The sequence below is a fragment of the Acinetobacter sp. GW821-FHT01E09 genome (assembly GCF_059422385.1).
On the sequence record NZ_JBWKWU010000001.1, the window covers coordinates 2,537,548 to 2,595,218 of the forward strand.

The window sequence follows — 57,671 nt, forward strand, 5'->3', positions numbered from 1 at the left end:
TATAGGTCCAGGTGCGAGTAGCGAAAGCTATTTAAACATTCCTGCCATTATTACCGCAGCAGAAATTACAGGCGCAGATGCCATCCATCCCGGTTATGGTTTCTTATCTGAAAATGCTGAATTTGCAGAAATTGTAGAAAACTCAGGCTTTATTTTCATTGGACCGCGTCCTGAACATATTCGTCTAATGGGAAATAAAGTTTCTGCAATTACGGCGATGCGTAAAGCAGGTGTACCAACTGTTCCTGGTTCAGCACATGCAGTGACACCCAACAATGCGTTGGCTGAAGCCAAAGAAATTGGTTTCCCGCTGATTGTAAAAGCTGCTTCAGGCGGTGGTGGTCGCGGAATGCGTATTGTTGAACGTGTCGATACATTACTTGAATCGGTTCAAGCTGCACAACGTGATGCTGAAATGTGGTTCGGTGATGATACGGTTTATATGGAACGTTTCCTGCAAAAACCACGTCATGTTGAAGTACAAGTTTTAGCAGATGGTAATGGTCAAGCGATTCATTTATATGACCGTGACTGCTCTTTACAACGTCGCCATCAAAAAGTACTTGAAGAAGCACCTGCACCGGGTTTACCAGAAGAAGCGCGTGCGCATATTCTTGAAGCTTGTGTCAATGCATGTAAGTTGATGCAATACCGTGGTGCTGGTACTTTTGAGTTCTTATTTGAAGATGGTGAATTCTTCTTTATCGAGATGAATACCCGTGTTCAAGTTGAGCATCCAGTCACTGAACAAGTGACTGGTGTAGATATTATTGAACAGCAATTACGTATCGCTGCGGGTCTAGGTTTAAATCTTCAACAAGAAGATATTAAAATCGAAGGTCATGCGATTGAGTGCCGTATCAATGCAGAAGATCCGTCGACCTTCTTACCATCACCAGGTAAAATTGAATCATTCTATGCGCCAGGCGGTGCAGGTATCCGTTTAGATTCTCATATCTATCAAGGATATAGCATTCCTCCGTATTATGACTCAATGATCGCAAAGTTGATTTCTTATGGTAAAGATCGTGAAACTGCGATTGCCCGTATGAAACAAGCCTTAGATGAGATGATCTTAACTGGAATTAAAACCAATATTCCTTTACATAAAGATCTGATCCTTGAAGACAAAAACTTCTGTTCACAAGCAATGGATATTCACTACCTTGAAAAACACTTGTTAAAACAAGTTCAAGGACATGAAAAAGATGCTTAATCTGCATCCTCTAATCCAGTAAAAAAACCAATAAAAAACCTCTGTAAAATCAGAGGTTTTTTATTTTAAAGCAAATTCTTGATTATTTAGACAAGCATCGATGCTTTAAATCAACTTAAGGCAAGACTCTGCGTAAAGTAGCAAAGCACTGATCGCCTTTGTCAGAAATACAAAAATTCAAGGTGTTCTTATTAATCCACTTTACAAAATATTGGGTAACTTCACCAGACTGATCTTCTTTACGCCCCGAACAATCTGTTTCATTATTTTCATAGCGAATTTGCATGATTAATGCGGGTGGCTTTTCCAGTGTATTATCGGGTGAAGGCTGATAATCAAACAGACCGATTGACCACTCTTTGGCACTATTCACCACCACTTCATTAGAGCCACGGAAATTATAATATTCTGTACATTTCTTATTTTCTGGAATTTCCATGCCCCATAAGCCTAAAATTTCAGGGCGAGTATTTATACGAATTGTACTTGTGGTATTGGTTGCAGCCACAGTCGCAGGATTGGTTGCTTGAGGTTGAACTGTTTCAGCGCTAACGTAAGGTGAAAGGCTAAGCAATAAAGAAATTATAAGTGCTGTTTTTTTCATACCAAGTCTGTATGTAATATTTCATCAGACATAAATTAGCATAGATTTAGAATAAAACATGTAAAATTAACCATATATGAACAATCTTTATTGTTTATTCTAAGCAAAAATATTTTTGTGACAGGCTCGAATTAAGGTAACTAAAACTATTGATTTATCGATATAAATAGATATGATTACTTATTAATACCTGAGCAGAGCCAGATAAAATATTGGCTTAGAGATTAATCCCTCTTTAGAATAGGTTCGCAAATTGCCTCGAGCTATCGCATATTTAAGTCAAGCACTTAAAGACAACATCTCTGCATTTTTTATTATTGCAATGATTATTTTTGTCTGCGCATTGGCTGGAATATTTGGTAGACCCTTATCCTTTCTTGCCATTTTTTGGCCCGCAAATGCTGTTTTACTTGGACTTTTTTTAAGGTTTCATCGCTTAAAAAATATAGGTGGGTGGATTGGCGCATTTACTGCCTTTATGCTTGCAGATCTGATTACGGGAAACTCTTTTTTAATCACCTTCTTTCTGACTTTAGCCAATCTATCTCATGCCTTGGTCACATTAGGACTGATTCGATTTTTTAAACTGGATTATAAACAATATAATAAAGGCTTAACATTTTTATACTTATTTGCAATCAGTGCCTTTGGCGGTTGTTTAGCTTCACCAATCGTCGCAAGTTTAACGGTCCCTTATTTACCAAACACCTTTATGGTTATGGATAGAATCTGGATTGATTTTGGTATGTGGTGGACGGGAGAAATCCTCAATGTCATTGCCTTTTTACCGATTATATTGGCAATCCCAGATAAAAAAACCATTCAAAGCCATATCCAACAATTTAAACAACAGCCTTTTCAATACGAAAAATTTCTTCCACTATTGGGCGTGATTTTATCCGTCATTCTGACTCATTTTTTTCTGGGTCCAGGTGCAATCATGTTCCCCATTGCAGCATTGGTCTGGGCTGCACTAAGCTATAACCTATTCTTTGTCTCTATCATTAACTGTATAGTATGTATGCTGCTCTATAATGCATTGACTGCATATTATATTGCTCAGTCTCCAGATGCCTATTTGGGCACCACACTGTCTGTACGCATCGGTTTAATGATGTTGGCTTTAGGGCCTTTAACCCTTGCTATTATCAGTTTAAATCGCCAAAAGCTTTATCACCAAATCTTATATTTAGCCAATCATGATGGTCTCACCACCACACTCAATCGTCGTTATTTCTATGAAGAAAGTGAACGTACCATTGCTGAGGATGTTGAAAAGCAACAAGCACACAGTGTCACGATTTTGGTTTTAGATTTAGATCATTTTAAAAAAATTAATGATCAATATGGCCATGTGATTGGCGATTATGTTTTGCAAGAGTTTACCCATCAAGTCAAAGCACAAATTCGCACGAATGATCTATTTGGTCGCTTAGGTGGCGAAGAGTTTGCTATATTATTAAAAGATCTATCTTTAGAACAAAGTGTTGCCATTGCACAAAGAATTTGTAATAGCGTTTTCAATACCCCGATTCATTTAGATGATCAGCGGAGCTTAAATATCAGCGTCAGTATTGGCTTAAGTTATCAGACTTTACCCTATTGTATACCTTTTCAGCAGCTGATCAAACGGGCTGATGATGCTTTGTATTTAGCCAAGGAAAAAGGTAGAAATCAACTTTGTTTAGAAACCACGATCGAACAAAACCAAAAGATATTTGCCCAATAACTCAAAACAGCAAGGGAAAGCTATGAAATTTTCAGAATATATTCAATATGATGGTATCGGTTTAGCACAGCTTGTTCAAAACAAAGAAGTACAAGCACATGAATTATTAGAAATCGCAATTCAACGTGCTGAACAGGTAAATCCTAAAATTAATGCGATCGTTATTCCGATTTATGAACAGGCATTAAAAAATACCCAAAACTATGCGAATGGCCCCTTTTCAGGTGTACCATTTTTGCTCAAAGACCTACATCAAGAATATGCGGGGGTCGCAACCTCATCTGGTTCCAAAGCGTTTAAAAATGCCAAATATATTGCCAAAGAGAATTCAGAAATCGTCAATCGCTGGGTAAAATCGGGCGTGGTTACTTTTGGTTTAACCAATTCGCCAGAGTTTGGCATTAAAGGTATCACTGAACCTGAAGCTTGGGGCAGTTGCAAAAATCCGTGGAATTTAAAACACAATAGTGGCGGCTCTTCTGGAGGTTCTGCTTCTGGTGTTGCAGCGGGTATCGTACCAATTGCAGGTGCAAGTGATGGAGGCGGTTCTATTCGAATTCCAGCCTCATATTGTGGCCTATTTGGTTTAAAGCCAAGTCGTGGACGTACACCTTGGGGACCTGAAATCAGTGAAGCAATGCATGGGGCTGCGATGCAACATGTATTGTGCAAATCAGTCCGTGACAGTGCCGCTATGTTAGATGCCACTCAAGGCTCAGATCGTACTGCACTTTTCAATATCCAAAGCCCGACTGAACGCTACTTGGACATTATTGAAAAAGCCCCAAAACGTTTGCGAATTGGTTTTTCCACTGTTTCCCCGATTGGAACCAAAGTTTCAAAAGATGCAGTACAAGCCATTCAAAAAACCGCCAAACTTTTAGAATCTTTAGGACATATTGTTGAAGAGGCAACCCCTCAAATTGACGGTATGGCGCTTGCCAAAGACTTTATTACCACATGGTTTAGTCAATGCGCTTATACAGTCAATCAAGTCAAACAGCGATTTGGTGCAACAGATCAGGATTTTGAATTAGATACTTTAGCAATTGCCGCATTTGGCGCCAAAGCTTCTGCTGTGGACTATATTAACAACCTCAATAACTGGGGTGTTTATGTTGCAAAAATGAACCATTTCTTTGAGCGTTATGACTTATTTCTGATTCCGTCTACAGCCTCAGTTGCACCTAAAAATGGTGAGGTAAAAACACCATCTTGGCAGGTTCCGATTTTAAAAGCCTTGCTCAAAGTCGATCAAGCCCACTTACTGGCAAAAGGTAAGCTGGTTGAGCAAATGATTAAAAATAATTTGCAATGGGTTCCATTTACCCAATTGGCCAATATCACGGGCTTACCTGCCATGTCAGTACCTTTATATTGGAATAAAGATAATCTGCCCTTAGGTTCACAATTTATTGCACCTTTTGGACGTGAGGATGTGTTATTACAACTGGCAGCACAATTAGAACAAGCACAACCTTGGGCAGCTAAATATAAAGGCATTGCGATATAAATTTTATCTGCATGAATATTCACATTAGACATCTAATACTGGTGTGAATATTTTTTGAGAATAGCGTGGCATTGCAAGCTTTTCAATCATACATATTCATTTCTATAGAAGAGTATAAGTTCCATAAGTTATAAAGTTTGCTTTCGTAAGGCTATTCTTAATTCGCTACTTTAATCATCTATATAGAAATGAGAAACATCACGCAATCAATATACATCACGTAAGTAACGTTTTTGTTCAATCAACTGCTCAAACTGATTTTCACCTAAAATATCGATCAATACCGTTTCCACCCCTTGTGCCATGCCTTTTAAACTACCACAAATGTAAATTGATGCACCTTGCTCAATCCATTGTTTAAGTTGTGCTGATTTCTCCAATACACAATCTTGTACATATTTCTGATTATCTGTATCACGTGAAAACGCATAATCAATTTGCGGCAGTACAGACTGTTGTTGCCATAGATTCAATTGATCTGCAAAGCCAAGGTCAACTTGGTACTGACGTTCGCCATAAATTAACCAGTTTTGCTGAAAAGACCATTCTGCGCGTTGCCGAATATGTGACATCAAGCCTGCTATCCCAGAACCATTTCCAATCAGAATAATAGGTTGATCATTTTGAACCAGATAAAATGCAGGATTTGAACGAACTCGACAAGAAATTTGCTCACCTAAAGCCAGCGCATGGGTAAGATAGCCCGAACCTAGCCCTAAACCTGTTTGATGAACTTCTCGTCTGACCACCAACTCAATCTGATTTTGCGATGCAATACTGGCAATCGAATATTCACGAATCGGTAAGTCCTCTGCCTGTGCCAGCCATTGCTCAAATGCCATTGAATGTTGCATGGCATCAAATGAGCGTAAATTCTTAAAACGCAATAATTCTATTGGATGATCAGCCTGAAACACATTTGAGTTTTGAAGATTAAAATGAGCTAAAAATGCCTTGATTTGTGAATCTGTGTTGGCACATTGAATTTCAAGAATATCACCAGATTTCCAGCATAATGCTTCAACTTGGGTAAACACAAGATGATACATTGGATGCCCTAAACTGCCTTGATTTAATAAATGGCGTTCAGATAAAACTACGGAATGAAATGGATGTTGTGTCAATTGAACAGGTTGAGCTGAATATTGCGGCAAAACTAGGTCAAGTTGAGTTTGCCATTCCGTCAGACCTGTAGGGTTAAGTTGATCAACACAAATCATGGGGAATAAAGCTTGTGCATGGTTTTCAGTTAACCATAAATCCAATTGTTTACCAAAATTACAGAAATTTGCATAATGCGAATCACCAAAAGCCAACACTGCATACTCAAAGTCATTTAAATCAAATGACTTTGTCATTACATTTCTAACAAAATGACGTGCTGAATCTGGTGCATCCCCCTCGCCATAAGTACTGACGATCCATAAAATCTTTAAGCCACGTTTAAATAAAGCAGCACTCACCTGTTCAATACTCAAGCACTGAACCACATAACCTGAAGCAGATAATTGCTGAGCTGTTTGCAAAGCAAAACTTTCTGTCTGCCCTGACTGACTTGCATATACAATCAAATATTCATCTGCATTTTGAGCTAAATTGCGTTTTGATTGAGGTTTCAATAAAAGCAACAGAAAAATGCCATGAAATATAAACAAGATTGCTAAAAATATAAGTACAGTCAGTACAGCATGTGTCATTGTTCTAACCTTTTATACCACTGTCCAAACCAGAAGCATCAATAGCGCTAAGCTGAATACCGTCAAGAAAAGATGGGTTTTTAAGCGAGTCTTAATACTTAAAAATAGGATATAGCCTGCCAATGATAAGATCGTAATAATGATTGCACTGATATCAATCAGCCAAGTCCATGCTTTACCCGCATTTTTTCCACGGTGCAAATCACTGATCAATGAAACGGTAGAGGCTGGTTTAAGTGTAATTTCAGCTTGACCATTGTCTAAAGTAACCCAAATATCTGTTGAACCTGCTGGGCTTGCCAAATGAATCATGACTTCATTGTCCATGACTTCACCACTCTTATAACGACCAATGACTGCATGATGTTGTCGTAGATAATCTACGATTTGAGTGCTTGGATTCTCTTGGTCTTTAATTTGAGTCAGGACATTTTCAGGTAAAGTAATCGTTTCAGTATTTTCATCTGTTGCAGGGGTAAACCATTCAGGGTGGTTTAAAATTAATCCCGTAACAGCAAAAAAGATTAAGACAATAAAAGCAAAAGCTGATAACCAACCATGCACATAACGTGCATGGCGGTAAAAATCTCGACGTTGATACACAATTAAATTCTCATCAAAACTTTTATCAAAACGCTTATCCGAACAGGCATAGTCAGCAAATTAATTCACTTTCTGGAAATTCAGTTTGACGACACCGATTTCCTTTTGTGCAGGTAAATTTTGAGAGGAAGCTTTTGCTTTTACGTCCAAGTTAAAGGTTTGATAAGAATGATCACCATGCTCACGTGACGCTTCAACATGTATTTGATACTGCCCTGCATCTACAGTTTTACCATTGTCATCTTTACCATCCCAAGCCAGCTTATAATTACCTGGTTGGCGTGACGGTTTAGCAACTGCATCCAAGTTCGTTATTTGACGACCATAACGGCGCCACCATACATAGTTTGAATTAATCCATTTTGGGTCTTTGCCCCAAGCTGCAAGTGTTCGCACTAGTTTTTTATCACTGTCGGTCACCCAGATCGAGATATAAGGTGCGCGATAATTTTCCACAACCAATTTGGGAATAACCAAATCGATCACCGCTTGATAACCTGCGGGCCATTTTGCTGAAGCATTTGCTGCAACATTATGAAAATCTGCTTGCTGTGGCAGTTGAACCAACGCATTCCAACCTGTGCTTTGATGCGTTTCACCCGTTGATAGTGTCAGTTGAGCTTCATAACCGAGCAAAGATTCGATCAGTTGCATGCCTTCTGCTGGCTTCATCACAGTTAAGGCTGTTGCTAAAGCATCTGCATCCGCAGCACATTTTCCAACAACTACACATTGCTCAACATGTTGGATTGGCAAACCGGTATGTGGATCTAAAAGATGAGATTGCCCCGCCAGACTACGATAACCCTGACCACTGAATGCGACCGCTTGGTCTTTTAAGTTTAAAACTTGGCTTGGTGCTAGATTGTCATAGTGATTAAAGGCATCTTGTACACCAACATTCCAACCCGCTTGATTGGGTGAGGTTCCCCAAACGCGCATGTCACCACCGATATCCAGTAAAATACCTTTTAAATTAGGGACCGCTTGACGTGCTGCAATTAAAGCTCGATCAATAATATAGCCTTTTGCATAGCCATCTGGTGCAAAAGTAACTGAGCTATCCATTTGCACACTTTTTGTTTTTTCATCCAAGCGAACACTGTTGTCTTGCAACTGCGAAAGCAATTGATCACGTGTACTTTGATCAATTTCAAGCACGCCATTGGCCTGTTGCCACATTGCAATCAAATTGCCTAAACGCGCATCAAATGCGCCACAGGTTTTACCACGCCAAGCTTCACATGCAGCGATGACTTGATACAAATCCGAAGATGCTGTGAGATGCTTTTGTTGGTTGAGTTGCGAAATTTCACTGTCATTTTGCCAAGTAGATAACACTCGATTCAAATCAGAAATTTCTTTTTCGATTGCAGCTGTTGCACGCGCAGCTTCTTGTTGCGAAGTTCCAGTAATCACCACATCTAAAGATGTACCCAAAACATGATCACGATGGAAATGATGGCTTTCCAATTCAACATGGTTATTGCTTATAGCAGAAACCTGCACTGTTTCTGCATAACTATGCAGTGGAGATATCAGTGCTAATGCCATGACCAGAGGCGAAAGACGAAATACGGCACGAGTTGAGGGTGAACGTCTGCTTGATGAGGACATACGGATAGTCTCTGAATTTTGTTAAAATAATATTGATAATGATACTTGTTATCAAGTACATTATGTAAAATATTTTAACTTAAGTTTACAGGACGCTTAAAATGAATCAATGGCTCAAAATTGCCTTGCTATCTGCATTACCCGTAGTTGGTTCCGCACATACCATCAGCCCTTTTATTCTCCCTGAAGTTTTTGATACCAGCGCATCCCAAAATGTAAGCTTCCAGAGTTCACTGACCCTTGAAAAATTTTTTGTTCCCAGCATTAACTTTAAAACCAGCTATCTCCTTACAGATCCTAAAGGTCAGCAAATAAAAATAAACCCTGCTGCCGAATTAAAACGCTTTAATGTTGCTGAGTTTGATCTTCCAAACGAAGGGACTTACCGTATCCGTACAGATAATGCTTTAGGGAATAGTAGTAAATACGCCCTTATAGATGGTCGTTGGTTACGTATCCGCCCTGTACGTCCGCAAAATGCAAATATGCAAGCGCCTAAACCAGAACAACAAAAAGCCGATGCTGAAAAAAAACCAGTAACACCACCACAACCGCCACGTTCAGTTTCAGCAGACCAAGTGCCTGCAAACGCGCAAATTTTAGAAGTTAAAAACAATATTATTGCTGAAAGCTTTGTTACTAAAGGCAAACCAAGTCCAATCCCAGCAGTCAGCAACAAAGGATTTGAAGTTAAGTTTTTAACCCATCCAAATGAATTGTTTGCTGGTGAATCATTAAAAGCGCAGATTTTATTCAATGGCAAAGCTGTACCAAACCTTGAGGTTGATGTGTTTAAAGGCGCCAGTAGTTATGAAACCAGTGCGCAACGTGAACAACCACATGTAAAAACCAATGCAAAAGGTGAAGTGGAAGTTAAATTTGAAAAACCTGGAATTTATTTGATTACGACTTCTTATCCAGAAGCTAATCCTGACAATAGCAAAAAGCCAGAAAGTGAAATTTTTACTTATGGTCTAACCGTTGAGGTTGCTGAATAAATTCTATGAGCATATTAATTTTTATTTAATAGATCTCTTGTGAAAGTAAACCTTACAACTTATAGAACTTATACTCTTCCATAGAAAAGGATATGCATGTTTGAAAAGCTCGCAATGCCACACCTTATGTTCAAAGTTTAAATAGCTTTGCGTAGGCGATGCCTCACTTTTCAGAGATGAAAAGTGACAAAAATCTTTCGTTGAGCGAGGGGTACGTCCTGTACCCCCGCCCAACGGCGACATCCATGTCGCCTCACGATAGAAAGACCAGCTACGTTTCATCAATATTTAAAAGTATGCAAGTATTGGATGCTCATTTTTGACTAACGCAAGAAGTCTAATACCAATATTAGTAATTCAACACGATCACTTTTTGATTCATCAAAAAGGCCTAATCAAAATTTATAATAATAATCAATTAGATAGATATACAAACCTAGACTACGCTAAAGTTAAAAGACTTTAGCATTTTTTTGCATAAGCAAATCAACAATCAAGACAACCACTTATACAAAAAAGTCATAAGATATGCCTGTTTTTTGATATCTGGCAATATAAGTCATGTTTGGTCCTGTTGAGTTTATTCTAGCTGGCGTTTTAGTCGGCTTCTGTGTAGGTATTACTGGTGTAGGCGGTGGTTCTCTTATGACCCCCATCCTGATTAGTTTATTTCGAATAGAACCACACATCGCAATTGGAACAGACCTACTCTATGCGGCTATTTCTAAGTTTTGTGGCTCAATGGTTCACGCTAAAAAACTCAATATTGTTTGGCCAATTGTTCTCTGGTTAGCCTTGGGCAGTGTCCCTGCTTCATTTATCACTCATTGGGTTTTAGACAATTACCTCAGCAGTTCAACGCACTACAAAGCCATTTTAACCATGGTGTTAGGCTTTATGCTGACCATAACAGGCTTGTCTATCGTGTTCCGTTCTAGAATTGAAAAATTCTTTGCTAAATTTCGTGCAGAAAAGCAAGATTTTCATGAGGCCAATAATTTCAACATTGAAGGCAAACGCACTTATGTTGTGATTATGGGGATTGTACTGGGTGTATTCGTGACCCTTTCTTCTGTAGGTGCTGGCGCATTTGGTATCATGGCGCTGATCCTCATGTTTCCCAATTTACCGATGATTCGTATCATTGGTTCAGATGTTGTACATGCTGTTTTGTTAACCTCTGTTGCTGGTTTTGCGCATATGACATCTGGCAATGTAGATTTTCATCTGCTTGGATGGTTGCTGGTGGGCTCAATTCCTGCAATTGTGGTGGGAACTTTAATCAGTTCTAAAATGCCAGAAAAAATGATTCGCAAGGTTTTGGGGATCACCCTATTTGCCTTGGGTATTAACTTTATCTTAAACCCAGTGAAATCCAAACCTGTAGAAAAACCACAGGCTGCAATGGTAGCACCATCCGTCCAACAACCACAGGTTTAAAATTAAGCTTTTATTGATAACTAATAATTATGAATTGACCGTAAAGTTTTAATGATTTATTTATGACAAAACTTCGGCCAATTCGTGTTATATTCTGACCACTAAAAATACTTTCTGTATGTTTCTAATACCCAGTGACGGCAATGAATACATTAAATTCAAATCCAATTACTCAATCAGATATTGATGACGTGAATGTCCAAAGCATTCAAACGCTGGTAACCCCAGCGGAACTTAAAGCTGAATTACCATTAAATGAAAATGCCTACCAAACTGTACTTCATGGTCGGGAAACTGTTCGTAATATTTTAGATGGTAAAGATAAACGTCTATTTGTTGTGATTGGCCCTTGTTCTATTCATGACCCTGTTGCAGCACATGATTATGCAAATCGTTTAAAAGTATTAAGTGAAAAAGTAAAAGATACTTTATATATCATCATGCGTGTTTATTTTGAAAAACCTCGTACAACCGTTGGTTGGAAAGGTTTGATCAATGATCCAGATATGAATGATTCTTTTAATATTGAAAAAGGTCTACGTTTAGGTCGCAAACTGTTGCTTGAGTTAAACGATAAAGGCTTACCTTGTGCAACTGAAGCGCTTGACCCAAACTCACCACAATATTACCAAGATCTTATTTCATGGTCTGCGATTGGTGCACGTACAACAGAAAGCCAAACGCATCGTGAAATGTCTTCTGGTCTTTCTTCACCTGTAGGCTTTAAAAATGGTACAGATGGTGGTTTAACCGTTGCAACCAATGCCATGCAGTCGGTTAAACATGGTCATAGTTTCTTAGGTTTAAATAACGAAGGCCAAGTTTCAGTGATTCGTACCAGTGGTAACCCTTATGCACACGTTGTATTACGTGGTGGTAATGGTAAGCCGAACTATGATGCGGGTTCTGTTGCTGAAGCGGAAAATGCCTTAGCAAAAGCCAAAGTCAGCAATAAAATCATGATTGATACCAGTCATGCCAACTCAAATAAAGATCCGTATTTACAACCACTTGTGTTGAAAAATATCACTGAACAGATCTTAGATGGCAATAAATCTATTGTCGGCATTATGGTTGAAAGCCATATCAAAGGTGGACGCCAAGATATTCCTGAAAATCTGGCTGATTTAGAATATGGTAAATCGGTGACTGATGGTTGTATTGATTGGGAAACCACTGAAAAAGCGCTTCTGGAAATGGATGCAGCTTTAAAAGAAATTTTACCAAATCGTTAATTAATATAAAAACGCCATCTACATAGATGGCGTTTTTGTTTATGATGTTATTAAACATTTTCTGTAAGAATGCTATGAACGAACTTGAACAAGAACTCTGTCAAATCGCAAACTTCCAGTTTGTCCACGAACATTTACTGACTTCAGGTCAGCCGAGTGCTGAACAACTGAAACAGATTAAAGAATATGGCGTAGATACAATCATCAATCTGGCATTTACAGATGCCAGCTTACACCTTGAACATGAAGATAAAATCTGTGCTGAGTTTGGGCTCAACTACATTCAAATTCCAATCCATTGGGATACACCAGCAGATGATCAATGCTTATTTGTGTTAGATTTGATCGCGCATTTGGTACAGGAAAAAATTGTTTGGGTACATTGTGCAAAAAATATGCGGGTGAGTTGTTTGATGTATTTATATCGCCAATATTATATGGATATCGATATGCCAACCGCACAAGAGTTGATGCATCAAATTTGGGAACCCAATGAGACTTGGACCGGTTTAATACATGCTGTTGCCTTACAACTGCAAGGGCGTAAATCCACTGAAGATTTACAACACTCCTTGATGAATGCGGATCAGTTTTCTTAAACCAGTATAACAACAGTTCAATCATTGATGTATTTAAGTAAAATCATCAACATGAACAAAAATAAGCGCCTTATGGCGCTTATTTTATGGTGATAAATTAATTTTTGATTTGCTTATTTGATCAATGGTTACTTGATTAGAAGCTGCTTGATCAAAGCTAAATTTTCAGCACGGCTTGCAGCCAAAATCAAACTGTTATTGGCAGTAAGATTTGTCCATTTTTGATTCCCACCAGTACCGCAATTATAACTAATCAAACGGGCTCGGTTATTGCTTAAATAGCCATATTCCAAATCAAAACATTTTGAACCTTGCTCAATACGTTGCAGTGTGGCATTCATCGCCCACACTTGGCTTGCTGCATCATGGTTACATGAGCTTAGATTAATCACACCACCCTGATTGGCTAAACACTGATCCATATATTTTTTGCTGTGGATTTTACCCATTGCATCATAGATCCACTGTTCAGTGTCATCACCCGTACAGCCGCTCTTACCACTGATATAGGCATTCAATTTGCCATTAGATAGTGTTTCAACTTTTAGACAATTTGTCCCGTTTTTAATGCTCGAAACATTATTTAAATTGAAATCATTGCTTAGTTCCAACTTTGCCATAAACTGATTAAATGCCTCAATTGCTTCAACATTGCCACTTTCAAGATCGGTTCGATATGCATTGATCCAACGATTTAAACGATAGAGTTTAATTTGTTGTTGAGTATAACGGACCATTTCTGTTTGCGCGTCTGCTGACAATTCAGTTTTAAATTGACGATAAGAGTCAAATAATAAGCGTGAATCCGCATCAAGGCTGACCACCTCTTTACCTTTATTATTCAGCAAAGCTTGTTCGAGTTGTGGCATTTCAAGTGTTCTTAAGGCCGAATACTCTGCTTCTTTGCCAATAGAAACAAAAGGTGCCATTGCTTGTGTCGTGACTGGAATATTGATATTCGACAATTTCACTGCCTGCTGGCCTGCTTTTTGGCAGTAAAGATCAACATTTTGAGGCGTATCACTTTGCGCAAGGTTGATATGGAACTTATTGGCATTGCTACCTGAATTTACCCGTTGTGGAGCAAGTGCAATATTTTCTACTTTGTTGGCATACTGCACATTTAACCAACAACTTGCAGCTGTGCCAGCCGTGTTGGCCTGAGGTAGATTAAAGACATTGCCCCAATTGCCTCGTGCTGCAGGATAAATAATCCCCACCTGATTAACTGGATCATAGCCACCTAAAATCGTATAAACAGGCACACTAAACAAACGTGGTTTTAAAAAGTTACCATCGGCACTGTTATACCAAACATTGCCTGAGTTTGGCGTTTTGGGTTGTGCATCTACCATTTCGCGTGTTGCGGTATTCCATTTTTTATAACCTGTCGTAGAGTTTGGATCCCACACGTATTTATCAAAAGCAGGTTGAATTTTTAACCACATACTATAACCGGTATAGTGGGTATATTTGGAAATCGAGCTGGCGCTGGATCCGCCACTCATGGCATCCCAACCATAGGCATAGAGATTTTGGAAGTTTGGTACACCATTACTGCCATCCCCTAAATTGGTATTGCCCCAATTTAAATTGCCACGCATTTTATTTCGAAATGCAATGTATCCCCAGCCACTATCAGCATGGTGTGCAGACCAGAAATAATTTGTGGGACTTCCACTAGTTTCCACTGAACCTGGATAATGCCCTAAACCATAGTGATGCCCGATTTCATGGCTAAATTCATTCCCCACCGAATCGATCAATGTCAAAATACCATTTCCACCACTTAAGCCGTGATTGGACTCACCATTGGCATATTTACCTCTGGCATGATGAATCACCACACTTTGAGTCACTTGTGGTTGCTCTTGGCTTTGCATCGATGAACTGGTGACACCCCAGTTCGCTAAGTTAATTCCAACACTAAATGTCGATTTAGCGGTGTTTTCACGCATATCTCCATCATAGACACCACCATTGGTTGCACTGACAGAATCGTAAATGACACCACTTGCAACCATGACCCGATTAAGCTTCATGTCATCATATTTGCTGACAATCATTTTTGCAGCAGGGATGGTTTGGAAATAATCGGTTCCTGCTTTTTCAGGTTCCAACAGCATATAGTGACCATTGGATTTAGGTGCATCAGTCAATAAACCTAAACGAATACTTTGCACCACCAACTCGCCTGGTGCGGCAAAATCAATATCTGTCGCAGCTAAAGAACCACTGCGATTGTTTACAGGATCGATAATACGGATGGATAATCCTGAACGTACCTCATCCCACTTTAACGCGACTGACCACGCCTGTTTAGAATACATCACCCGCGCTCGATCATCCTGATTAGATTGATCGGAAGCAGCAAGACGTGAAGGCTCTTTTAGGTTTACAGTACGTATCAGTTGATTGCCTTGATAGATTTCCGCTTGTAATTTGTCAACATCTCCCATCGCAAGCAAAGGCGTAACCAACAGCAATGCATCTTTCTGCGTGGTTAAGCGTGGCATTTTATCCTGTTCATTATTCTTCGGATTTACCACATGGCTTTGGGCAAACTGTAGCATTGCAGCAAAGTCACCATTTAAGTCATTGCGCAATAAGCGATTTCCACCCTGTGCATTAAAATCATAAAAGCCTAATACACTGCTTGGGATTTTATTTTTAACGGGTTCTGGGTATTTTTCTACAATAGGCGGTGTTGTACCAGTACCACCATTTGAACCACCCGAACCACTTTCAGGAGGCTGAGTCGCACCTCCATTTGAACCGCCTGAACCATTCTCAGGGGGTGGAGTTGTACCACCATTTGAACCGCCTGAACCAGTCTCAGGAGGCTGAGTCGTACCACCATTTGAACCACCCGAACCATTCTCTGGAGGCAAAGTCGTACCACCATTTGAACCGCCTGAACCGTTGTCTGGGGTTTCTGGTGTACCATCGCCAGGTAACTCATTTGTACCATCGCCAGGGTTTTGCGGTATATTCGATGGCTGATCATTTGTAGAATGGCTATCATTACCGCCCCCACATGCAATAAGCATTGCTGAAAGCGTACAAATTGTTAAATATTTAAACCGTAATTGCATCACATATCTTCCCCATATTTATAACGACTTATCTCTATCCTTGGCTTTTGAGATTAAATTAAAATAATTATATATTTCAAATATTTAAATATATCATATAGATTGGAATCGTGTGATTTTTTATTTGAAAAATATAAAAAGGACTTGTTGTCCTAAATTGTTACTTTTATGGATTTATTGAGTTTTAAGTTGTTATTTATCGGCACTGGGGTTTTAAATCCTCCCCCTTGCGAAGTAATACTTCTCACCTTTGTTTAAAGGAGGAGGCTTTCCATTACTCAATTAAATTGAGTTTTAGGCCCTTAATTAGTCGCCCATCATGATGCTATCGCATGGCGACATAAATGTCGCCGTTGCTCATAAGCATCAGGCAAGCCCCCGCTGATACTTCCAATATATTGTGTTGTTGCTTCATCAATTGTTGCTTTATCAATTAATGCTCCCCAGCCAAAGTTTGAATACCTGCAATATTAACGCCACCTTGCTGGACTTCGAGATCAACTGTATTGAAACCGTTATGTGTTTCAGGTAAATAACGTGGTGGTTTGAATTGTTTGGCTTGCAAATAAGCCAGAGGCGTAAGTGCATAAATATCTGCTGTGGTCATTGCCGTATTATCCACCAATTGATAGTTACGGGCATCTGCACCGGTTAAGCGGATATCCTGTACGGAAACGGGTTTTCCGACCCCCACATTTTTATCATTAAATCTCCCTGTCGCTGAAGCAACGGCCAATTCATCGCCTGTAAGTAGCCCCTCGAATTGTGCTAAATCAGTATTAAGACTGGCATTGGTGGTGCCATCATACACACGGTTATTGGCAGTAATTCCCTTGACTTGGTTAATTTTAGCCTTGTCGATATCTAAAGCCCCATCGACAAAAATCAGTTCATAGTTTTTATCTGTTCCATTGGCTTTATTGGCATACTGACCCGCATCTTTAGCACTGACAGAGGCTTTAACATCTGATAATACTGATTCAGTTTCACCATTGACTAAACCAGAAGCAGTAAAGCCTGATACTGTTTGATCTTTACCGTTATAGACCGTATTTAAACTATTGGCGGTCACGGTTGCTTTGGCTTTCGCAATATCCAATGAGCCATCGACAAAAATCAGTTCATAGTTTTTATCTATACCCTCGGCTTTATTAACATAGTTACCTGCATCTTTGCCTGTCGCTTTTGCCGACACATCGGTGAGTACAGATTCAGTTTCACCATTGACTAATCCAGAAGCGCTAAAGCCTGATACTGTTTGATCTTTACCGTTATAGACCGTGTTTAAACTATTGGCGGTGACTGTGGCTTTGGCTTTAGCGATATCCAACGCGCCATCGACAAAAGTCAGCTCATAGTTTTTATCTGTTCCATTGGCTTTATTCACATACTTGCCTGCGTCTTTGCCTGTCGCTTTTGCCGACACATCCGTCAGTACAGATTCAGTTTCACCATTGACCAAACCAGAGGCAGTAAAGCCTGATACAGTTTGCTCTTTACCGTTATAAGTCGTATTTAAACTATTGGCGGTGACTGTGGCTTTGGCTTTAGCGATATCCAACGCGCCATCGACAAAAGTCAGCTCATAGTTTTTATCTGTTCCATTGGCTTTATTCACATAGTTGCCTGCGTCTTTGCCTGTCGCTTTTGCCGAGACATCGGTGAGTACAGATTCCGTTTCACCATTGACTAAACCAGAAGCGCTAAAACCTGAAACCGTTTGATCTTTACCGTTATAGGTGGTGTTTAAACTATTGGCGGTGACTGTAGCTTTAGCTTTCGCAATATCCAACACGCCATCAATAAACGTTAGCTCGTAGTTTTTATCTGTTCCTTTTGCAGTATTGGTATATTTGCCAGCATCTTTGCCTGTCGCTTTTGCCGACACATCGGTGAGTACAGATTCCGTTTCACCATTGACTAAACCAGAAGCAGTAAAGCCTGATACAGTTTGATCTTTACCATTATAGACCGTGTTTAAACTATTGGCGGTGACTGTGGCTTTAGCTTTCGCAATTTCCAAAGCCCCATCAATAAACGTTAGCTCGTAGTTTTTATCTGTTCCTTTGGCTGTGTTGGTATATTTGCCTGCATCTTTGCCTGTCGCTTTTGCCGACACATCGGTGAGTACAGATTCAGTTTCACCATTGACTAAACCTTTCGCAGTAAAGCCTGACGCTGTTTGATCTTTACCGTTATAAACCGTATTTAAACTATTGGCGGTGACTGTGGCTTTTGCCTTAGCAATTTCTAAAGCCCCATCGACAAAAATCAGATCATAGTTTTTATCTGTGCCTGTTGCAGTATTGGTATATTTGCCTGCATCTTTAGCACTGACAGAGGCTTTAACATCAGTCAATACAGATTCTGTTTCACCATTCACCAAACCTTTCGCAGTAAAGCCTGACGCTGTTTGATCTTTACCGTTATAGGTGGTGTTTAAACTATTGGCGGTGACTGTAGCTTTAGCTTTATTAATCACCCCTTTAGCAGTATTGGTGACAATATTGTAGTTTCCACCATTATTGCCATCATTTATGATCACCTCAGCAATATTTAAAGTGCGCTCTCCAGCATTTTTACTGTCAAACTCTTGCTTGGCTGTGACGCGATCATCTGTTTGTAGACCTGAAATATCGACCATACCAGTGGATTGATTTGTTCCGTCATAGCTACGGGTATCGGTTACAGCATTGAGATTGAGTGTGGCTTTGTTAATGGTTAAAACCGCATCACTTGCTGTATTCTTTACACCAATCAGGTCATAGCCTTGCTGGTTAGAATAGTAACGATCTTGGTGACTGCCTGCATTGCGATAGCCGCCACTTTTACCACCGAATATTTTGTTTGGGTCTAGTCCAGTAACATCGACTAAACTTTGATTTTTGCCGTTATAGGTTGTGGTGGCATCCTGCGTATTTAAATCAAGCTGAGTAAGGAACGAACGTAATAATGGTGCTGTATCGCCCTGATAGATCCGCCAAACCGTGTTTTTTCCACCTAAATAACTATCAGCATCAATAAAGGCAAAATTCCGACCATCTTTCATTTGGGTGCTGGTTAAACCACAATAATTATTTGTATTACAGTTAACACCATTACCTCCATTCCAGCTATTTTTTTGCCCTGTGGTTTCAGTGTTCCAATATGAATTTTTAATCATGTCAAAAAAGATGCTAGTGCTATTTCTTCCGACTAAACCACCAACTACTGCTCCTGAAACACGTCCTGTTGCATAAGTATTTCTAATAATGCCGCTATTATCTCCGACTAAACCACCAACATATCTCTGTCCTGAAACAGCGCCTGTGGCATAAGCATTGTTAATCTGACCGTTATTAACATTCTCTCCAACTAAACCACCAACAGAAGTCTGTCCTGAAACAGCGCCTGTGGCATAAGCATTGTTAATATCACCTCTACTATCATTCGATCCAACTAAACCACCAACAGCCTTAGCTCCTGAAACAGAACTTGTGCTATAAGCATTGCGAATACTGCCTATGCTTTGATTGGCTCCAATTAAACCACCTACATTATTGGAGCCTGAAACAACGCCTGTACTATAAGCATTGCGAATACTGCTGTTATTCGTACTACGCCCAACTAAAGCGCCAACAAAATTATTCCCCCGAATATTCGCGTCCAAAAGTCCAATATTTCGAATTTGTGCCCGCTGTGCATAACCAATTAAACCGATATCGTCCTGTGTTGATCGGTTAATAGAAAGTTTGGAAACGGTATGCCCTAAACCATCCAGTTTGCCTTTAAATGGCTTGTTACCATCACCAATTGGATTAAAGCCTTGACCATCGTTCCAGTCTTTTGTTTCTGTAGCATCTATATGATTCACCACCGCATAATTGCCTGCCAAATTGCTTTGCATATTTTGCAGTTGCTGGATATTTTGAATCGCGGTATATAGTGCTGGACGGTTTGTTGCAGTGATCGCTCCAACAGGTAAATCATTTTTATTAAAGACTTGGTTGTCGTTTAAACCCAACAGATAAGGCGTGGTTTGATTATTGGCATTACCCCAAACCTCTTTAAAATCAAAGCCTTTCATATTGTTTTTTTGAAACATTTCTACGGTGGTTAAGCCTTTTCCACCAGCACTGCTGTTCTGTCCTGTGGTTTCTATATTCCAATAGGCATTGTTAATACTGCCGCTATTCTCTCCGACTAAACCACCAACCCAATCATTTCCTGAAACATGACCTGTTGCATAGGCATTGTTAATACTACCGCTATTAATTCCGACTAAACCACCTACAGAATTCCGCCCTGAAACAGAACCTGTAGCATAAGCATTGTTAATACTCCCACCAAGGCTATTTCCGACTAAACCACCAACCCAATCCTGTCCTGAAACAGAAGCTGTACTATAAGCATTGCGAATACTACCGGTATTCTGTCCAACTAAACCACCAACAGAGATATTTCCTGAAACAGAACCTGTTGCATAAGCATTATTAATACTGCCATCATTCAATCCGACTAAACCACCTACATAAATATCTCCTGAAACAGAGGCTGTGCTATAAGCATTATTAATACTGCCGTTGATATTATATCCAACTAAACCAACTACATACAGAGTGTTGCTTGAAACAGAACCTGTGCTATAAGCATTGTCAATACTACCAGCTTCATTACGACCAACTAAACCACCAACAAAATCCCTCCCCCTAATATTCGCTTCCAAAAGTCCAATATTTCGAATTTGTGCCTGCTGTGTATAACCAATTAAACCGATATAATCCTGTGTTGGTCGGTTAATAGAAAGTCTGGAAACCGTATGCCCTAAACCATCCAGTTTGCCTTTAAATGGATTGTTACCATCACCAATCGGATTAAAGCCTTGACCATCGTTCCAGTCTTTGGTTTCTGTAGCATCTATATGATTCACCACCGCATATTTGCCTGCCAAATTGCTTTGCATATTTTGCAGTTGCTGGATATTTTGTATCGCGGTATACAGTGCTGGACGGTTTGTTGTAGTGATCGGTCCAACAGGTAAATCATTTTTATTAAAGACTTGGTTGTTGTTTAAACCCAATAAATAAGGCGTGGTTTGATTATTGGCATTGCCCCAAACCGCCTTAAAATCAAAACCTTTCATATTGTTTTTTTGAAACATTTCTACGGTGGTTAAGCCACAATAATTATTTGTATTACAGTCAACACCGTTACCACCATTCCAGCTGTCTTTTTGCCCTGTGGTTTCAGTGTTCCAATAGGCATTTTCAACTGTACCACTCGCATGATAACCGATTAAACCGCCTGTTTGAGTTGTTCCCGTGACCTGACCTGTGGCATAGACCTGACGCAGATTTCCTTGATTGTTCCCGACTAAACCACCAACAGCCCTATTTCCTGAAACAGACCCTGTGGCATAAGCATTGTTAATACTGCCTCTATTCCATCCGACTAAACCACCTACACGTTCCTGTCCTGAAACAGAAGCTGTGCTATAAGCATTGTCAATACTGCCGCCATTAATCCCAGCTAAACCGCCAACGCGTCCACCTCCTGAAACAGAGGCTGTGCTATAAGCATTGTTTATACTGCCACCATTATTTCCGACTAAACCACCTACTTCAACGTAGCCTGAAACAGCGCCTGTGCTATAAGCATTCTGAATACGACTAACAAGATTACGTCCGACTAAAGCGCCAACAAAACCACTCCCACGAATATTCGCTTCTAAAAGCCCAATATTTCGAATTTGTGCCTGCCATGCATAACCAATTAAACCGATATCGTCCTGTTCTGGTCGGTTAATATAAAGTTTGGAAACCGTATGCCCTAAACCATCCAGTTTGCCGTTAAATGGATTTTCATTGTTATTGTTATAGTCACCAATCGGCTTAAAGCCTTGACCACCGTTCCAGTCTTTAGTTTCTGTAGCATCTATATGATTCACCACCGCATAATTGCCTGCCAAATTGCTTTGCATATTTTGCAGTTGCTGGATATTTTGAATCGCGGTATATAGTGCTGGACGGTTTGTTGCAGTGATCGCTCCAACAGGTAAATCATTTTTATTAAAAACTTGGTTGTCGTTTAAACCCAATAAATAAGGCGTGGTTTGATCATTGGCATTGCCCCAAACCGCCTTAAAATCAAAACCTTTCATATTGTTTTTTTGAAACATTTCTACGGTGGTTAAGCCACAATAGTTATTTGTATTACAGTCGCCACCAGCACTGCTATTTTGCCCTGTGGTTTCAGTGTTCCAATAGGCATTGTTAATACTGCCATTCTCATCATTCAGTCCGACTAAACCACCAACAGAGTCATTTCCTGAGACAGCGCCTGTAGCATAAGCATTATTTATACTACCTAAATTCCAACCAACTAAACCACCAACAGAGTCATTTCCTGAAACAGAAGCTGTGCTATAAGCGCTGTTAATAGTGCCTTGATTCATTCCGACTAAACCACCAACAAAATCATTTCCTGAAACATTGCCAATTGCATAAGCATTGCGAATACTACCGCTATTCCATCCGACTAAACCACCAACAGAGTTATTTCCTGAAACAGAAGCTGTGCTATAAGCATTGTTTATACTGCCGTTATCATTAAACCCGACTAAACCACCAACAGAGTTATTTCCTGAAACAGAACCTGTGCTATAAGCATTGTTTATACTGCCGTTATCATTAAACCCGACTAAAGCGCCAACAAAATTATTACCCCTAATATCAACCTCTAATAGCCCAATATTTTGAATTTGTGCACCCCGTGTAGAACCAATTAAACCAATATAGTTCTGTTCTGGTCGGTTAATATAAAGTTTGGAAACGGTATGCCCTAAACCATCCAGTTTGCCTCTAAATGGATTGTTAATGCTACCAATTGGATTAAAGCCTTGACCTGCGTTCCAGCGTAGGGTTTCTGTAGCATCTATATCGGCACCCAATACATAGTTGCCATTCAAATTACCATTGATCCCTTGTAAGTCAGTCCCTGTGGTCGAACCTTGCTCACCCAAAGCAGTAATCACTTTATATTCGACTGTCGCCTCTGTGCCTTTTTTAGTACTAAAGTTATCTCCTGCACGTAGGTTAATTTTAGCGCCCTTATTCAGTTTATAATTGGCATCGCGATTGGCGGTATCTTGACCATAAATCAAATTCAGTTTGCCCTTGTTATCGGTCGCAGTGATATTGGCATTAATATTGATGTCATTATGCGCATTTAGGGTCAGACTATTTGCACTGTCCCATTTCACCTCAGCATTGACATTGATATCACCTTTTTGACTGCCACCAGTACTGCTTTGTACTGTGACATTGTTGTTTGCAAGGTTATTTGCCAAGGTTGTCGCACCCATACCACTACTGTCTTGTGCGGCATTGCCTGCGTTGATATTGAAATCAATCGGGTCGATCAGCCAGTTTCCTGTTTTACCACCCTGTGAACGTGTCGACACCACTGTACTGTTTTCAATCTTGACTTTGGCTGCTGAGGTTTCAATAAATCCACCATCTTGACCATTTCGCCCTTCTGCTTTTAGCACACCACTGACATTGGTTTCACCATTTTGCATATCACCTAACAGGATGATTTCACCTTTGGCATTTTGGCTTAATCGATTGGCTTCAATGATCCCGCTATGATTGACCACGGCTTTGCTCAGACGGTCTTTGGCTTTTGCAGTTAAATACACTGCACCATTGTCGGCAATAATCGCACCGCCATTGTCCACCAAGCCTTTAAGTACCCCTTGATCAACTTGGTACTGGGTCAGTGATCCATCCTGTAGCGCCAGAGTGACTTGGCTGGCAGCAGTGAGATGGGTTGTACCATTTGGGCTACTGATACGCCCTGTGTTTTTAACATTGGGGGCAATCAGCGCCACCGTTCCACCCGATAAAGTTTGGATGGAACCGTGGTTTTCGACCCGTGCCGTGCTGTTGGGATTGCCTGTTAAGGTAAATTTGCCATTTTGAATATCGTTATCATTTAAATTTAAAGTGGATGCAACCAACCCACCAACATTGACCTGCGCTGTTTTAGAAAAAATCACCCCATTGGGATTGAGTAAAAACACCTGTCCATTGGCATTTAAACGTCCCATTATTTGTGATGCATTGCTGTCCAGAACCCGGTTAATTGCTATAGAGGACTGGTTTTGTTGGTTAAAATTCACCGTTGCATCTTGACCAATATTAAACGTATCCCAGTTGGTACTCAGTCGTTGAGTATTTTGATGAATATTTAATGTATTGCCATTTTGGGCGATATTGGCTGAACCTTGGGTGATATTGGCGCCTGTGGGCAGTTCTATATTGGAAATCGCGGCATAAATCGAGAGTGGCAATAGCGCCACGCCCCATAAAGCCCATCGCATTACAGCCATTGCCGATACTGTTTTAACACCCTGTGTCAGGCTATTTTTATCCACGACAGTGCTGTGTGAAGTACTGTGATTTTTCGCCAATTCTGAAACCGCTTGCCAACATTTAAGTTGTGAATTCCAAATGACTTTATAGATTTTGTTCATGCTTTTTCCAAGTTCGCTTTTTTATTCTGTAAGATTTAGTATAGCGAATTTGAAGACTATTTTATAATTAGTGTAAATTTACTCTTTAGAAAATATAAATAAACGATAAATAAAATTCATCAAGCTTTTATTGGTAAGACCTGTGCGTCAATTTTAAGTTAAAAAAAATCTATAAAAATTTATTTTATTCAAAAAAATACCTGTGTGTGAGACAGCACCTACCTTACATTCACAAGGTCATACCAATCGGCTCAGATTGTTAAATCCTTACCCTTGCGAGATTTTACTCAGATTGTAAATCCTCTCCCTTGTGAAGTTTCGACACAGGTTGTTCAAATCCTCCCCCTTGCGAAGTTTCGACACAGGTTGTTCAAATCCTCCCCCTTGCGAAGTTAACACTTCTCACCTTTTAAAAAGGAGGGAGTTTCCCATTACTTAATAGTCAAACCACCTAATTATTCATACAAGTGATTTGCTTCAAGTCGTTGATCATAAATTAAGCTTATATTTTTGTATGAACTTTTAGAAACTATAGATTACTAATTCGTCTTTTGTACTTTTGAATCCTAGATGGTTACCCTACCGCGTGGCGACATGGATGTCGCCCATGGTGTGTGGGTGTGCGGGGGTACAGATATCCCTCACCTAACATGAGCAAAAACAAAGCACTGCTTTGTTTGCAGCGCAAGGTTTGGCAACCCTTACGAAAAGTGAGCCATCGCCTACGCAAAGGGATTTAAACTTTAAGTGTAAGATGTAGCTGTGTAAGTTCTATAGCCATATAAACCCACTTTTATACACTGCTATTTAATCTTCTTCTGGTTATTTGATTCAATTATTGCTGAAACTCTCGTATCGACAATTCACCACGTTCGCCTCGCCAAATCCATTTCAAATGACTATCTGCAAAACGCTCACCTTCAAACCAAACAAACAGACCTTCCATCATCTCTGGCCAATCACTTTGACTGATATAGGTACGTTTTGAAATCACCGCAATAATCGCAGCAAGAATCGTATCGTGGCTCACAGCCAAACTAATGCCATTGTTTACGGTAGGATGTGTTTCATAGATTAATTCAAGCACATCCACCACACCCGTAATCGGATGCTTCATACCAGGTAAGGCATTATTTACAAAACTGTTGATAAAACCTAAAGCACCTTGTGCTCTAAAATAGGGAGCCGCCTGTTTAATATCCAGCACAAAACTTCCCGGCTCAACCAATAAGCCCTTTTCGACAATTTCGATATGATGGGTATTCGGATAAGGAGAAATTCCGTCAGCGCCTTGAATCATCAAAGCCGCGGTATCGACACAACGCTGAATGGGGCTTGAAATACAGTGTTGAATCACACGATCCGTATTTTCAATCAAATAACAGCCCCAAGCTTGGGCTAAATCACGACCTTGGGAAGTCAATTGCAGATCATAACCTGCCAGCCCCTGCCCATTCACAACCTCACGAATTGAATGGCGCGTGAATAAGGTTACAGGTGTTTTCGCATCGGGCAATAAATCTATTGCTTTTAGCATACTGTTCGGCAATAAATCTAAGGCCATATCAAGTTAAAACTCATTTTTATACAAGCTTACTATAACATATGCAGCCAAGCGCTCAATCTAGGGTCTGTTAACATTTCATAAATGGCTTGCGTTGTAGGTTAAAATTGAGCAGGCAAGGCATGAAACGAAGAGAATAGCGAGACTATTTTCGAGTTTCATAACGAAGGCTGAGATAATTTTAGCCACAACCCTTCGGGACTAGCGTGTTTTTTGCCGCTACGTCGTTACGAACTACTCATTTAGAATGACTAAATTTCGTATTTCACGCCTAGTATCGCCTAAAAAACACACGTAGTCGCAAACATAGACGAATTGTCAACAGACCCTAATATAAAAGTGTTAAATTATCTATAAAATGCATATCTATATCAGATTAAAAACTCACATTGCTTAATGCTTCTAAAGCAACTTCTTTATTTTCGACATTCCGAAATGCGATAAATCCATCATTTAACACGGTATCACGTTGATTATAGGTAAATGGTACCGCAGCTAAACTCAGTAATCCGCCACCAATACTTTCCAATAATCCTTGTCCTGCACTGGTATCCCACTCAGAGGTTGGGTGGAATCTTGGATAAATATCAATTTCGCCTTCAAGCATCATACAGAACTTATAGGCACTGCCCGCCTCGCGTCTAATGACAGGCGACTCTTGTTCAATATAATCAATATATTGCTGATACTTTGGATTTTTACTGCTATGGCTTAGTCCAATTTGAATTGCATCTTCCTCTACAGCTTTAAACTTGCAATAACGTTCCCAAGTACGATGAATAAAGCAATATTTATAAGGCAAATCTGTTAAATACCCCAAATACATCACTTGCTCTGTCGGTACAGCAATGATTGAAAATATGGTTTGGTGGTTGTGAATTAGACTTAAATTAATCGTAAATTCATCACGTTCATGAATAAATTCTTTGGTTCCATCCAAAGGATCCAGCATCCAGCAGATATTCCATGTATGTCGTTGAGAATAATCACTCTCTTCTGATAGCACTGGAATTTCAGGGGTGATTTTCGCTAACTGTTCAATTAGATAGGCATTTACTTTTAAGTCAGCTTGGGTAACAGGTGATTGATCATCCTTTTTATCAATATTAAACGCATTTCCAGCACAATAATTTTGGTATTCCTCGAGCAAGATCTGACTTGCAGATGCCAAAACTGGAACTAATTTTAAAATTTGTTCATCTTGTGGTGCTTGAGAGGTAATAAACATTGATCCGACCTGTAGGATGTCTGATTTTTGTCCACAAGCCTACCATTTTTTTATGTTGAGTGCATGAAAACAATAGCTTTTAACGAATAAATATCTTGAGTTTGGAGTGATAAAAAGCACCTAAAGGTGCTTTGTGAGCTTATTTACCACACTGTGAACAAATCCATCGATTTGCAACAGCAGAAGCAGGTTTTGCGATCATATGCCACAATAAAATAATAATCCAAATAATTAACCACAAACCACCCGTAAAAACGGTTAATACCAAATGCATTAGCCAACTCATCTCTTTGGTATTTTTTTGATGTAATGTTTGTCTCCCGCAAGATTTACACATCATCATTTGTTGGGCTATTTTTGTTGCCATTTCATAATTTCCAAATATACGTATGAATGATTTATTGAGGAAGTGTGTCTTCTAAATCAAGAATATTATCCGCCTGAGAACTTGGCAACTCTTGAACCTCTTTTAACTTACGTCCAACTGCTCTTGTTCTGACTTGTGCCTGATCAATACTATTTGAAGCTTCTTCAAGTTTCTTTTTAACCTTATCTAATGCCTCACCATATTTAAACCATTCCGTTTTAACAGCAGCCAATGTGTTCCATACTTCACTTGAACGCTTTTCTATTGCTAAGGTTCGGAATCCCATTTGTAAACTATTTAATATCGACCATAATGTGGTAGGCCCTGCAAATACCACTCGATAATCACGCTGAACAATATCAACAAGATTCGAACGTTTGGTCACTTCAGCAAATAGACCTTCAGTTGGTAAATATAAAATTGCAAAATCAGTTGTAGATGGTGGTGAAATATATTTTCTACTGATGTCATTGGCACTTTGCTTTATACGTAATTCCAATTCTTTTAAAGCTGATTCAACCCCAACTGCATCTGCATTATCTTGCGCTTCAATTAAACGGCTATATGATTCCATAGGGAATTTGGCATCAATAGGTAACCATACTATCTCTTGATCACTATTCTTACTTGGAATCTTGACAGCATATTCAACACGCTCAGCATTACCTTTCGTTGACACATTCGCTTCATACTGATCAATTGTGAGTACTTGTTCCAACATGGCACCTAATTGAACTTCTCCCCAAGTACCTCGAGTCTTAACATTTGTTAAAACTTTTTTAAGGTCGCCAACACCGCTGGCTAAAACTTGCATTTCGCCAAGTCCTTTATGAACTGATTCTAAGCGTTCACTAATCAACTTAAAGGATTCGGATAATCTTTTTTCAAGCGTACCTTGGAGTTTTTCATCGACAGTTTGACGCATTTTCTCTAGTTGCTCAGAATTGTCTTTTTGTAAGTTAATTAACTTTTCTTCAATCTTATTTCTAAGTAATTCTGCTTGTTGTGTTTGAGATCGATTTAGACTGTTAATTTGCTCTACAAAGGCATTTAAATGCTTTGTTTGCTCATCAGAAATCTGTTTTAGACTTTCTCGCATTGTTTGTGCATAAGTTAATAATTCTGCTTTAACTGTACCTCCAAGCTCCTCGCGATTAAATCTTGATTGCTGGCTAGATTCTTCCCTGCTTTTCCCCAATTCATTGCTTGTGAATCGCTCAATACGCTCAAAAGATTGACTCATCGGGGTTAAAATATCATCTGTATTGAATTTCCCTGATTTTTTTAATAAGAGCAATATTTGTAAAATTGCAACGATGATTATGGCAACGAGTATAATTATTTGTATATTTTCCATTGTGTTAGTAGTCCCAGTAATGCATAAAGTTTGTTGTAATTTTCATACCTATAGAATCTAAAGCTAAATATATGGTCGTTGGGCTAAATCGTATAGCAACCCATAATAATCTATTCATTTATATCCCCTTTTTATTAAAGATAGGATATCTTTTGCCTCATTATTGTGCAATATGAAATTCAATCGCCTTTTATTTTTCAAAAATTTATCTGTAATTTATTAAAATGAACTCGTTTTACAATTTCAGATGAACTTTGTTAAACTTTAAAAAACTTTGGAGTTCCTTGAATGCAAAAACCAATCCTTCTTTTTGACATGGACGGCACACTCCTTGATTTAGCTTTTGATGATCTGATCTGGAACACAAAACTCCCTGAACGGCATGCAGAAACCCATCAATGTAGTTTAGAGCACAGTCAAAACATTCTAAATGCATTTTATCAACAACATAATCATACCCTCTGCTGGTATTCTTCAAAATATTGGTCTGAAAAAGTTGGGGTTGATGTCCTACAGTTACAATATGATTTTAAAGATAAAATCACCCCAAGAACGGGCTGTTTTGAATTATTAAAACAATTAAAAGCACAAGGTTATCGTTGTTGGTTACTGACCAATGCAGATTGTGCTGGCTTAAAACTTAAACTTGAAAATGTTGATCTCAGCCCTTATTTTGAAGTAATGATCAGTAGTGAAGAAATTGGCTATTCCAAAGAGTTTATTGAGTTTTGGCAAATCCTGCAGCAAAAGCATCCATTTGACCCACAAAATGCATGTTTTGTGGATGACACCATTCCTGTATTAAAAGGTGCTGAAAAGTTTGGTATAGCGCACTTAATCACGATTACCCAACCTTCCAGTGGTCGTGCTGCGCGTCATCACTTAGAATTGCAATACCCTGCAATTAATCATTTAACTGAGCTTTTACCATTACTGAAAAACGTAGCGTTAGCAAATTTACAGTCAACAGATTTAGAACATAAGGATGTCGATGTCAAAACAGCCTGAGAAACAACAACTTGAAACAATGCGTGTAGACAAATGGCTTTGGGCTGCACGTTTTTTTAAAACACGCTCTATTGCCAAAGATGCAATCGAGGGTGGTAAAGTTCATCATAATAATGAACGTGTTAAAGTCTCTAAAGAGATTCGTGTTGGAATGGAGCTCACCATACAACAAGGTTTTGATCGTAAAACGGTAGTGATTAAAGCACTCTCCGTTGTTCGTGGCGGCGCACCGATTGCCCAACAACTTTATGAAGAAACTGAGGTGAGTGTGGCACGTAGAGAGTTGATTTCATCCCAAAGAAAATTGCATAATCTAGCGCGCCCTGATCATCGACCAAGTAAAAAAGATCGACGACAAATTAGCAAATTTAAACAAGAAAATGATCAACAATTTGACCAATCTTGGTCCTATGATGATGACTGAATTCGTTTAGGTTGGGTACGACATCTTATGTCGTACTAATGTTTTTTAATATAGAACCATTTTTTATTTTCTGTCACTATTACTGCCGTGGACGAAAGATCAAATTTAATGACATCCACTTAAGATATTAGTGATATTACATCGTTTGAGGTTTACGAGATGGATGATAACAAAAGCAAGGCACTGAATGCGGCACTGAGCCAAATTGAGAAACAATTTGGTAAAAACACAGTGATGCGTTTAGGTGATAACACTGTTCAAGCGGTTGAAGCGGTCTCTACAGGCTCTTTAACACTTGATATTGCATTGGGTATTGGGGGCTTACCAAAAGGTCGTATCGTTGAAATTTACGGTCCTGAATCTTCTGGTAAAACGACAATGACGCTACAAGCCATTGCACAATGCCAAAAAGCAGGTGGAACATGTGCCTTTATTGATGCGGAACATGCTTTAGATCCACAATATGCACGTAAACTTGGGGTAGATATAGACAACCTTTTAGTTTCACAGCCAGATAATGGTGAGCAAGCACTTGAAATCGCAGATATGTTGGTTCGTTCAGGTGCAGTCGATATGATCGTTGTCGATTCTGTAGCAGCGTTAACCCCTAAAGCCGAAATTGAAGGCGAAATGGGTGACTCTCACATGGGTCTACAAGCACGTTTGATGAGCCAAGCTTTACGTAAAATCACAGGTAATGCCAAGCGCTCAAACTGTATGGTTATCTTCATTAACCAGATTCGTATGAAAATTGGGGTGATGTTTGGTAGCCCTGAAACCACAACTGGTGGTAATGCGTTGAAGTTCTATGCTTCTGTACGTTTAGATATTCGTCGTATTGGACAAGTTAAAGAAGGCGATGAAATTGTAGGTTCTGAAACCAAAGTCAAAGTTGTGAAAAACAAAATGGCGCCTCCTTTCCGTGAAGCACTTTTCCAAATTATGTATGGTAAAGGTGTAAACCACTTAGGTGAATTGGTTGATCTTGCTGTTGGACAAGAACTTGTACAAAAAGCAGGTGCTTGGTACTCATATCAAGGTGACAAAATCGGTCAAGGTAAAAACAATGTCATTCGACATTTAGAGGAAAACCCTCAATTGGCTCAAGAACTTGATCGTATGATTCGTGAAAAGCTTTTGACTACTGCCAATGCCGCACCAGCAGAAGAGAAAGAAGAAGAGCCTGACTTTTTAGATGTGTAATCCACATATTTAAAGCTCCACAAAAAGCACCTCATGGTGCTTTTTGTTTTTATACCGCATCATAAACTCTAATAGATCTTATTTGATCAACCAAAATATGACCATTTCGAATCAATCATATTGATATTGAAAGTCCCTTCTCCCCTCGGGAGAAGGCTAGGATGAGGGGAATTTTATGTTGATCTATGATTTAAAAAAGGACGTATCAAAGATGAGTTTGAGAAAACAATTTCGTAACATTTGAATCGAAATTAATGAAGGGGTTTTATCAATTGCTCATGTATAGACTTGTCCATCAGTTGCACCATTACGAGACATATCGAATGACTTAAAAATCCCTCTCGCTACCCTCGCCCTAAATCAATTCGAATCATTGATCAAATAGAAACGGATAGTATTAGTAAGCCAGTTTAGGCGTTATTAAGCTTCGGCATGAAGCGCTTTAAATAACAAATCTAAACCCTGATATCTACTTATCTTCCCCTCTTATACTGGTTTAGATTCTTTGATATTTAGGCGGAGGAAAATTCATCCGTATAGGATTTGCACTGTTAAAAAAATGAATTAAAGCTAAACTAGTGTTTATCTCTGAAATAAATAGATTGTTATCAATAGCTATGAGCCAAGCAAAATTTCCCAAATTGTTAGATTACCAAAAACTCAAACAGCAATTTGGTGAACAAGAAACAACAGCGTATCAGCATTCTACATCTCAACCTGCAGAACCTGAGTCTGACATTGCAAATGATGAACACGCCTTTAATGCGGAACAGGATCTTGCACCCAAACCACAGGGCTTAACCGGTACACGTTTGCGCTCTTATGCTTTTGCAGTGTTGACTCGAAAAGAGTATTCCAAAGCTGATCTGATTGAAAAGCTGATGACCTATGCGCAAAGCCGTGAGGAAGTTTTAATTTTGGTTGATGAGTTGTCAGCGAATAACTACCAAAGTGACCAACGTGTGGCAGAAATGACTGTGCGTAGCCAAGTCCGTAGAGGTAAAGGCCCGAATCGAATCAAACTGGCTTTACGTGCCAAACAACTGGATAAAGCCTTAGTACAAGAGGATATTGCAGAAATTGATTGGTATGAACAAGCCTATCAATTGAAAGTTAAAAAATATGGTACAGAGGTCAGCAAAGATCCAAAAATTAAAGCCAAACAAATTCGCTTTTTACAATATCGTGGTTTTGAAATGGATGCGATTATGAAAGCAATTTCAAAAAAACCAAATGATGATTGATGATGGTCAGTCGATACAATTCAAGATCAACTTTTCATTAAACGGTAGTTTGAGAATCTTAGGCTGAAAATCTATTGATAGAATTCCCTTCTCACTTTTGATTTCTTATAAATTCTAAGCAGATCCAATATCTTTTAGCACTGTACAAACTATCCTTTCATTTATCCATAAAACTATACGCGTATTTTCAATATAAGCTCAAATAAGGTTGATAGATCTTTAGTCACGACTAAAAAATGATGATTGAATTAAATCAGATGGTCTAAAGAATGAGAATATAAAAATTTTCAGGAATTAAATAGTAGAGATGGTTTTAAAATGTAGGATATAAATCGAATGGATATCTTGAGTTATTAGTATTGGTAGATTTAGAAATCTGGTGGCAGCCCTACTAGCAAAATCTCGGCACATCGTATTTCTGATACCGTTGCTACCTTCCGGTCCTGGCGGGGTTTTCAGAGTACAATTGCGAAACCACCAGCAGGGCTACCATTGCAAGAACAGAGTATAGAGATTTTTTATTTTCTTTCAAGCCAAACATTGTGATTTTCTCAAGTTATTCATTCGTTTGCTTATTTCATCATCAATATGGTTAATTTTTAACAGTAATTCTAACTTTTCTTTTCAATAGTCCATTAAACTTATCAAGCATCAGTCAATATTTTACTGAATTTTATCTCAGTGCTACTTCATAGATTGCAGGTGTTAAAATACAAAAAAGCTTCATATTGCATTAGAATTAGCTGAAGATTGTAAAAGCATCTTGCAATTCCGCCCCTAGCCGTTTTTAATGATAACAATTATTGATTTTCAAATAGCCCATATCAGTCTATTTGAAAAATTTTGACTTTGATGGATTTTAAATTATGCTAAAAAAGCATGCCCTGTTTTCTATTGCTTTACTCAGTTCAGCATCTTTATATGCAATCCCTATAGAATCTCGTGGATTAAGTGATACTGCATCATCTCGAAATGATGTAGCGAATTCACCAGCACCCATTGCTGGAAATATGAATTGGGATTTAATACAAAAGAATCAACAATTAGAAAATCAAATTCGTGAATTACGTGGCAAGATTGAAGAACAAGATCATGCCATTGATCAACTAAACAAAGAACTCACCAACCGCTATACCGATTTAGATCAGCGCCTTGAACTGCTCAATCAGAAACTTGAACCTGAAAGCAATCAACCAGAACAAGCACCTGCTGAAAATGCACCTGTCGATAGTTCAACCGCAACCGATCAAACAAGCACTGCAAGCAAAGCTACAACGAATAGCTCGGCACCAACAACGGCTCAAAATCCAGCAACACCGGCCAACAGTAGCAACAATACCAGTGATCCTGTTGCACTGGAAAAAGCAGCTTATACCATTGCTTTAGATGCCTATAAAAAAGGCGGTGCAAAACAAGCCATCGCCCCTATGCAAAACTTTATTAAAAACTATCCAAACAGTATTTATACTGGAAATGCTTATTTTTGGTTAGCTGAGTTTCAATTGGCAATTGATCCACCCAACTATAATGAAGCCAAGAAAAACTATGAAATCGTAGCAGCTAAATTTCCAAACTCGTCTAAAGCACCGCGTGCTTTATACCAACTTTATAGTATTGCCAAAGATGTCAACAAGAACACACAAACTGCAAATGTCTATAAAAGCAAACTGTTAAGCACCTACCCTAAATCAGAAGAAGCAGGTTTTTTCAAAAAAGGTTAATCCGCTTATTCACAATTTAGACCAAAAAAAATGCCTCAATAGAGGCATTTTTTTATTGAAAACTTTAACAATTAACGCACGATACCGCGCTTAGATTCTAATACTGAATCAATCAATAACTGGACTTCTTCAACTTCTGGAAGGATCTCTTGACGAATTTTTTCAATGGCTTGTTCAGTGGTTAAATTCTCTTTATAGATCAATTTAAACGACTCTCTTAAGCCTTGAATCACATTCTTAGACCAACCTTTACGACGCATCCCTTCAACGTTCATACCATAGGCATGCGCAGGGTTGCCTGAAACCATAACATAAGCAGGAACATCTTTAAGAATCAGTGATGCACCACCAATCATACTATAAGAATCAATCTTACAGAATTGATGGATACCTGAGTTCCCGCCTACAATGACGAAATCGCCAATGTGAACATGGCCAGCGATGCCGACATTATTTGCAAAAATATTGTTATTTCCAATCAAACAATCATGTGCAATATGCGTATTCACCATCAATAGGTTATTGCTTCCTATTTTGGTTAGGCCTCGATCTTGAACAGTGCCACGATGTAAGCTGCAATGTTCACGGATTTTGTTGTTGTCGCCAATTTCTAACCAAGTTTCTTCACCTTGGTATTTTAAATCTTGACAAATTTCACCTACACTTGCGAATTGGAAAATATCGTTATTTTCACCAATACGTGTATAGCCTCCAATCACAACATGTGAGTGAAGTTTGGTACCAGCACCAATCGTCACTTGTGGACCAATAATACAATATGGCCCTATTTGGACATCTGGTGCTATCACTGCAGAAGAGTCAATAATAGCGGTTGGGTGGATTAAGTCGTTACTGCTCATGCCTGCTCTAATTTCTGATGAGAAATGATAATTTCAGCGGTTGCTGCTACCACGCCGTCAACACTGGCAGTACATAAATACTTGTAAATGCCACGTTTTTGCATGAGTAATTCAGATTTTAGCACGAGTTGGTCACCTGGTACGACTTGTTTTTTAAATCGTATTTTTTCAGCACCAGCGAATAAGAACAAAGAACCTGGTCTTGGCTTTTCATTATTCATGATAAAACCAAGCACACCAGAAACTTGTGCCATCGCCTCAACGATCAAAACACCCGGCATAATTGGATAGCCAGGGAAATGACCCTGCATAAATTCTTCATTAATTGAAACGTTTTTGTATCCTACAATCCCATTCTCTGTAACTTCAGTTACACGATCGACAAGCAAAAATGGATAACGATGTGGCAAATACTCGCGAATCGTTTGGGTTTGCATTGGTAATTCAGGAACCGTAAAAGGTAGAGATTTAGACTCAGTCATAATTATTTACGCGACTTTAAAGTTGATTCAATGGACTCAATTTGAGCCTGCATATGATCTATTTGTTTCACCAGTTTGGTCAATGGCACATCTGCTAATTGTCTTAAGCGCACAACCGTTCTTTTCCAATGATTTGTTTCAAACTGTCCAGTACCTGAAGAATAAGAACCTGCTTCAGAAATACTTTTTGTGACTATTGACATTCCAGTAATTGTGACATTATCTGTGATTTTTATATGCCCTACGATGCCAACAGCACCTGCAAGAACACAGTTTTTGCCAATAATCGTACTACCTGCGATACCACACTTGGCTGCAATGGCAGTATTTTCGCCAATTTGCACGTTATGGGCGATTTGCACAAGGTTATCAATAATGACACCGTCATGAATGATTGTATCGTCCAAAGCACCACGATCAATACTACAATTTGAACCTATACGTACATCATTTCCGATACGTACAGAACCCAATTGAGCAATACGATTCCACTTTCCTTGATAAGGTGCAAAACCGAAGCCCTCTCCACCAATTGCAGTATTGGAATGAATCCGAACACGATCTGCAATTTTTGTTTGGCCAGTAATGGTCACATGAGAATCGACAAAACCGTCTTTGCCAATTTCAACACCATCATCAATTTTGCTGTGCGATTGGATAACTGTATTTGCACCCACCACACAATCATCACCAATCACAACATAATGACCAATATAAGCATCATCTGCAATAATTGCTGAAGGAGAGATTTGCGCAGTACTTTCGATACCCCGTTTAGTTACTTTAACTTCAAATTGATGGGTTAAAATCGCAAAAGCAAGATAGGGATTGGCAACAACAATAAAATTCTGGCAATTTGTAAGCTGTTCTTTTAACTCTGCCGTGACGATCAAAGCGCCAGCTTTAGAGTTTTGAGCTTCATTCAAATATTTGTCGTTATTTACAAAAGAAATATGATTGGATTGCGCGTGTTCTAAACTTGCAAGCCCATCTAAAACAAAATTGGCTTGACCAATTAGCTCACCTTGTACAAGCTGAGCTAATTCATCGAGATGAAAACGATTTGATTTCATTGATTATTTAATTGCATTAACCTTTTGGATTATTTTAGCAGTTAAATCACTCTTTGCGTCATAAGCAAGTGCTGAATTTTTATTCAAAACAAAGTCTAATCCAGCTTCTTGGCGCAATTGTTCAGCAGCTTGCTTTACACGAGCCTCAAAAGTTGCATTGGTGTTTTGAATTGTGCTTTGTACTTTCGCCTGAACACCTTGCTGAATTGTCTGGAATTCATTCACTTTTGCTTGGTATTGCGCATTAATTTGCTGAACATTTGCACCTTGAGCCTGTGCTTTTTGTTTCAACGCTTCAATATCTTTGGTGATTTGTTCAAGCTTTGTGGTTTGCGGTTTAACTGATTGTTCTAAACTTGCATTCTGTTGCTTTAAGTAGGTGCTACTTTCTACAACTTTTTCTAGATCAACTACACCGAAACCTGCCGCTTGAACCAATCCAGCAAAACCCAAGCCTAAGCCCATAATGGCCATTTTCATTGTTTTCATCATTGTTCCTTATATTAAGTTAAATCTCGTAAAAGATCGCACTTAGAAAGTACGACCAATCTCGAATTGAATATTTTTAGTTTCATCGCCCGGTTTGTCATTCAATGGGAATGCATAGCTCAACGAAAGTGGGCCAATCATGGTAATCCAAGTAAAGCCTATACCAACACTATAACGCATGTTACCAAAGTCAAAATCATTATTGTCTTTACAGTACTGTTTTGCATTAATTGGTGTTTTTGAACCATCTAGATAAAGATCACCAGTCGCTGTGCTACAGTCTGTATCAAAGACTTGTGCGCCCTCAGCAAAGATCACCGGACGGATCTGACGCGCCCAATCACCCTTAAATGGAACAGGTAAAGCCAATTCTGTACCGAATTGTACTAAAGCATTACCACCCACTTCTTCAGGGTCATAGTCTTTGGTTTTTCTTTCGTTATAGGTCACACCAGGGTATTTTGGACCCAATGTACTGTTGTCATAACCACGGACTGAACCAAAACCACCCGCATAGAAGTTTTTATAGAATGGTAAATCATTACCATAACCTAACTTACCATAGCCACGTAATACGAAATCACGGCCTAATGGGAAATAAGTCTGTGCATCGTAAGTAACTTTTTGATATTCAACATCACTACCTGGCAATGCAATTTCAGCATTGACACGATGTGAGGTACCGTTAGTAGGGAAAATTGGACGGTTTAGTGTGTTATATGACCAACCCAAATTTAAATTATAAGTTAAGAACTTACCTTCAAACTCAGAATCAAATGGTGTTAAATCTTTAACCTTTCCTGCTGAATCAACACATGAAAGATCATCTGGTTTTGTAGAATCTAGTGCTTTCCACTCACCATCACAATATGTACTTGTACCAATAGTTTTACCACCATGGGCTTTTAAGTAATCACGTACATAGGTTGAAACATAAGCACCAGTAGTTACTTTAGTTTGGTCAACGTTTAAACCTGCACTAATGTTTTGGTTTTCATCAATTGGATAACCAAATGTAACACCACCACCGATACTGTCCGTTACATAGTTGTTAACGTTATAATCATTATTTAACTTGGTTTTACGGTAGTACATGTTATAACCACGACTTACACCATCAATGGTAAAGTATGGGTCAGTCACACTTAAGTTATAATAATCTTGGGTTTCTGAACGAGATAAATCGATAGAAACACGATTACCGGTACCCATAAAGTTGGTTTGGCTTAAACCTGCTTGGAATGTGATACCACCATTCTGAGAATAACCTACAGCCAATGTACTGGTACCAGAATGTTGTTCTTCAACATCAATATTCAAGTCCATTTGATCTGGCAAGTTCGGTACGCGAACAGGTTTAACATCAACTTTACTAAAGAAACCAGTACGTTCTAAACGAACTTTAGACAAGTCGATTTTTTCGTTACTTGCTAAAGCACCTTCCATTTGACGCATTTCACGACGTAATACTTCATCCGCAGTTTTGGTATTACCGGTAAAGTTAATACGACGTACAGTTACTTGTTGACCAGGATTAATATAGTAATTTAAGTCAACAATATGAGTTTCATTATTGATTTCAGGGACGACATTTACTTCTGCATAGTAGTAACCCGCATTACCATATTTACGAAGTAGTAACTGCTTTACAGCATTGACTTTTTCTTGAGAATACGTTGTGCCATCTTTATAGATTTGTAGCGCTTTTAAATCTTCAGTTTTATAAAGTGCATCACCTAAAAATTTAGTTTCGCCAAATTTAAATTGCTCGCCTTCATTCACTGAAACTTCAATAAAGATATGTTTTTTATCTTCACTAAGATTTAAATTTGAACTGTTAATATCAAAATTGATATAACCTTTATTAAGATATAGCGCACGCAATGACTCTAGACTTGCAGACATTTTTTCACGTGCATAACGGTCATTTCGAGAAATAACCGATAACCAGCCACTCTCTTTTACCGCAAACGCCTGTTTAATGTCGTCTTCTTTAAATACGGTATTACCAATAATATTGATATCAAAGACTTTTGCAGGCTTACCTTCATTAAAATTGATATTCAATTCAACGCGGTTATTGGGTTGAGCAACTTGTTCAACTTTAATATCTGCATCATAACGACCTTGTTGAGCATATTGTTGCTCTAACTCAGTTTCTAAGGTTTGTAAGGCAGATTTTTTAAGCACTTCGCCTTCGGCCAAGCCCATTTTCTTTAAACCATCCGTCAAAGCTTCTTTCGGAATTAGTTTATTGCCTTTAAAATTAATTTTTGAAATTACTGGACGTTCAATCACTTTAAACACCAAGACACCGTCTTGGTTAGATGCTTGGATATCATCAAAAAGATTTGAAGCGTACAAAGCACGAATTGAATCCGCAATTGCAGGATCATTGACACGGTCACCACTATTTATTGGTAAAAGTGCAAGAACATTTTGTTGCGTTAAACGAACCAAGCCATCCACACGGATATCACGTGCAATGAACTCATCTGCCGCTTGTACTTGCTGTACAGCTGCCATCGCACTAACGAGCGCTAATGGCATAAATAAATGTGAGTGCTGCATGCCTATTATTTTCCAGTAAGTTAATCCACAATTGCGTTATAAACGCATAAAATCATTAAATATTGCAAGAAGCATCATGCTACCAAGCAGTACCATACCAATTTTTAACCCAACCAATTGTATTTGTTCAGAAACAGGCTTACCACGAATTGCTTCAACAATGTAATAAACCAAATGACCGCCATCTAACATCGGGATAGGCAATAAATTTAAAATCCCCAAACTCACACTCATCAAAGCCATAAATGAAATGAATGTTTGCCACCCCATTTCAGCACTTTGACCGGCGACTTTTGCAATGGTAATTGGACCTGATAAATTATCTAAGCCAATTAAACCACGTACCATCTTCACCATCGAATTCAAAATCATTGCTGAAAGTTGCCCGGTCTTTTCAACAGCAACAACAAAAGCTTCAGCAGGATTATATTGAATTGTTTGTTTATATTCAGTAGGAATTGTCAGTTTATCAGTCTGTGCTTGCACACCCAACATACCTGTTACATTTCCCATATTGTCGCGTTTACCTTGCGGCATTACTTGCAAATGTACAATTTGCCCTTGGCGCAACACATCAACTTTAAGTAACTTTTCAGGTGATTTTTGTACCACATCTACCACATCAAACCAATCTTTCATTTTCACCTGATTGATTGAAATGATTTGATCACCTTCTTTCATCCCTTGACGAATCGCAGCGCCATCACTACTTAACTTATAAACAGTTGCAGGAATCTGTGGACGATATGGGGTAAAACCGAGCACATCAAATGGTGACTGACTTTGGTCTTTTAAGAAATTCTTGATTGGTAAAGCAAAACTCTGCGGCTGACCATTGCGCTCAACCTGAACATCGATATGACCTGTTTCACCAACACGATCAACGATGGCATAGTTGAGTTTTTCCCAAGTGCTGACATCTGTTCCATCTACAGCAACAATTTTATCGCCAATCTGCATTTGAGCTGTTGCAGCAGGTGTATTGGGTAGAACTGCACCAACACGAGTATTTAATTGCTCTTGTGCAGGCAGAAATAGAATCCAAAATAGGACGATTGCAAAAATCAAATTGATCAATGGACCTGCAGCAACAATCGCAATACGCTTCCATGGTGGCTGACGGTTAAATGCTAACGGCAAATCTTCCGCACTAACATTCCCCTCACGCTCATCCAACATTTTGACATAACCACCCAGTGGTAATGCAGAAAGTTGATATTGGATGCCTGATTTTTTCGATGTCCACTTCAACAAAGTTGGACCAAAACCAATCGAATAGACCAGTACTTTTACACCGAGTTTACGTGCAACCCAATAATGCCCAAATTCATGAATCGCAATCAGCGGACCAAGTAGGAATATGGCAGCAACAATGATAAATAGAACACTCATGATCAGCTTCCCAATTGTGTAATGCGTTGTGAAGCAACTTGGCGCGCAAGTTGATCTGTCTGCAAAATCGTATCAATCGAATCTGCCAAACCATTTTGAACGTGATTTAAGGTATGTTCAACCACTTGTGAAATTTCTAAAAATGCAATTTTTTGCTGTAAAAAAGCACTCACAGCAATTTCATTGGCAGCATTGAGAATAGACGGCGCCAATCCGCCCGCCTGCATAGCATGCCGAGCCAGTTTAAGCGATGGAAAACGCGTAATATCTGGTGCTTGAAAGTCAAGTTGTGAATGGACAAATAAATCCAGTGGCGGGACATGCGTTTGAATCCGCTCAGGCCATGCAAGTGCATGCGCAATCGGCGTACACATATCAGGATTACCCATTTGAGCCAAAGTTGAACCATCCACATATTGAACCATTGAATGAATGATACTTTGTGGATGAACAACAACTGTAACAAATTGTTCTTTAATTGAAAATAAATGACATGCTTCGATCAATTCTAAACCTTTATTCATCAGGGTTGCAGAATCTACCGAAATTTTTTGTCCCATCGACCAATTTGGATGTTTACAGGCTTGTGCAGGTGTTACGGTTTTTAATTGTTCTAAGCTAAAGTTTAAAAATGGGCCGCCTGAAGCAGTCAACAAAACTTGCTTGACCCCCAATTGAGGCTCACCATTGGGTTGAATCTGTAAATAATTTTGCGGAAGACATTGAAAAATAGCATTATGTTCAGAGTCGACAGGCAGTAACAAAGCATGATGATCTTTAGCTGCTTGAAGCATAATATCGCCAGACATCACCAAGGCTTCTTTGTTGGCAAGCAAAACGCGCTTACCTGCTTTCACTGCGGCTAAAGTCGGCAACAATCCTGCTGCACCAACAATTGCAGCCATCACCACATCTACATCAGGATGTTCCGATACAGTGATAAGCCCTGCTTCATCTGTGAGGATTTCGATATCAAAAATATGATGTATAGCAAGTAGCTGTTGTAACTCATCTACTTTATCCGATGGTACAACCACACATTTCGGTCGATATTGTTTGCATATTTCACTGAGTTCTTTGATTCGACTAAATCCAGTCACTGCAAAAACTGAATACTGGTCCGAATGCTGTTGTAAAATTTTTAAAGTACTGCGCCCAATAGAACCTGTAACACCTAATATACAAACAGATTGTGACATCTATAAATCTACACCAATAAGTTTTAAAACATACATGCCAGCCGCAAAAAACGGAGCCGCAGCAAGCAATGAATCTATACGATCAAGCACCCCACCATGTCCTGGAAGGATACGACCTGAGTCTTTAATTCCTGCACGACGTTTGATCATAGATTCAAACAAGTCGCCAAGCACAGAGCTAAACACAGTCACAATAGACAAAACTAGGAAAAGAATATGTTGTGGAAGCGTTAAATGTAGGTAAATCGATTGAACCACGATGATCACAATCGCAACAGTGACAATCCCACCAATTAAGCCTTCGATTGATTTGTTTGGACTCACATCTGGCGCAAGTTTACGCTTACCAAATTTACGCCCAACAAAATATGCACCACTGTCCGCGCCCCAAACCAACAGGAACAGGTACATCAACCACCAAGGAGAGCTTTTCCAAACTTCAAAAATAGCGGTAACTGCGGCACTGATTAAAACCAAGCCAACAATATTTAAAGTGATATTGTACCAGCCATCGTATTCAGGATAATGTTTTACCCAATACAAGCTACACAACCAAGTGAGAATAGAGGCACTCCAAAGAATAAGCGCCAAATCATTAAAATATAATGCTAACCCTGAAAAAAAAGCGGTCAATACACCGAATCCAGCAGCTTTAATTTTCTTCACATGGTCAGATTCATGTGGCATGAGTTTAAACCACTCATAACCTGCTGCCCCAGCTGCGATAATCATTAACACTAACATTGGATATTGAGATTTTGTTGCAAACATACAACTCAGTACAACTGCCACCAATACCAATGCGGTTATAATCCGCTCTAACATTATAAATTCTCTATATGTTCTTGTTGAATTTGTTCAGAGGTTTTTCCGAAACGTCTTTCACGCCCTGAAAAAATATTGAACGCATGATCCAACTCTTGCACTGTAAATTCTGGCCATAATGTCTCAGTAAAATATAACTCAGCGTATGCAGCCTGCCACAGTAAGAAATTAGACAGTCGGTAATCACCGCCTGTACGAATCAATAAATCCACGGGTGGCAAATCCCCCAAACTTATTTGTTGTGCAAATAACTCAGTATTGATTTGATTCACATCAATTTGTTGATCTTTAACCTGTTGCGCAAGTTTACGTGCAGTATCTGCGATATCCCACATACCACCATAACTAATCGCAATTGTTAAAGTCATGTTACTGAACTTAGCAGTCCTTTGTTCAGCATGCAACATTAATTCACGTAGCTCTGGAGAAAGCCGACTACGATCACCAATAAATCTCAACGAAATTTCGAATTTTTCCATCCGTGGAATCTGTTCATGAATTGTGTCTTCTAACAATTTCATTAACAAATCAACTTCATACTGTGGTCGATTCCAGTTTTCACTTGAGAAAGCAAACACAGTAAGCGCCTGAACGCCAACTTTACGGCAATGCTCTACAATCGGATCAAGGACATTTTTACCTTCACGGTGTCCATCACCTTTTTGCAGTTGTTTCTTTTTTGCAAAACGATTGTTGCCATCCATGATGATGGCAACATGTTTTGGAAGATGGTTGTCTTCAGATGTGGTCATTTAAATCTTAGACCTTCATCAATTCAGCTTCTTTCGCAGCAAGACGTTTGTCCACTTCAGCAACAAATTTATCGGTAATTTTTTGGATATCATCGCCTGCACGACGCTCATCATCTTCAGAAATTTCTTTATCTTTTAATAATGATTTGATATCGCCTAAAACATCACGACGAATGTTACGAATCGCGACTTTGGCATTTTCTGCTTCGTTACGTGCAACTTTCTGCATATCTTTACGTGTTTCTTCTGTCAAAGCTGCCATTGGCACACGAATCGCATCAGCAGTTACTGGGTTTAAGCCCAAATCTGATTCACGGATTGCTTTATCAATTGCAGAAACCATTGAACGTTCAAATGGTTGAACTAACAAAGTACGTGAATCTTCAACACCCACGTTAGCCACTTGGTTTAACGGCACGTCAGAACCATAGTAAGGAACCATAACTCCATTTAAGATGGATGGATGCGCACGACCTGTACGAACCTTTGCAAAACCATGTTCCAAAGACTCCAATGACTTATTCATACGGTCTTCTGCGTCTTTTTTAAGATCGTTAATCATATGATCTTCCTTACTTATTTATCTAAATGTGTATGGGGTCTAGTGACATTTCATAAACAGGCGAAGTGTCAATACACCCTAATCTAAAATTGCAGTAGTATAAAGAGCTTTACTACCCACGTACATTAGTTTGTAACGTGAGTGCCCTCTTTTTCGCCCATTACCACAGAAAGCAAAGCACCAGACTTGTTCATATCAAATACTTGAAGTGGCACATTGTGATCGCGGCATAAGCAAATTGCAGTTAAATCCATGACACCAAGTTTCTCATCTAAAACTTCATCAAAACTTAAATGGTCATATTTAACAGCATCATCATATTTGCTTGGGTCTTTATTGTAGACACCATCAACTTTAGTGGCTTTTAAAATAAGGTTTGCTTCAATTTCAATACCACGTAAGCAAGCTGCTGTATCCGTTGTAAAGAATGGATTACCTGTTCCAGCAACAAATACGCACACTTCACCTTGGGTTAAGTGGCGAATTGCATCACGGCTTGAATACGCTTCAACCACAGCACCAATTGGCAATGCTGACATTAAACGGGTTTTGATGTTACGGCGAACCAAAGCATCACGTAATGCCAAACCATTCATTACCGTAGCAAGCATACCCATTTGATCACCCGTTACACGGCCAACCAAACCATCTTTTTGTAATTGGCTACCACGGTATAAGTTACCACCACCCACCACGATACCCACTTGCACACCCAAACCAACCAAGTGAGCAATAGATAAAGACATTTGATCTAAGACTTGGGCATCAATCCCCATGTCTTTATTACCCGCAAGCGCTTCACCCGAAAGTTTCAGCAAAATTCGCTCATAGCGCGGCTTTTTAGAATCTAACATCACAAAACTCCAATACTTATATCTACAATTTTATTCGTATTTAATCAAATCGAAATCGGCAACACTTAAGCTGATTTAATTCGAATCAACTTAGCAAACAAATCGTATTCATCTGCATCTGTAATTTCGACTTCAAGTAAATCACCAGCTTTAATCACTGACTTATCAATATCTTCAACAAAAACATTACCATCAATTTCAGGTGCATCTGCATAAGAGCGTGCAACTGCGACTGGGAATTCTTCTTCAAGATCATCTACTAAAACCGTCATGGTTTGACCAATACGACTTTGCAGTTTTTCAGCAGAAATCGCTTGTTGAACTTCCATAAAACGTTCATAGCGTTGTTGCTTAATTTCCTCAGGAACATGATCAGGCAAATCGTTGGCTGTTGCGCCTTCTACAGGTGAGTAGGTAAAGCAACCTACACGATCAAGTTTCGCCTCTTGTAACCAGTCCAATAACATTTGAAAATCTTCTTCAGTTTCACCAGGGAAACCCACGACAAATGTTGAACGAATAACCAATTCAGGACATTTTTCACGCCATAATTTTAGACGTTCCAAGGTGTTTTCACTATGAGCTGGTCGCTTCATCAATTTTAAGATGCGCGGACTGGCGTGTTGAAAAGGAATGTCTAAATACGGAAGAATTTTACCCTGTGCCATTAAGTCAATCACCGCATCCACATGTGGATATGGATAAACATAATGTAATCGCACCCAAATCCCTAACTGACCGAGTGCTTCGCACATGTCATAGAATTTGGTTTTAACAGGCTGACCATTCCAGAAATCAAGCTTATATTTGGTATCTACACCATAAGCGGAGGTGTCTTGAGAAATCACCAAGACTTCTTTTACACCCGCTTTTTTTAACGCCTGTGCTTCATTTAATACAGAGCCAACAGGACGTGACACAAGATCACCACGCATGCTTGGAATAATGCAGAATGTGCAACGATGGTTACAGCCTTCTGATATTTTTAAATAAGCATAATGTTTAGGTGTTAAACGAATACCTTGTTCAGGTACAAGATCTACAAAAGGATTGTGTTTTGGTGGTTCTGGAACATACTGATGGACAGCTTCCATCACATCTTGATACGCCGCCGCACCTGTCACTTTTAAGACATTTGGATGCATCTGGCGAATTTTATCTTCATCTTTACCCAAACAGCCTGTGACGATCACACGACCATTGGCGCTCATGGCTTCACCAATTGCGTCTAAAGACTCTTGTACTGCAGATTCAATAAAACCACAGGTGTTCACAACAACTAAATCAGCACCTTCATAATCTGATGCAACATCATAACCTTCAGTCTTTAACTGCGTTAAAATGCGTTCAGAATCTACCAATGCCTTAGGACAACCTAAAGATACAAAACCGACTTTGGGGGACTTCATGAATCTGCGCTCCACTATAATCCGCGTATTGTATGACTTTTCAAGAGATAAAAACAGGTGGAAACTGCACTCTTTGTATAATGCACCAAAATACATCCAATCAAATAATTAAATTACTACAATGCACCATTTTGGAACAATATAATGATAGCGTAATATGAATGCTGGTTTTTACACTTGAATAAAGCGCAGTAAATGCGCAATTTTTATCATTCATGTAAGAAAACTGCGCAGTATATAAAAGTTGGCGTGCATCTTGCTTTATATCAGGACGATTTAACCGATTCAATCACCCATGTTCGGGAAAATAGAAAACGAGGTGCAGATGCCATTGCGCTATTTAAAGACAGGAAAGCTCTGCTAATGGATCAATACCCAACAATTGATTATAGATTGCTTGTGGATAATTTAACCACTGCAATTCTTTTGGTCGATTGTAATTTAAATATTTTTTATCTTAATTCATCATGCGAAGCATTGTTTGATATTAGCTTACTTCGTGCGGCAGGTCAGCCAGTGATTAATATTTTACATGCACCAAATGATAGCTTTAATACCTTGGAAGCATTAAACAACTCAATAAAAACAGGTCAAGCCTATACACGCCGTGAAGCGATTATCAATGTTAACTTTAAAGACATGCATGTTGATTATTCCGTATCGCAGTTAAATACAGGAAGACCCTATCACCCATTACTATTAATTGAATTAAATCCGATTGATCGGATGCTTAAAATTTCTAAAGAAGAAAACCTGATTCAACAACACCAAGTTGCACGACAACTGATTCGAGGTGTTGCACATGAAATCAAAAACCCACTCGGTGGAATTCGTGGCGCAACTCAACTGCTTGCTCGTAGTTTAAATGATCCACAGTACGCAGAGTTCACCGATATTATTATCAGTGAAGTCGATCGCTTAAGAAACCTTGCTGATACCATGCTGGGTTCACGTCAGCTCCCGAGCTACGAATTGGTCAACGTGCATGAACCGCTTGAACGTGTTCGCTCATTAATTGTAAATCAGACCAAGAAAAAAATTAAAATCACACGAGACTATGACCTTTCATTGCCTGATGTCAAAGCGGATCGCGATCAACTGATTCAAGTGATGCTCAACATCAGTGTCAATGCGGTACAGGCGATGACTGAGAATCGTGAGTTTTTTATTGATCATCAACCTGAACTGATGTTGCGTACACGCATCCAACGTTTAGTGACGATTAATGGCGTACTGAATAAATCAGCCATTCGTATTGATATTGAAGACAATGGCCCTGGTGTTCCTGAAGAAATTTTAGAATCCGTGTTTTATCCACTTGTGACTGGCCGTGCCAAAGGAACAGGTCTTGGCTTAAGCATCGCACAAAATATCATGCATCAACACAACGGAATGATTGAATGCCAATCCGTTCCTGGAAAAACAGTATTTAGCTTATATCTACCTTGGGAGTCTAACCATGTCGCATAATAAAATTTGGGTGATCGATGACGACCGTGCTATGCGTTGGGTCTTGGAAAAAACATTTAAAGAAGAAGGCTTCGATGTCACCAGTTTTGAAGAAGCACAATCTGCTTTAGATCAACTTCCAAGCAATGCTCCAGATGTCATTCTCACTGATATTCGTATGCCCGGCATTGATGGTTTAACCTTCCTAGGAAAAGTCAAAGGAAGTTATCCTGATCTGCCTGTGATTATTATGACAGCACATTCAGATTTAGAATCTGCAGTATCGAGCTATCAAACAGGTGCTTTTGAATATCTACCAAAACCGTTTGATATTGATGAAGCACTTGCGTTGGTGAATCGTGCGATTTTGCATATCAACAAGCTGCAACAACAAGAATCTGCCAAAGTTACCCCGATTCAATCTACGGAAATTATTGGTGAATCCCCTGCAATGCAGGAAGTTTTCCGCGCCATTGGACGTCTATCTCAATCGCATATTACTGTATTGATCAACGGTGAATCTGGAACAGGTAAAGAGTTAGTTGCACACGCTTTACATCGCCACTCACCAAGAAGCAGTAAACCATTTATTGCGTTAAACATGGCCGCTATTCCAAAAGATTTGATTGAAACTGAATTATTTGGCCATGAAAAAGGTGCATTTACTGGTGCCAATACTCAACGCCAAGGTCGTTTTGAACAAGCCAATGGCGGAACCTTATTCTTAGATGAAATTGGTGATATGCCCTTTGAAACCCAAACACGCCTACTTCGTGTTTTGGCAGATGGTGAGTTCTACCGTGTTGGTGGTCATATTCCAGTTCGTGTTGATGTTCGTATCGTGGCAGCAACACATCAAGATTTAGAAAAGTTGGTCAATGATGGGCGTTTCCGTGAAGACTTATATCATCGTCTGAATGTCATTCGTATTCATATTCCTAAACTTGCTCATCGTTCTGAAGATATTCCGATGTTGGCGCAACACTTCTTGGCACGCGCGGGTAAAGAACTCGGAGTTAGTCCGAAAATTTTACGCCCAGAAACGCAAGAGTATATTCAAAAACTGCCTTGGCCAGGCAATGTACGTCAACTCGAGAATACCTGCCGCTGGTTAACTGTAATGATCACAGGGCGTGAAGTTTATCCAGAAGACTTGCCGTCTGAATTAAAACAAATTCCAATCAACAAATCTGATGATCAGGGCCAAGCACAAGCTGGAATTGATCGTATTGCATTACATCATTGGGATGAGTTACTGGCGCAATGGGCAATTCAAAAGCTTAAAAATGGTGAAATGAAAATTTTAGACATTGCCACCCCAATGTTTGAACGTACTTTGATCATCGCAGCACTTCAACAAACCCGTGGTCGTAAACGTCATGCTGCTGAACTTTTAGGTTGGGGGCGTAATACTTTAACCCGCAAACTCAAAGAATTAGGTATGGATTCTGCTGAAGATGATGAAGAGGAAGACAAAACAGTCTTAGCTGAATAGTAAGCAACTCATAAATATAAAGTTTACTCCAACCATATTTCGTAAGAATATGGTTGTTTTTTATTGGCTCATAGTGAAAAATAGCCTCGTGAAATTTAAACTTTATCGTCTAGGGTAAAAATGAAGAAAACTGTTGTTGTAATTAGCTTACTCTCTATTTTTAGTGTTGCTTGCTCTAAAAATAAACCGCATGACAGTTCTGAACATCAAGCAGAAGCCCCAGCGGTTAAAAAAGCACATAAAGCAGCCAATTCAGATGATTGTTTTAAGTTAGAACCCAACAAACAGTTTACCCTGAACAACAATGAAGAAACACAAATACAGATTGTTCCTACAACCTTCAACAATCAGAATGCAATAGCAATCGTTAGACAAGGCGCAGGTGTTCGTACAGATTATATCTACGATTTAACTGGCCGCACCATGCTTGCAAACTTGGACTATGGTATTGCTGCGCTCGGATCAAATCCAAATGATGTGCTGGTAAAAACCACCTATCAAGCCCCGCTTCCAACATTCCCATCCAATCTTAAACCACAGCAAAAATTCCAAATGACGTATAACGCAGTCATTGAATCGCAAATGGATAACAATGATAAGTCTGAAAATAATAAGACGATTGACTTAGTATTTGTAGGATTTGAGGATCTAACTTTAATTGACAATGATGCCAATACCTTAAAGTTTGATAATGCATGTCATTTCATTTCTCAAATCGGAGATGAAACATTGGATGAATGGTATGCTGAAGGGTATGGGCAAATTAAATACATTAAAAAGAAACAGAATGGCGACGTAAAAAGTAGCGAAGCAATTGGCGATGACCCACAGCCTTAATTTAAATCAACCAGTCAACAGCTATTGACTGGCTTTTGTCATTTTTATATTCGATTTTACTTTAAAAAGCCTGATACCAAATTCATGACATTTTGAATATCACCATTGGCTTCAGTGTGATCTGTTGCATCACCTTGTGGTGTGAGTGAATCAATAATTTGCGGTAATACTGTAGAGATTGCACCATATACTTCATTGGTCGGAACATTGGCTTGTTGAGCAACTTGTTCAACTTGCTGACCACCAAATAAACTCTGGATTTGCTCTACATTTACAGCACCATTACCTTGTGACGGATCGACCCAACTTTGAACCTGCCCACCTAAACCTGCGCCTTGCAATTTAGCTAAAGCACCTTGTAGACCACCATTTTGTTGAATCCAACCCAAGACCAATGGCACAACTGCAATCAATAAAGAAGAGGCATTAAAACCACCCGCTTGCGGTGCTTGTTGTTGTTGTCCACCTGTCAAACCACCTAAAACTGAACCAAGTACACCACCTAATCCACCTTGTGATTGTTGTTGCTGCCCACCCAAGCCACCGAGCACTGAACCAAGTACCACGCCTAATCCACCACCAAGCCCGCCTTGTGATTGTTGTTGTCCGCCAAGTGCTTGTTTTGCCAGAATTTCCACAATATTGGTTAAATCTGTCATAAGTTTTCCTTTTTTAAGTTTTATGAGACAAGTACAGCATACTTGGCTTTATCCTATTCACCAAAATTGGAATTGTTAAATTTTGCAATAGCTTAAGGCTGGTTTTTATAACTAAAATAAAACCATTACCAACGAAATTTATTCCAGTTTTCTGGGTTGGCCCAAAACTTAGAATTAAACCAATCTGGTACATGTTTATAGGTCAAAATATTAAATTGCCAAAGTGCAAAATCATTTTGATGTAAGGTTTTATCAATCAGTTGGGTAAAACCAAGCGATCTGAGTAACTGCTCATCTTTTAGCTGACATGCCACGACAATTCGTTTTGCCAATAAATCACGCAACTTGACCAATAACTGCGATTTTTGTAAATCGGTGATCCCAGACATTTCATCTGTATCTAAAAGTACAAATCCTAAATCATATCGTTGCGTAAAAGGCAGACTTAAAAACTCAGATACGTTAAAATAGGACCATTGAATTGAATAATTTGTAGGGTATTGCGCCAAATTTTGCCCAATACACAATGCAGTTTGAATTGGCTGTTCTTGCGATAAATCGTCTAGCATTGAAGTGATGACATTTTGCTCAGCCATAACTGCACCTTTTTTGAAGCGAGTAATTAAACATGGAACTACAAGGCATTTGTCATAAAATGCATGCAGGTCTTAAAGACCTTAGTGTAACTGATCAACAAACACATAAGGCAAATGTTGAATATAAATTTATATTAGATCGCTCAGAAACCGAGCTACCATTTAGTTTAGGCCAGGAAATTGAGATTGAAGCGACAGGAAATATTTATTGTGTTTCTTGTGGCGCAAAAACACCAAAGTCTTATTCGCAAGGCCATTGCTTTAAATGCATGAAAACCAAGGCATCTTGCGACATGTGTATCATGAAGCCTGAAACTTGCCATTATCATTTAGGTACTTGCCGTGAAGATGATTTTGCTCATGAGGTTTGCTTTCAACCGCATATTGTCTATCTAGCAAATTCAAGTGCTTTAAAAGTGGGGATTACCCGTCTAGGTCAAATGCCAACACGCTGGTTAGACCAAGGGGCGACCCAAGCACTGCCTATTTTAAAAGTCGGTTCGCGCCGTCTTTCAGGTCAACTTGAAGTGATGTTTGGTACACAGGTTGCAGATAAAACGGATTGGCGAAAACTACTTAAGGGTGAAGCTGAACCGATTGATCTGATTGAAATTCGTAATGAATTGGTTCAAGAGTTTTCCCCAAAGATTCAAAGCATTCGCGATGAGTTTGCGCAAAATCTTGAGTTTAATGAAACGGTTGAATTGTTAGAAAATGAATTACCCCGTGAGTTCATCTACCCTGTCGATATTTATCCTGAAAAAGTTAAATCGCACAATTTAGATAAAACCCCAATCATTCGGGGCAAGCTACAAGGAATCAAAGGTCAATATCTGATTATGGATACAGGTGTCATCAATATTCGTAAATATACAGGTTATGAACTTAAAGTTCGGGCGGAATAGTTTTCACACTCAAACCCAGAAATTGATTTATACATACTCCTCTTTATCTTAGATTTAGAGGAGTTTTTATTGGTTAAAGGTTTTCTAAACTGATTACAAAGTATTCCAGCAACTGATTAAGCAAACGGATATTTGCTTAATCGGTTGTTAGCGTTAAAAATCAAGCTGTTAAAAGTGCTAAAATCGCCTGAACAGGATCTTCACTATTTCCAGCCAAAAGTTGCTTGTGCATGGTGATCAATTGCATCACTTGAATTTGTGCAGTTTCAATATTCATTAATTTTTCAATTTGATTGGCCAAATTTTCTGCTGTGGCATCTTGTTGAATAAGCTCTTGAATCACTTTTTTACCCGCAATAATATTCGGCAATGAATAATACGGAATTTTCACCAAAAATTTTGCAATCACATAGGTTAACCAATTCAACTTATAAAAAGTCACCATTGGACGATGCAACAATAATGCTTCAAGTGTCGCTGTCCCTGATGCCAAAGCTACAATATTGGCAGCATTCATAACCTGACGACCAATTTTTGATTCTTTATCGGTATTTTCCAGTAAATGAATTTTTGCGACCAAGTCACTTGGATAATGCTTTAATAATTCCTGAATTTGTTGTTTGCGTAAATCATTTATGGCAGGAATCAGGAACTGATAATCTGGATATTTTTGATGAAGAATTTTTGCTGCATCTAAAACCAACGGTCCAAGTCGTTCAATCTCACCACGCCGACTTCCCGGTAACAAGGCAATATGCTTTTGACTGATATCTAAACCAAGCTCTTGCTTTGCATCCAAAATTGGATTTTGTAATGGCAATTGACTTGCCAGTGGATGCCCAACAAAGGCTGCTGGTACGTCATATCGTTGATAAAAGCCTTTTTCAAAAGGAAATAAACAAAGCACTAAATCTATACTGGCTTTGATACCATGTACCCGTCCTTGTCGCCAAGCCCATACAGATGGACTGACATATTGCACCGTTTTAATCGGCAAGTTTTTCTGTTTTATACTTTTTGAAAGGCGTAAGTTAAAGTCTGGCGCATCAATACCGATAAAAACATCTACAGGATTGGCAGTCCATTTCTCGACGAGACCATCACGTACAGCAAATAATTTTTTTAAATCTTTAAGCACCTCAACAATCCCCATCACAGATAAAATATCCATTGAATAAAAACTGTTAAATCCTTCTGCAATCATTTGAGGACCGCCAATCCCCTCAAATTCAGCATCAATACCCTGTTCACGAAAACGACGAATAAGTTTTGCGCCTAAAGTATCCCCTGATACCTCACCTACGACAATTCCAATTTTAAGCTTTCGATTTTGCAAGATATTCTTCCTGATCAGCACTATAAGCGCATCATAGCATATTCATAGGATTTAATTGCGAATAGTCAAAACAAGATACTGGCATGACAAAAGCGTAAATTTATATAACTATTCATCTAATTTTCTATTGTTATTTTATTTTCTATTTATATTTTCAATTGCACGACGCTTGTAAGCACATCTTACAAACAATAAACTAAGCGATAATTATTATCATTTAAGATAAGCAATGTTGAATTCTCTTCCACACAGTTTTAAGTTCTCTATTCTTAGTTTAGCGGTGTTCAGTGCTCAGCAGAGTTTTGCTGCAGATATTGAAAATCTACCCACGATTTCAGTTCAAGCTACAGCTGATCAAACTGAATTAAGCTCTGAACAATCGAAATCTTATATCGTTAAAAAATCTGCAAGCGCTGCCAAGCTAGATATTCCTGTTAAAGAAACACCACAGACAGTGAATGTGGTAACACGTCAGCAATTAAATGATTTTGCGCTCAATAGTGCACGTGAAGCTTTAAGCAATACACCTGGGATTACTGTCAGCAGTCAAGAAACCGAACGTTCAACCTACACTGCTCGTGGTTTTGAAATCTCAAATATTTTAACTGATGGTGTCGGCTTCCCTTCTAGCAGCTACAATTATAATAATACCAACCCTGATACATATTTTTATGATCGTATTGACGTGATTAAAGGTGCAGATGCCTTAACCAATGCTTTTGGTGATCCAAGCGCAACAATCGATTATATCCGTAAGCGCCCAACCCAAGAATTTCAAGCCAATGCTGGACTAAGTTATGGCTCTTGGAATACCCAACGCTATGAAGCAGATGTTTCAGGTGCATTAAACAAAGAAGGTAGCATTCGCGGACGTTTGATGGGTTATGAGCAAACTGGAGATTCTTATCTAGATCGCTATTCATCCGAAAAAAATGGATTTTCTGGCATCATTGACGCTGATTTAAGTGATAGTACGTTATTGACTGTCGGTTATAGCCAACAACAGAACAAACCTAATGCAAATAATTGGGGTGCTTTACCACTTCTAGGTGCAGATGGGAAACAACTTTCCTATGACCGTAATTATAATCCTAATCCAGATTGGACATATTGGGACAACAAGTCACAAAATGCTTTTGCTGAGTTAAAGCAAAAAATTAATGATAAGTGGACAGCAAAGCTGAGCTATAACTACACCCAAACCGACCACAACAGTAACTTACTCTATTATTTCGGTTACCCTGAACAAAATGGAGCGGGTGTAGCCCTTACCGCTTGGGGCGGGAAAGAAAGTCTAAAAAGACATTTTGCTGACTTAAATGTGCAAGGCTCATATTCATTATTTGGCCGTGAGCATGAAGCAACACTGGGTTATAGTTATCTACAAAGTAAACAGTATGATCAACAAACTTCAGGCACAATTAATGACAGCAATATCAATAATAATCAAACCACGGACTGGGCAAGCTGGACACCCCAATCAGTAAATTGGTCAGCATTTAGTGATGCTGCAAACTATACTCAAAAGCTCAATTCTGTATATGCAGCAACACGCCTACACTTAAACGATGATTTAAAACTTTTACTCGGTTTAAATTATGTTCAAGCTAAAAGTGAAGGTGAAAGTTACGGTTCGTCAATGGCCTATGATGAAAACAAAGTATCTCCTTATGCTGGCATTACCTATAACTTTAACCCTGAATACACAGGTTATCTAAGCTACACCTCTATTTTCCGTCCACAATCTGGATTAGGTACTGATAATAAAGCACTCAAACCAGTTGAAGGTGAAAGCTATGAGGCAGGTATTAAAAGTTCATGGCTAGATGACAAACTCACTGGAACTTTGGCGGTGTTTCGCACAGAACAAAGTAATTACCCTTTACGTAACTCTGATGGAAACCCTCTCAATCGAAAAGTTGAAACCAGTGACTTACGCTCTCAAGGGGTAGAAGTCGGGCTGGCTGGACAATTAACAGATCATTTAAATCTAGCATTCGGCTATAGCCAATTTAGCTTAAAAGACTTAAAAAATGGTGGTGAGGCACGTACTTACGACCCGAACCAAACCATTAATCTTTTAACCACCTATACCATTCCAGCTATACCTAAACTGAAAATTGGCGCAGCCTTACAATGGCAAGATGCAACCAAGCTGTATGACTCTACTGTAAAGAGTACAATTACCCAAGATGCTTATGCTTTAGTGAATTTGATGACCAGCTATGAGTTGAATAATCATATTTCGCTTCAAGCTAATGCAAACAATGTAACAGACAAAAAATATTTATATAGTTTCCCAGATGGTCAAGCATTTTATGGCCCATCTGCAAACTATAATGTTGCAGTGAAATTTAAATACTAATCTGAATTCGCCTTAATCTTTTAGGATTAAGGCGTTTTCAATTGCAAGAAAGTGATCGTTATGCAGATTGTGCTCTACCCTTTATCAGTGCTCTATCGTTTTATACTGGCTTTTGGTATGGGCTATGTGTGCAGTTATTTAGTATCCTTAGTTTTAATTGATGTGTTTTATCCTTATTTTGCCAAGGCTGAATCTATTTATTTGGCGGCATTTAGCGCACTTATTTTTTACATTATTTTTGTGATTCTAAGCTTTTGTATTCATTCTTTAAAGAAACTGACTGTGATCAGCCTAGCGTTGGTCGCTACTTTTTTCCTATTTTCCAAGTTTATAGGTTAACTCATGCATAAATCTGTTCGTCAATCTATGGCATGGTTACACTCTTGGATCGGGCTTACTTTCGGCTGGCTGTTATTTGCAATTTTTTTGACGGGTTCTGCAACATATTATCGCCATGAAATTAGTATGTGGATGCAGCCACAATTCGCGAGTATGCAAATCAAACAGGAATCCGCGATACAGTCTGCTTTTGCCTATTTGCAAAAAAATGCCCCAGATGCAAAAAGTTGGTATATCGGTGTTGC

44 protein-coding genes and 1 other RNA gene (2 of these 45 only partly in view) are annotated in these 57,671 nt (G+C 39.0%); 19 read left to right on the forward strand and 26 right to left on the reverse strand.

Going from position 1 to position 57,671, the window contains the following annotated elements:
• Positions 1-1,216, forward strand: partial view of an acetyl-CoA carboxylase biotin carboxylase subunit gene (accC, locus tag AC07U8_RS11650; RefSeq protein WP_004719789.1) — the 3' portion only. The gene continues 149 nt to the left of window position 1, outside the view; only the last 1,216 of its 1,365 coding nucleotides appear in the window; the start codon falls outside the window, past its left edge; its stop codon occupies positions 1,214-1,216.
• A gap of 115 nt (positions 1,217-1,331) precedes the next feature.
• Here the strand turns inward: accC and AC07U8_RS11655 are convergent, their stop codons facing one another.
• Positions 1,332-1,820, reverse strand: coding sequence for a hypothetical protein (locus AC07U8_RS11655; RefSeq protein ID WP_004719787.1), 489 nt, complete (start codon positions 1,818-1,820; stop codon positions 1,332-1,334).
• A 253-nt stretch (positions 1,821-2,073) separates the two neighbouring features.
• Here AC07U8_RS11655 and AC07U8_RS11660 point away from each other — a divergent pair, with 253 nt between their 5' ends.
• Together AC07U8_RS11660 and AC07U8_RS11665 are read left to right on the forward strand one after the other, a co-directional pair.
• Positions 2,074-3,549, forward strand: a complete 1,476-nt coding sequence (locus tag AC07U8_RS11660) for a GGDEF domain-containing protein (RefSeq protein WP_315077499.1) — start codon at positions 2,074-2,076, stop codon at positions 3,547-3,549.
• A 22-nt stretch (positions 3,550-3,571) separates the two neighbouring features.
• On the forward strand, positions 3,572-5,062 hold the full coding sequence (locus tag AC07U8_RS11665; protein WP_315077496.1) for an amidase: 1,491 nt from the start codon (positions 3,572-3,574) through the stop codon (positions 5,060-5,062).
• Between the two features lie 206 nt (positions 5,063-5,268).
• Here AC07U8_RS11665 and AC07U8_RS11670 read toward each other — a convergent pair whose 3' ends face one another.
• From AC07U8_RS11670 to AC07U8_RS11680, 3 genes are read right to left on the reverse strand one after another with little or no spacing between them, the layout of a single operon-like run.
• Positions 5,269-6,759, reverse strand: coding sequence for a sulfite reductase subunit alpha (locus AC07U8_RS11670; protein WP_494737915.1), 1,491 nt, complete (start codon positions 6,757-6,759; stop codon positions 5,269-5,271).
• Positions 6,760-6,771: 12 nt separating this feature from the next.
• A complete protein-coding gene (locus tag AC07U8_RS11675) occupies positions 6,772-7,362 on the reverse strand; it encodes a PepSY-associated TM helix domain-containing protein (RefSeq protein WP_151802376.1) in 591 nt (196 codons plus the stop codon).
• Positions 7,363-7,422: 60 nt separating this feature from the next.
• Entirely contained in the window at positions 7,423-8,979 is a 1,557-nt protein-coding gene (locus AC07U8_RS11680) for a DUF2271 domain-containing protein (protein WP_494737916.1), read from the reverse strand.
• A gap of 101 nt (positions 8,980-9,080) precedes the next feature.
• On the opposite strand from AC07U8_RS11680, the gene AC07U8_RS11685 reads away from it, so the two are divergent.
• The 4 genes from AC07U8_RS11685 (at position 9,081) to AC07U8_RS11700 (ending at position 13,251) form a co-directional block, all read left to right on the forward strand.
• Positions 9,081-9,977 carry a DUF4198 domain-containing protein gene (locus AC07U8_RS11685; RefSeq protein ID WP_494737917.1) on the forward strand — a complete coding sequence of 299 codons (897 nt, stop codon included), beginning with the start codon at positions 9,081-9,083 and terminating at the stop codon, positions 9,975-9,977.
• Between the two features lie 561 nt (positions 9,978-10,538).
• Positions 10,539-11,417, forward strand: coding sequence for a sulfite exporter TauE/SafE family protein (locus AC07U8_RS11690; protein ID WP_096734301.1), 879 nt, complete (start codon positions 10,539-10,541; stop codon positions 11,415-11,417).
• A 143-nt stretch (positions 11,418-11,560) separates the two neighbouring features.
• The gene (locus AC07U8_RS11695; RefSeq protein WP_004719768.1) at positions 11,561-12,652 is read left to right on the forward strand and encodes a 3-deoxy-7-phosphoheptulonate synthase; all 1,092 of its coding nucleotides are present in this window, start codon (positions 11,561-11,563) and stop codon (positions 12,650-12,652) included.
• Positions 12,653-12,726: 74 nt separating this feature from the next.
• On the forward strand, positions 12,727-13,251 hold the full coding sequence (locus AC07U8_RS11700; protein ID WP_096735523.1) for a protein tyrosine phosphatase family protein: 525 nt from the start codon (positions 12,727-12,729) through the stop codon (positions 13,249-13,251).
• Positions 13,252-13,379: 128 nt separating this feature from the next.
• On the opposite strand, the gene AC07U8_RS11705 is transcribed toward AC07U8_RS11700, so the two are convergent.
• The 6 genes from AC07U8_RS11705 to AC07U8_RS11730 form a co-directional block, all read right to left on the reverse strand.
• Positions 13,380-16,346, reverse strand: a complete 2,967-nt coding sequence (locus AC07U8_RS11705; protein ID WP_494737918.1) for a M66 family metalloprotease — start codon at positions 16,344-16,346, stop codon at positions 13,380-13,382.
• A 433-nt stretch (positions 16,347-16,779) separates the two neighbouring features.
• Complete coding sequence (locus AC07U8_RS11710) at positions 16,780-24,861, reverse strand: GLUG motif-containing protein (protein ID WP_494737919.1); 8,082 nt, start codon at positions 24,859-24,861, stop codon at positions 16,780-16,782.
• An 835-nt stretch (positions 24,862-25,696) separates the two neighbouring features.
• A complete protein-coding gene (locus AC07U8_RS11715; RefSeq protein WP_494737920.1) occupies positions 25,697-26,425 on the reverse strand; it encodes a histidine phosphatase family protein in 729 nt (242 codons plus the stop codon).
• 376 nt (positions 26,426-26,801) lie between these two features.
• A complete protein-coding gene (locus AC07U8_RS11720) occupies positions 26,802-27,653 on the reverse strand; it encodes a 3'(2'),5'-bisphosphate nucleotidase CysQ family protein (protein ID WP_494737921.1) in 852 nt (283 codons plus the stop codon).
• 139 nt (positions 27,654-27,792) lie between these two features.
• Positions 27,793-28,020, reverse strand: coding sequence for a hypothetical protein (locus tag AC07U8_RS11725; protein WP_096734304.1), 228 nt, complete (start codon positions 28,018-28,020; stop codon positions 27,793-27,795).
• 31 nt (positions 28,021-28,051) lie between these two features.
• On the reverse strand, positions 28,052-29,377 hold the full coding sequence (locus AC07U8_RS11730; protein WP_494737922.1) for a DNA recombination protein RmuC: 1,326 nt from the start codon (positions 29,375-29,377) through the stop codon (positions 28,052-28,054).
• Between the two features lie 288 nt (positions 29,378-29,665).
• Here AC07U8_RS11730 and AC07U8_RS11735 point away from each other — a divergent pair, with 288 nt between their 5' ends.
• From AC07U8_RS11735 to AC07U8_RS11750, 4 genes are all read left to right on the forward strand, one after another.
• Complete coding sequence (locus tag AC07U8_RS11735) at positions 29,666-30,385, forward strand: HAD-IA family hydrolase (RefSeq protein WP_494737923.1); 720 nt, start codon at positions 29,666-29,668, stop codon at positions 30,383-30,385.
• Positions 30,369-30,809, forward strand: a complete 441-nt coding sequence (locus AC07U8_RS11740; protein WP_004719756.1) for an RNA-binding S4 domain-containing protein — start codon at positions 30,369-30,371, stop codon at positions 30,807-30,809. The genes AC07U8_RS11735 and AC07U8_RS11740 overlap by 17 nt, the downstream gene beginning before the upstream one ends.
• Positions 30,810-30,968: 159 nt before the next feature.
• Complete coding sequence (gene recA / locus AC07U8_RS11745; RefSeq protein ID WP_004719755.1) at positions 30,969-32,012, forward strand: recombinase RecA; 1,044 nt, start codon at positions 30,969-30,971, stop codon at positions 32,010-32,012.
• Between the two features lie 617 nt (positions 32,013-32,629).
• Entirely contained in the window at positions 32,630-33,256 is a 627-nt protein-coding gene (locus AC07U8_RS11750; protein ID WP_494737924.1) for a regulatory protein RecX, read from the forward strand.
• A 386-nt stretch (positions 33,257-33,642) separates the two neighbouring features.
• Here the strand turns inward: AC07U8_RS11750 and ffs are convergent.
• Positions 33,643-33,739: signal recognition particle sRNA small type (gene ffs / locus AC07U8_RS11755), an RNA gene on the reverse strand.
• 383 nt (positions 33,740-34,122) lie between these two features.
• On the opposite strand from ffs, the gene AC07U8_RS11760 reads away from it, so the two are divergent.
• Positions 34,123-34,977: a YbgF trimerization domain-containing protein gene (locus AC07U8_RS11760; RefSeq protein WP_494737925.1), complete on the forward strand. Its 855-nt coding sequence runs from the start codon at positions 34,123-34,125 to the stop codon at positions 34,975-34,977.
• Positions 34,978-35,048: 71 nt separating this feature from the next.
• Here the strand turns inward: AC07U8_RS11760 and lpxA are convergent, their stop codons facing one another.
• The 12 genes from lpxA to rimO form a co-directional block, all read right to left on the reverse strand.
• Positions 35,049-35,837 (reverse strand): acyl-ACP--UDP-N-acetylglucosamine O-acyltransferase, encoded by a 789-nt coding sequence (gene lpxA / locus AC07U8_RS11765; protein WP_004822130.1) that lies wholly within the window; start codon positions 35,835-35,837, stop codon positions 35,049-35,051.
• Positions 35,834-36,319: a 3-hydroxyacyl-ACP dehydratase FabZ gene (fabZ, locus tag AC07U8_RS11770; RefSeq protein WP_004719745.1), complete on the reverse strand. Its 486-nt coding sequence runs from the start codon at positions 36,317-36,319 to the stop codon at positions 35,834-35,836. The genes lpxA and fabZ overlap by 4 nt, the downstream gene beginning before the upstream one ends.
• A 2-nt stretch (positions 36,320-36,321) precedes the next feature.
• Entirely contained in the window at positions 36,322-37,392 is a 1,071-nt protein-coding gene (lpxD, locus tag AC07U8_RS11775) for a UDP-3-O-(3-hydroxymyristoyl)glucosamine N-acyltransferase (protein ID WP_004822133.1), read from the reverse strand.
• A gap of 3 nt (positions 37,393-37,395) precedes the next feature.
• On the reverse strand, positions 37,396-37,881 hold the full coding sequence (locus AC07U8_RS11780; RefSeq protein ID WP_004822135.1) for an OmpH/Skp family outer membrane protein: 486 nt from the start codon (positions 37,879-37,881) through the stop codon (positions 37,396-37,398).
• Between the two features lie 42 nt (positions 37,882-37,923).
• The gene (bamA, locus tag AC07U8_RS11785; protein ID WP_494737926.1) at positions 37,924-40,452 is read right to left on the reverse strand and encodes an outer membrane protein assembly factor BamA; all 2,529 of its coding nucleotides are present in this window, start codon (positions 40,450-40,452) and stop codon (positions 37,924-37,926) included.
• Positions 40,453-40,488: 36 nt separating this feature from the next.
• Entirely contained in the window at positions 40,489-41,844 is a 1,356-nt protein-coding gene (gene rseP, locus AC07U8_RS11790; RefSeq protein ID WP_151802364.1) for an RIP metalloprotease RseP, read from the reverse strand.
• A gap of 2 nt (positions 41,845-41,846) precedes the next feature.
• Positions 41,847-43,043, reverse strand: a complete 1,197-nt coding sequence (gene ispC, locus AC07U8_RS11795) for a 1-deoxy-D-xylulose-5-phosphate reductoisomerase (RefSeq protein ID WP_096734312.1) — start codon at positions 43,041-43,043, stop codon at positions 41,847-41,849.
• Positions 43,044-43,868: a phosphatidate cytidylyltransferase gene (locus AC07U8_RS11800; RefSeq protein ID WP_004719733.1), complete on the reverse strand. Its 825-nt coding sequence runs from the start codon at positions 43,866-43,868 to the stop codon at positions 43,044-43,046.
• A complete protein-coding gene (gene uppS / locus AC07U8_RS11805) occupies positions 43,868-44,620 on the reverse strand; it encodes a polyprenyl diphosphate synthase (RefSeq protein ID WP_004719730.1) in 753 nt (250 codons plus the stop codon). The genes AC07U8_RS11800 and uppS overlap by 1 nt, the downstream gene beginning before the upstream one ends.
• A gap of 7 nt (positions 44,621-44,627) precedes the next feature.
• A complete protein-coding gene (gene frr / locus AC07U8_RS11810) occupies positions 44,628-45,182 on the reverse strand; it encodes a ribosome recycling factor (RefSeq protein WP_004719727.1) in 555 nt (184 codons plus the stop codon).
• Between the two features lie 125 nt (positions 45,183-45,307).
• The gene (gene pyrH, locus AC07U8_RS11815) at positions 45,308-46,036 is read right to left on the reverse strand and encodes a UMP kinase (protein WP_004719725.1); all 729 of its coding nucleotides are present in this window, start codon (positions 46,034-46,036) and stop codon (positions 45,308-45,310) included.
• Positions 46,037-46,101: 65 nt separating this feature from the next.
• Positions 46,102-47,445 carry a 30S ribosomal protein S12 methylthiotransferase RimO gene (gene rimO, locus AC07U8_RS11820; protein ID WP_151802362.1) on the reverse strand — a complete coding sequence of 448 codons (1,344 nt, stop codon included), beginning with the start codon at positions 47,443-47,445 and terminating at the stop codon, positions 46,102-46,104.
• Between the two features lie 363 nt (positions 47,446-47,808).
• On the opposite strand from rimO, the gene glnL reads away from it, so the two are divergent.
• The 3 genes from glnL (at position 47,809) to AC07U8_RS11835 (ending at position 51,226) form a co-directional block, all read left to right on the forward strand.
• Entirely contained in the window at positions 47,809-48,915 is a 1,107-nt protein-coding gene (gene glnL / locus AC07U8_RS11825; RefSeq protein ID WP_034613940.1) for a nitrogen regulation protein NR(II), read from the forward strand.
• Positions 48,905-50,389, forward strand: coding sequence for a nitrogen regulation protein NR(I) (gene glnG, locus AC07U8_RS11830; RefSeq protein ID WP_004822147.1), 1,485 nt, complete (start codon positions 48,905-48,907; stop codon positions 50,387-50,389). Before glnL ends, glnG begins: the two co-directional genes overlap by 11 nt.
• 120 nt (positions 50,390-50,509) lie before the next feature.
• Positions 50,510-51,226, forward strand: a complete 717-nt coding sequence (locus tag AC07U8_RS11835; protein ID WP_096734313.1) for a hypothetical protein — start codon at positions 50,510-50,512, stop codon at positions 51,224-51,226.
• Positions 51,227-51,282: 56 nt separating this feature from the next.
• Here the strand turns inward: AC07U8_RS11835 and AC07U8_RS11840 are convergent, their stop codons facing one another.
• Positions 51,283-51,885: a YidB family protein gene (locus AC07U8_RS11840; protein WP_494737927.1), complete on the reverse strand. Its 603-nt coding sequence runs from the start codon at positions 51,883-51,885 to the stop codon at positions 51,283-51,285.
• A 125-nt stretch (positions 51,886-52,010) separates the two neighbouring features.
• Entirely contained in the window at positions 52,011-52,481 is a 471-nt protein-coding gene (locus AC07U8_RS11845) for a DUF6231 family protein (protein WP_004822152.1), read from the reverse strand.
• A gap of 32 nt (positions 52,482-52,513) precedes the next feature.
• On the opposite strand from AC07U8_RS11845, the gene AC07U8_RS11850 reads away from it, so the two are divergent.
• A complete protein-coding gene (locus AC07U8_RS11850) occupies positions 52,514-53,386 on the forward strand; it encodes a DUF2797 domain-containing protein (protein WP_004719710.1) in 873 nt (290 codons plus the stop codon).
• A 160-nt stretch (positions 53,387-53,546) separates the two neighbouring features.
• Here AC07U8_RS11850 and lpxB read toward each other — a convergent pair whose 3' ends face one another.
• The gene (lpxB, locus tag AC07U8_RS11855; RefSeq protein ID WP_494737928.1) at positions 53,547-54,722 is read right to left on the reverse strand and encodes a lipid-A-disaccharide synthase; all 1,176 of its coding nucleotides are present in this window, start codon (positions 54,720-54,722) and stop codon (positions 53,547-53,549) included.
• 229 nt (positions 54,723-54,951) lie between these two features.
• On the opposite strand from lpxB, the gene AC07U8_RS11860 reads away from it, so the two are divergent.
• The 3 genes in view from AC07U8_RS11860 to AC07U8_RS11870 are tightly spaced (at most 60 nt apart) and all read left to right on the forward strand, a layout consistent with a single transcriptional unit that may run on beyond the window.
• Complete coding sequence (locus AC07U8_RS11860; protein ID WP_494737929.1) at positions 54,952-57,087, forward strand: TonB-dependent siderophore receptor; 2,136 nt, start codon at positions 54,952-54,954, stop codon at positions 57,085-57,087.
• Between the two features lie 60 nt (positions 57,088-57,147).
• A complete protein-coding gene (locus AC07U8_RS11865; protein WP_494737930.1) occupies positions 57,148-57,426 on the forward strand; it encodes a hypothetical protein in 279 nt (92 codons plus the stop codon).
• A gap of 3 nt (positions 57,427-57,429) precedes the next feature.
• Positions 57,430-57,671, forward strand: the beginning of a protein-coding gene (locus AC07U8_RS11870; protein ID WP_494737931.1) for a PepSY-associated TM helix domain-containing protein. Its footprint extends 1,321 nt past the window's final position; 242 of the gene's 1,563 nt are visible here — the first part of the coding sequence; its start codon is at positions 57,430-57,432; the stop codon falls past the right edge of the window.

Bases quoted from the DNA above. Each gene is read 5' to 3' on its own strand.
- AC07U8_RS11750 (WP_494737924.1), top strand. From the start codon at position 32,630: ATGAGCCAAGCAAAATTTCCCAAATTGTTAGATTACCAAAAACTCAAA.
- AC07U8_RS11655 (WP_004719787.1), bottom strand. From the start codon at position 1,820: ATGAAAAAAACAGCACTTATAATTTCTTTATTGCTTAGCCTTTCACCT.
- frr (WP_004719727.1), bottom strand. From the start codon at position 45,182: ATGATTAACGATCTTAAAAAAGACGCAGAAGACCGTATGAATAAGTCA.
- glnL (WP_034613940.1), top strand. From the start codon at position 47,809: ATGGATCAATACCCAACAATTGATTATAGATTGCTTGTGGATAATTTA.
- rseP (WP_151802364.1), bottom strand. From the start codon at position 41,844: ATGAGTGTTCTATTTATCATTGTTGCTGCCATATTCCTACTTGGTCCG.
- AC07U8_RS11780 (WP_004822135.1), bottom strand. From the start codon at position 37,881: ATGAAAACAATGAAAATGGCCATTATGGGCTTAGGCTTGGGTTTTGCT.
- AC07U8_RS11850 (WP_004719710.1), top strand. From the start codon at position 52,514: ATGGAACTACAAGGCATTTGTCATAAAATGCATGCAGGTCTTAAAGAC.
- AC07U8_RS11720 (WP_494737921.1), bottom strand. From the start codon at position 27,653: ATGTTTATTACCTCTCAAGCACCACAAGATGAACAAATTTTAAAATTA.
- glnG (WP_004822147.1), top strand. From the start codon at position 48,905: ATGTCGCATAATAAAATTTGGGTGATCGATGACGACCGTGCTATGCGT.
- AC07U8_RS11705 (WP_494737918.1), bottom strand. From the start codon at position 16,346: ATGCAATTACGGTTTAAATATTTAACAATTTGTACGCTTTCAGCAATG.
- AC07U8_RS11735 (WP_494737923.1), top strand. From the start codon at position 29,666: ATGCAAAAACCAATCCTTCTTTTTGACATGGACGGCACACTCCTTGAT.
- AC07U8_RS11840 (WP_494737927.1), bottom strand. From the start codon at position 51,885: ATGACAGATTTAACCAATATTGTGGAAATTCTGGCAAAACAAGCACTT.
- AC07U8_RS11715 (WP_494737920.1), bottom strand. From the start codon at position 26,425: ATGGCCTTAGATTTATTGCCGAACAGTATGCTAAAAGCAATAGATTTA.
- AC07U8_RS11695 (WP_004719768.1), top strand. From the start codon at position 11,561: ATGAATACATTAAATTCAAATCCAATTACTCAATCAGATATTGATGAC.
- fabZ (WP_004719745.1), bottom strand. From the start codon at position 36,319: ATGACTGAGTCTAAATCTCTACCTTTTACGGTTCCTGAATTACCAATG.
- lpxA (WP_004822130.1), bottom strand. From the start codon at position 35,837: ATGAGCAGTAACGACTTAATCCACCCAACCGCTATTATTGACTCTTCT.
- AC07U8_RS11665 (WP_315077496.1), top strand. From the start codon at position 3,572: ATGAAATTTTCAGAATATATTCAATATGATGGTATCGGTTTAGCACAG.
- uppS (WP_004719730.1), bottom strand. From the start codon at position 44,620: ATGACCACATCTGAAGACAACCATCTTCCAAAACATGTTGCCATCATC.
- rimO (WP_151802362.1), bottom strand. From the start codon at position 47,445: ATGAAGTCCCCCAAAGTCGGTTTTGTATCTTTAGGTTGTCCTAAGGCA.
- bamA (WP_494737926.1), bottom strand. From the start codon at position 40,452: ATGCAGCACTCACATTTATTTATGCCATTAGCGCTCGTTAGTGCGATG.
- AC07U8_RS11685 (WP_494737917.1), top strand. From the start codon at position 9,081: ATGAATCAATGGCTCAAAATTGCCTTGCTATCTGCATTACCCGTAGTT.
- lpxD (WP_004822133.1), bottom strand. From the start codon at position 37,392: ATGAAATCAAATCGTTTTCATCTCGATGAATTAGCTCAGCTTGTACAA.
- AC07U8_RS11690 (WP_096734301.1), top strand. From the start codon at position 10,539: ATGTTTGGTCCTGTTGAGTTTATTCTAGCTGGCGTTTTAGTCGGCTTC.
- AC07U8_RS11760 (WP_494737925.1), top strand. From the start codon at position 34,123: ATGCTAAAAAAGCATGCCCTGTTTTCTATTGCTTTACTCAGTTCAGCA.
- AC07U8_RS11860 (WP_494737929.1), top strand. From the start codon at position 54,952: ATGTTGAATTCTCTTCCACACAGTTTTAAGTTCTCTATTCTTAGTTTA.
- AC07U8_RS11710 (WP_494737919.1), bottom strand. From the start codon at position 24,861: ATGAACAAAATCTATAAAGTCATTTGGAATTCACAACTTAAATGTTGG.
- recA (WP_004719755.1), top strand. From the start codon at position 30,969: ATGGATGATAACAAAAGCAAGGCACTGAATGCGGCACTGAGCCAAATT.
- AC07U8_RS11725 (WP_096734304.1), bottom strand. From the start codon at position 28,020: ATGGCAACAAAAATAGCCCAACAAATGATGATGTGTAAATCTTGCGGG.
- AC07U8_RS11835 (WP_096734313.1), top strand. From the start codon at position 50,510: ATGAAGAAAACTGTTGTTGTAATTAGCTTACTCTCTATTTTTAGTGTT.
- AC07U8_RS11680 (WP_494737916.1), bottom strand. From the start codon at position 8,979: ATGTCCTCATCAAGCAGACGTTCACCCTCAACTCGTGCCGTATTTCGT.
- AC07U8_RS11865 (WP_494737930.1), top strand. From the start codon at position 57,148: ATGCAGATTGTGCTCTACCCTTTATCAGTGCTCTATCGTTTTATACTG.
- AC07U8_RS11845 (WP_004822152.1), bottom strand. From the start codon at position 52,481: ATGGCTGAGCAAAATGTCATCACTTCAATGCTAGACGATTTATCGCAA.
- AC07U8_RS11740 (WP_004719756.1), top strand. From the start codon at position 30,369: ATGTCAAAACAGCCTGAGAAACAACAACTTGAAACAATGCGTGTAGAC.
- AC07U8_RS11800 (WP_004719733.1), bottom strand. From the start codon at position 43,868: ATGTTAGAGCGGATTATAACCGCATTGGTATTGGTGGCAGTTGTACTG.
- AC07U8_RS11730 (WP_494737922.1), bottom strand. From the start codon at position 29,377: ATGGAAAATATACAAATAATTATACTCGTTGCCATAATCATCGTTGCA.
- pyrH (WP_004719725.1), bottom strand. From the start codon at position 46,036: ATGTTAGATTCTAAAAAGCCGCGCTATGAGCGAATTTTGCTGAAACTT.
- AC07U8_RS11700 (WP_096735523.1), top strand. From the start codon at position 12,727: ATGAACGAACTTGAACAAGAACTCTGTCAAATCGCAAACTTCCAGTTT.
- ispC (WP_096734312.1), bottom strand. From the start codon at position 43,043: ATGTCACAATCTGTTTGTATATTAGGTGTTACAGGTTCTATTGGGCGC.
- AC07U8_RS11670 (WP_494737915.1), bottom strand. From the start codon at position 6,759: ATGACACATGCTGTACTGACTGTACTTATATTTTTAGCAATCTTGTTT.